At 62.8% G+C, this 57,671-nt stretch carries 49 protein-coding genes and 1 pseudogene (1 of these 50 running past the window's edge); 27 read left to right on the forward strand and 23 right to left on the reverse strand.

The features are described from left to right. Positions 1-79: 79 nt before the first annotated feature. Positions 80-316: pseudogene (locus JKL46_RS16285) on the forward strand (CRISPR-associated protein Cas2); the annotation flags it as partial. A 94-nt stretch (positions 317-410) separates the two neighbouring features. Here JKL46_RS16285 and JKL46_RS16290 read toward each other — a convergent pair. Then, entirely contained in the window at positions 411-1,271 is an 861-nt protein-coding gene (locus tag JKL46_RS16290) for a protein-tyrosine phosphatase family protein (protein ID WP_201834695.1), read from the reverse strand. A 208-nt stretch (positions 1,272-1,479) separates the two neighbouring features. On the opposite strand from JKL46_RS16290, the gene JKL46_RS16295 reads away from it, so the two are divergent. The 3 genes from JKL46_RS16295 to JKL46_RS16305 all read left to right on the forward strand — a co-directional run bounded on the left by JKL46_RS16295 (position 1,480) and on the right by JKL46_RS16305 (position 3,543). Beyond that, complete coding sequence (locus JKL46_RS16295; protein ID WP_201834697.1) at positions 1,480-2,010, forward strand: hypothetical protein; 531 nt, start codon at positions 1,480-1,482, stop codon at positions 2,008-2,010. A 26-nt stretch (positions 2,011-2,036) separates the two neighbouring features. Beyond that, complete coding sequence (locus JKL46_RS16300; RefSeq protein ID WP_201834699.1) at positions 2,037-2,807, forward strand: M10 family metallopeptidase C-terminal domain-containing protein; 771 nt, start codon at positions 2,037-2,039, stop codon at positions 2,805-2,807. A 214-nt stretch (positions 2,808-3,021) separates the two neighbouring features. Next, complete coding sequence (locus JKL46_RS16305) at positions 3,022-3,543, forward strand: two pore domain potassium channel family protein (RefSeq protein ID WP_201834701.1); 522 nt, start codon at positions 3,022-3,024, stop codon at positions 3,541-3,543. On the opposite strand, the gene JKL46_RS16310 is transcribed toward JKL46_RS16305, so the two are convergent. Then, complete coding sequence (locus JKL46_RS16310; RefSeq protein WP_201834703.1) at positions 3,477-3,968, reverse strand: translation initiation factor 2; 492 nt, start codon at positions 3,966-3,968, stop codon at positions 3,477-3,479. The two genes, JKL46_RS16305 and JKL46_RS16310, sit on opposite strands and share 67 nt — an antisense overlap. 369 nt (positions 3,969-4,337) lie before the next feature. Between JKL46_RS16310 and JKL46_RS16315 the strand changes: the two genes are divergently transcribed. The 7 genes from JKL46_RS16315 (at position 4,338) to JKL46_RS16345 (ending at position 15,831) form a co-directional block, all read left to right on the forward strand. Continuing rightward, entirely contained in the window at positions 4,338-5,711 is a 1,374-nt protein-coding gene (locus tag JKL46_RS16315) for an MBOAT family O-acyltransferase (protein WP_201834705.1), read from the forward strand. Beyond that, positions 5,686-6,732: a hypothetical protein gene (locus JKL46_RS16320; RefSeq protein WP_201834707.1), complete on the forward strand. Its 1,047-nt coding sequence runs from the start codon at positions 5,686-5,688 to the stop codon at positions 6,730-6,732. Before JKL46_RS16315 ends, JKL46_RS16320 begins: the two co-directional genes overlap by 26 nt. 1,430 nt (positions 6,733-8,162) lie before the next feature. Beyond that, positions 8,163-9,368: an HlyD family secretion protein gene (locus tag JKL46_RS16325; protein ID WP_201834709.1), complete on the forward strand. Its 1,206-nt coding sequence runs from the start codon at positions 8,163-8,165 to the stop codon at positions 9,366-9,368. Beyond that, positions 9,369-11,345, forward strand: coding sequence for a glycosyltransferase family 2 protein (locus JKL46_RS16330; protein WP_201834711.1), 1,977 nt, complete (start codon positions 9,369-9,371; stop codon positions 11,343-11,345). Between the two features lie 23 nt (positions 11,346-11,368). Next, complete coding sequence (locus JKL46_RS16335; RefSeq protein WP_201834713.1) at positions 11,369-12,487, forward strand: cache domain-containing protein; 1,119 nt, start codon at positions 11,369-11,371, stop codon at positions 12,485-12,487. Between the two features lie 539 nt (positions 12,488-13,026). After that, a complete protein-coding gene (locus tag JKL46_RS16340; protein ID WP_201834716.1) occupies positions 13,027-14,778 on the forward strand; it encodes an adenylate/guanylate cyclase domain-containing protein in 1,752 nt (583 codons plus the stop codon). A gap of 276 nt (positions 14,779-15,054) precedes the next feature. Continuing rightward, entirely contained in the window at positions 15,055-15,831 is a 777-nt protein-coding gene (locus JKL46_RS16345; protein ID WP_201834718.1) for a class I SAM-dependent methyltransferase, read from the forward strand. A gap of 173 nt (positions 15,832-16,004) precedes the next feature. Here JKL46_RS16345 and JKL46_RS16350 read toward each other — a convergent pair whose 3' ends face one another. Next, positions 16,005-17,879, reverse strand: coding sequence for a TPR end-of-group domain-containing protein (locus JKL46_RS16350; protein WP_201834720.1), 1,875 nt, complete (start codon positions 17,877-17,879; stop codon positions 16,005-16,007). Between the two features lie 602 nt (positions 17,880-18,481). Between JKL46_RS16350 and JKL46_RS16355 the strand changes: the two genes are divergently transcribed. Together JKL46_RS16355 and JKL46_RS16360 are read left to right on the forward strand one after the other, a co-directional pair. After that, a complete protein-coding gene (locus JKL46_RS16355) occupies positions 18,482-18,814 on the forward strand; it encodes a GYD domain-containing protein (protein WP_201834722.1) in 333 nt (110 codons plus the stop codon). 357 nt (positions 18,815-19,171) lie between these two features. Continuing rightward, positions 19,172-20,026: a universal stress protein gene (locus JKL46_RS16360; RefSeq protein ID WP_201834724.1), complete on the forward strand. Its 855-nt coding sequence runs from the start codon at positions 19,172-19,174 to the stop codon at positions 20,024-20,026. 199 nt (positions 20,027-20,225) lie between these two features. Here JKL46_RS16360 and JKL46_RS16365 read toward each other — a convergent pair whose 3' ends face one another. Then, the gene (locus JKL46_RS16365; RefSeq protein ID WP_201834726.1) at positions 20,226-21,359 is read right to left on the reverse strand and encodes an NADH:flavin oxidoreductase/NADH oxidase; all 1,134 of its coding nucleotides are present in this window, start codon (positions 21,357-21,359) and stop codon (positions 20,226-20,228) included. A 717-nt stretch (positions 21,360-22,076) separates the two neighbouring features. Here JKL46_RS16365 and JKL46_RS16370 point away from each other — a divergent pair. Further along, complete coding sequence (locus JKL46_RS16370) at positions 22,077-23,189, forward strand: TIGR03118 family protein (RefSeq protein WP_201834727.1); 1,113 nt, start codon at positions 22,077-22,079, stop codon at positions 23,187-23,189. Between the two features lie 55 nt (positions 23,190-23,244). Here JKL46_RS16370 and JKL46_RS16375 read toward each other — a convergent pair whose 3' ends face one another. The 4 genes from JKL46_RS16375 to JKL46_RS16390 all read right to left on the reverse strand — a co-directional run bounded on the left by JKL46_RS16375 (position 23,245) and on the right by JKL46_RS16390 (position 29,394). Then, positions 23,245-23,640, reverse strand: a complete 396-nt coding sequence (locus JKL46_RS16375; protein WP_201834729.1) for a hypothetical protein — start codon at positions 23,638-23,640, stop codon at positions 23,245-23,247. A gap of 656 nt (positions 23,641-24,296) precedes the next feature. Then, entirely contained in the window at positions 24,297-24,785 is a 489-nt protein-coding gene (locus JKL46_RS16380; RefSeq protein ID WP_201834731.1) for a GNAT family N-acetyltransferase, read from the reverse strand. 180 nt (positions 24,786-24,965) lie between these two features. Beyond that, complete coding sequence (locus tag JKL46_RS16385; protein ID WP_246529350.1) at positions 24,966-26,759, reverse strand: adenylate/guanylate cyclase domain-containing protein; 1,794 nt, start codon at positions 26,757-26,759, stop codon at positions 24,966-24,968. A gap of 214 nt (positions 26,760-26,973) precedes the next feature. Next, the gene (locus tag JKL46_RS16390; RefSeq protein ID WP_246529351.1) at positions 26,974-29,394 is read right to left on the reverse strand and encodes a PAS domain S-box protein; all 2,421 of its coding nucleotides are present in this window, start codon (positions 29,392-29,394) and stop codon (positions 26,974-26,976) included. A gap of 320 nt (positions 29,395-29,714) precedes the next feature. On the opposite strand from JKL46_RS16390, the gene JKL46_RS16395 reads away from it, so the two are divergent. After that, complete coding sequence (locus JKL46_RS16395) at positions 29,715-30,791, forward strand: calcium:cation antiporter (RefSeq protein ID WP_201834733.1); 1,077 nt, start codon at positions 29,715-29,717, stop codon at positions 30,789-30,791. Positions 30,792-30,811: 20 nt separating this feature from the next. On the opposite strand, the gene JKL46_RS16400 is transcribed toward JKL46_RS16395, so the two are convergent. After that, on the reverse strand, positions 30,812-31,561 hold the full coding sequence (locus JKL46_RS16400) for a DUF1194 domain-containing protein (RefSeq protein ID WP_201834735.1): 750 nt from the start codon (positions 31,559-31,561) through the stop codon (positions 30,812-30,814). Between the two features lie 398 nt (positions 31,562-31,959). On the opposite strand from JKL46_RS16400, the gene JKL46_RS16405 reads away from it, so the two are divergent. Continuing rightward, complete coding sequence (locus JKL46_RS16405; protein ID WP_201834737.1) at positions 31,960-32,979, forward strand: patatin-like phospholipase family protein; 1,020 nt, start codon at positions 31,960-31,962, stop codon at positions 32,977-32,979. A gap of 195 nt (positions 32,980-33,174) precedes the next feature. On the opposite strand, the gene JKL46_RS16410 is transcribed toward JKL46_RS16405, so the two are convergent. Beyond that, positions 33,175-33,831, reverse strand: coding sequence for a TetR/AcrR family transcriptional regulator (locus JKL46_RS16410; protein WP_201834739.1), 657 nt, complete (start codon positions 33,829-33,831; stop codon positions 33,175-33,177). Positions 33,832-33,998: 167 nt separating this feature from the next. On the opposite strand from JKL46_RS16410, the gene dctP reads away from it, so the two are divergent. Further along, complete coding sequence (gene dctP / locus JKL46_RS16415; RefSeq protein ID WP_201834741.1) at positions 33,999-35,057, forward strand: TRAP transporter substrate-binding protein DctP; 1,059 nt, start codon at positions 33,999-34,001, stop codon at positions 35,055-35,057. A gap of 228 nt (positions 35,058-35,285) precedes the next feature. After that, entirely contained in the window at positions 35,286-37,325 is a 2,040-nt protein-coding gene (locus JKL46_RS16420; RefSeq protein WP_201834743.1) for a tetratricopeptide repeat protein, read from the forward strand. 114 nt (positions 37,326-37,439) lie between these two features. On the opposite strand, the gene JKL46_RS16425 is transcribed toward JKL46_RS16420, so the two are convergent. From JKL46_RS16425 to JKL46_RS16435, 3 genes are all read right to left on the reverse strand, one after another. After that, positions 37,440-38,078 (reverse strand): hypothetical protein, encoded by a 639-nt coding sequence (locus JKL46_RS16425; protein WP_201834745.1) that lies wholly within the window; start codon positions 38,076-38,078, stop codon positions 37,440-37,442. A gap of 43 nt (positions 38,079-38,121) precedes the next feature. Continuing rightward, a complete protein-coding gene (locus JKL46_RS16430; RefSeq protein ID WP_201834747.1) occupies positions 38,122-39,513 on the reverse strand; it encodes a selenium-binding family protein in 1,392 nt (463 codons plus the stop codon). A gap of 434 nt (positions 39,514-39,947) precedes the next feature. Further along, positions 39,948-40,238: a hypothetical protein gene (locus tag JKL46_RS16435; protein WP_201834749.1), complete on the reverse strand. Its 291-nt coding sequence runs from the start codon at positions 40,236-40,238 to the stop codon at positions 39,948-39,950. 337 nt (positions 40,239-40,575) lie between these two features. Between JKL46_RS16435 and JKL46_RS16440 the strand changes: the two genes are divergently transcribed. Further along, positions 40,576-41,049, forward strand: coding sequence for a VOC family protein (locus tag JKL46_RS16440; RefSeq protein ID WP_201834751.1), 474 nt, complete (start codon positions 40,576-40,578; stop codon positions 41,047-41,049). 235 nt (positions 41,050-41,284) lie between these two features. Beyond that, the gene (locus tag JKL46_RS16445; RefSeq protein ID WP_201834753.1) at positions 41,285-41,608 is read left to right on the forward strand and encodes a hypothetical protein; all 324 of its coding nucleotides are present in this window, start codon (positions 41,285-41,287) and stop codon (positions 41,606-41,608) included. A gap of 83 nt (positions 41,609-41,691) precedes the next feature. Here JKL46_RS16445 and JKL46_RS16450 read toward each other — a convergent pair whose 3' ends face one another. From JKL46_RS16450 to JKL46_RS16460, 3 genes are read right to left on the reverse strand one after another with little or no spacing between them, the layout of a single operon-like run. Beyond that, complete coding sequence (locus JKL46_RS16450; protein ID WP_201834755.1) at positions 41,692-42,852, reverse strand: M20 aminoacylase family protein; 1,161 nt, start codon at positions 42,850-42,852, stop codon at positions 41,692-41,694. A gap of 10 nt (positions 42,853-42,862) precedes the next feature. Then, positions 42,863-44,098 carry a Zn-dependent hydrolase gene (locus JKL46_RS16455; RefSeq protein WP_201834757.1) on the reverse strand — a complete coding sequence of 412 codons (1,236 nt, stop codon included), beginning with the start codon at positions 44,096-44,098 and terminating at the stop codon, positions 42,863-42,865. Next, complete coding sequence (locus JKL46_RS16460) at positions 44,095-45,303, reverse strand: diaminopropionate ammonia-lyase (RefSeq protein ID WP_201834759.1); 1,209 nt, start codon at positions 45,301-45,303, stop codon at positions 44,095-44,097. The genes JKL46_RS16455 and JKL46_RS16460 overlap by 4 nt, the downstream gene beginning before the upstream one ends. A 108-nt stretch (positions 45,304-45,411) precedes the next feature. Here JKL46_RS16460 and JKL46_RS16465 point away from each other — a divergent pair, with 108 nt between their 5' ends. The 4 genes from JKL46_RS16465 to JKL46_RS16480 all read left to right on the forward strand — a co-directional run bounded on the left by JKL46_RS16465 (position 45,412) and on the right by JKL46_RS16480 (position 48,250). Further along, positions 45,412-45,897: an Lrp/AsnC ligand binding domain-containing protein gene (locus JKL46_RS16465; protein WP_201834761.1), complete on the forward strand. Its 486-nt coding sequence runs from the start codon at positions 45,412-45,414 to the stop codon at positions 45,895-45,897. A gap of 178 nt (positions 45,898-46,075) precedes the next feature. Beyond that, a complete protein-coding gene (locus tag JKL46_RS16470) occupies positions 46,076-46,333 on the forward strand; it encodes a hypothetical protein (RefSeq protein WP_201834763.1) in 258 nt (85 codons plus the stop codon). Between the two features lie 60 nt (positions 46,334-46,393). Next, positions 46,394-47,500, forward strand: a complete 1,107-nt coding sequence (locus JKL46_RS16475; protein WP_201834765.1) for an AI-2E family transporter — start codon at positions 46,394-46,396, stop codon at positions 47,498-47,500. A gap of 42 nt (positions 47,501-47,542) precedes the next feature. Further along, entirely contained in the window at positions 47,543-48,250 is a 708-nt protein-coding gene (locus JKL46_RS16480; RefSeq protein ID WP_201834767.1) for a class I SAM-dependent methyltransferase, read from the forward strand. A gap of 68 nt (positions 48,251-48,318) precedes the next feature. On the opposite strand, the gene JKL46_RS16485 is transcribed toward JKL46_RS16480, so the two are convergent. The 5 genes from JKL46_RS16485 to JKL46_RS16505 all read right to left on the reverse strand — a co-directional run bounded on the left by JKL46_RS16485 (position 48,319) and on the right by JKL46_RS16505 (position 53,776). Further along, on the reverse strand, positions 48,319-48,708 hold the full coding sequence (locus tag JKL46_RS16485; protein ID WP_201834769.1) for a cupin domain-containing protein: 390 nt from the start codon (positions 48,706-48,708) through the stop codon (positions 48,319-48,321). Positions 48,709-48,813: 105 nt separating this feature from the next. Further along, on the reverse strand, positions 48,814-49,587 hold the full coding sequence (locus JKL46_RS16490) for a phosphatase PAP2 family protein (RefSeq protein WP_201834771.1): 774 nt from the start codon (positions 49,585-49,587) through the stop codon (positions 48,814-48,816). A gap of 70 nt (positions 49,588-49,657) precedes the next feature. Then, positions 49,658-51,409, reverse strand: coding sequence for an adenylate/guanylate cyclase domain-containing protein (locus JKL46_RS16495; protein ID WP_201834773.1), 1,752 nt, complete (start codon positions 51,407-51,409; stop codon positions 49,658-49,660). 222 nt (positions 51,410-51,631) lie between these two features. Further along, positions 51,632-52,912 carry an epoxide hydrolase family protein gene (locus tag JKL46_RS16500; RefSeq protein ID WP_201834775.1) on the reverse strand — a complete coding sequence of 427 codons (1,281 nt, stop codon included), beginning with the start codon at positions 52,910-52,912 and terminating at the stop codon, positions 51,632-51,634. A gap of 339 nt (positions 52,913-53,251) precedes the next feature. Then, a complete protein-coding gene (locus JKL46_RS16505) occupies positions 53,252-53,776 on the reverse strand; it encodes a MarR family winged helix-turn-helix transcriptional regulator (RefSeq protein WP_201834777.1) in 525 nt (174 codons plus the stop codon). Positions 53,777-53,917: 141 nt separating this feature from the next. On the opposite strand from JKL46_RS16505, the gene JKL46_RS16510 reads away from it, so the two are divergent. From JKL46_RS16510 to JKL46_RS16520, 3 genes are all read left to right on the forward strand, one after another. After that, positions 53,918-54,313: an Ohr family peroxiredoxin gene (locus JKL46_RS16510; RefSeq protein WP_201834779.1), complete on the forward strand. Its 396-nt coding sequence runs from the start codon at positions 53,918-53,920 to the stop codon at positions 54,311-54,313. Between the two features lie 152 nt (positions 54,314-54,465). Further along, positions 54,466-54,756, forward strand: coding sequence for a hypothetical protein (locus tag JKL46_RS16515; protein WP_201834781.1), 291 nt, complete (start codon positions 54,466-54,468; stop codon positions 54,754-54,756). 178 nt (positions 54,757-54,934) lie between these two features. Next, entirely contained in the window at positions 54,935-56,374 is a 1,440-nt protein-coding gene (locus JKL46_RS16520; protein ID WP_201834783.1) for an arylsulfatase, read from the forward strand. Positions 56,375-56,380: 6 nt separating this feature from the next. Here the strand turns inward: JKL46_RS16520 and JKL46_RS16525 are convergent, their stop codons facing one another. Both JKL46_RS16525 and JKL46_RS16530 read right to left on the reverse strand, forming a co-directional pair. Then, positions 56,381-57,361 (reverse strand): ABC transporter substrate-binding protein, encoded by a 981-nt coding sequence (locus JKL46_RS16525; protein WP_201834785.1) that lies wholly within the window; start codon positions 57,359-57,361, stop codon positions 56,381-56,383. A gap of 150 nt (positions 57,362-57,511) precedes the next feature. After that, a protein-coding gene (locus tag JKL46_RS16530; RefSeq protein ID WP_201834787.1) for a cache domain-containing protein crosses the window boundary here: on the reverse strand, positions 57,512-57,671 show its end. It continues 1,586 nt past the right edge of the window; 160 of the gene's 1,746 nt are visible here — the last part of the coding sequence; its start codon lies off the right edge, out of view; its stop codon occupies positions 57,512-57,514.

A 57,671-nucleotide genomic window follows, 5' to 3' on the forward strand; every position in this document is an offset into this window, starting at 1 on the left:
CGACCCATGCGTGCCATGAGTAGTTCTCCCGAAGCGCAACGAAATCAATCATGGTGCACTGACCGGTTGAACCCACCCTCACAATTATGAACCACTATGGGATGAACTGAAACGCGTTGGCGCACATAAAACTCAATACTCTCTCTGGCTTTTAAATGCCGCGAACTCTGCTTCTGAGATTAGAAAACACCTCCAGAAGTTTGTAGATAAAGACGATCGCATATGGGTGACAAGACTTCGACGCAGCCAATATGATTACTGCAACGCAATTAGCGGAACAAACGCTTGGTTAGAAAGCAATCCCCCTGAAGCATGATTAGAGTTCCACGGTCGATTCGACGATAAATGTTTGCAAAATAGGAGCTTAGGATAACTCGGGAAATTTCTCGGATTATCCTCAAGCCGATCCATTATCCGAAGACACTGGTGTCATCACGGTCCGTCTCATCTTCAGAGTCTGCTAGGATCTCTTTATCAAGTTCAAGCTTCCTAATCAGACGTTCGATCTCTTTGACGCCGATTTTGCCACTCACCAAAAGTCGGAAAGTCGCTTCCTTCGAAAGAAGGCCAGTTGTTAGAACCCGCTCCCCATCCGTTGAGGTTGGCGCAACGTCAACTACAGCCTTCGGAGCAACAGGGGTTACAACTAGGCGAGGCTCTACCTCGTCGCGCTTAAATTCTGAAATTGCACCCGGCTGAGCAACTTCAGAAGCATGGGCACCAATCTGCTCCAGATAGTTACATGTCTCGGTGTATGATTTCACTACCGTGTCCACAGCTCGCTCAACAAATCCGATTCGAACTAGGTAAGAGCGGAGCGCGCTATCAGAGAAGCGGCTTTCAGGGAATCGCTCCTTCAATCCCTTAAACAACTCTGGAGAATAGGCTGCACGAAGTACAGCGGCCTTTCGTTGGGTTTCGCTCTCTGGATGAAGTATATCTATAGCAGTTTGAGAGACCTTGAGCTCTCCTTTGGCAACTTTCTCAACTAAATCATATTGCACGAGAGCAGATATAGCCTGATCAGAAGCCCCACTTATCCCACTATAGCCCATATGAGAAGCAACAACTATTCGTTCAACCGGATTTCGACGATCTGCGTCATGAATTTTACGCACTCGCGCTATCGCTTCGGGAAGTGAGAAAACCGGATAACTAGGGCTTCGCGAACGGCTCACTGCTAACTCCTCTTTTATTTCTTTGGTCTTAATCCAAGTTAAAATTACCTTATTCAGAGGAAAAAGCAACATACGTGGAGAATAGAAGAGCATAAGGGGGTTGACGACGTTGCGGGTTTTGACCCCTAATGGGGGCCGATCACATTAGCGAGTCGTGGTCAGAAAGGTTGGATATGAAAAGAAGAGTCGCTCTAGCCGATGTAATGCCCACAGACACGGCACGGGCTAAATAAAAAGCCGCCTAACCCCTGCCAGGGTTGGCGGCTCTAATGTGGGTCAGGAAAATCAAGGACCGACGGCGGTGTTCATAGCACCGCCGTTACATTTTGTGAATCATCAATTTGTTACGCTTTTGATGGTTCACATGGGCTCCCAATTGGGCACGACCCATACAACTTCAGCACGAGTAGAGCCGGCGCTGGTCCATTGCTCTACTTCTATTTCGCTACATCTCTGGACGATAGTCGAGCCGCCGCAACTCCTGCCGTCAATCCACGGCTTCAACAAAGTCGCGGCCACCGGCGATGGTTTCGTCGACGTGTGGTTCGGCTCGTCGAAGTCCGCCGAAGCATCAGCCTCGAACTTCATCCAGACCGTCAGCGGATGGAATTTCCTCGCCGCACCACGCCTGCGCGGAGACCGGACGCATGGCGACACGCGCCCGATGCCGCGCGAGGCTCGTTCCATCGCACCGGGGGAAGCAATTCGCACTGACATTCATCGTGGGCTCAGAGGATTTTGCAACGAAACACCCGGGAGGATGCAGGCTCCGTCGTCACATTCCCTCACATCATCTATGAAGGTCCTTTGCTTCCCTAACGGCACAATGTAAGCGTAGCGCTGGCTATGGGGGCTTGAATGGCAAAACTGACTTGGGACGCAACGCGCGGCTTCGACTATCGGGACATCGACTTCAGCCTGCTTTTTGAGGGCGTCAACACCGTCGCGACTTCATCACGGTACATCCTCGATTATGGCTCAGGGAACCGCGATGAGTTCCGGGGCCATGGCTTCACCTATGACTTCGAGGGCCTCCCTGTCGGCGGGACCATCACGAGCTACAGCGGGATGGAAGGTTGGGTTCGGACCGTGAGGCTCGATGGCGTGAAGATTTCCGTCTCGTCGTTGGTCAAAGCGGCCTCCACCTTTTCGACGAGCGACGACCGCGCACTCATCAAGACAGCGCTGTCGGGGAACGACGTCATCACGGGGGATTTCTGGGACGACCGGCTCGATGGTTTCGCCGGGAAGGACAAGATCACAGGGCTCCTCGGGGCGGACAAGCTCTACGGAGGTTCCGGGGCGGACACGTTCATTTATACGCGAACCCTCGACAGCTTCGGTGACGTCGAGGACAGAAGCTCCATGGACACGATCTTCGACTTCTCCTCTCGCCAGAAGGACAAGATCGACCTTCGCAAGATCGACGCGAACGAGACCCTAGGCGGGAACCAGGGCTTCCATTGGATTGGAGCGGCAGACTTCCGCGAGCAGGCAGGGGAACTGCGCTTCGAGAAGGTCGCGGGCGGTGTCCACGTTGAAACGGACGCCGATGGAGACGGTATCGCGGACCTCACGATTTTCCTGAAGGGGGTCTCGGCTTTGTCCAAGGGCGACTTCTATCTCTGACCCTGTCCACCCCGCGCTCCGGCCTTTCTGCTAGCGCATCGTGCGGACCCGGAGGGCCACGTCAGTGAAAAGCGGATCCGGTTATCCGCTTTTCTGCACGATGCGCTAGCGCGGCGCGCTTGGCGAGGCCCATCAACGAAAACTTCACGAATAAGACGGACACTCACCCGACCTCGCATCACGCGACCGGCGCTCGATCCGAGACCAGGACGGCATGATCCCACAAGACCCGTTGGCCCAATTGCCCGTCGAAGTGGTGTCCACGTCCTTCGACCTCCTGCAGATCGCACTAGGCATCGCGATCCTGATCGTCGTGGTCTTCATCCACGGCGCCGGCATTCGGCGGATTTCGCGCTACTTCGCCGGACGATGGGTGCATGTGACGACGGACACGCCCCATTGGCGGGTCAACTTCCTGTTCGGCAGCGTGATCGCGCAGCTCGTCATCGTTCACCTGATCGAGGTGATGGTCTGGGCGCTGCCGATCTACTGGCTCAATCTCATTCCGGGGCTCTCGGCCGCGGCCTTTTTCGCAGCCGAGACCTATACGACTCTCGGCGAGGGGACCATCCGGCTGCCGCTGAGCTGGCGGCAATTGGGGCCCATCATCGCCGTCTCGGGGCTCTTCACCTTCGGCTGGACGTCGAGCGTGCTCGTCTACATCATGACTCAGTTCGGAACGCTCGACACCCACCACGCCGAGCGCAGGAAAGCCGCCGAGGCCGACGGAGCCTGACGCTTCCCTCCGACGCGGGGCCGGCCTCTGCTCCGGCCGGCCGGCACGAGCTCGATATGGGCCGGGTTCGGCCTGTGATCCAGCATGGACCCGCTCGCGGCATCCACGACGAGGCCCACGGATCCGCCGGGGAGGATCGCGTTTCCGAGGATTCCCGGCGCAGCCTGCTCGGTGAGCACCGCTTTCACGTCCACGGATCCCGGTCGATATCCCCTGGCTTCGGCGTAGGCCGTGAACTCCGTCTTGCGACTGATCTTCACCTCGCAGGGCGAACGGGGACACTTGTGCCCCAGCGATGTCCAGATCCGGGCCGAGGCCGGGCTGGCGGTGATGGTCACCGTCTCCTCGACCCCGCGCGTCACGGTGTTGCAGGCCGTCAGCGAGAGAGCCGCACCGACCGTCCATCCCAGAACCCGCTTTTGCATGAATTGCCCCTCCCGCCCGCGGCGAGCCCTGATGATCCCGCCGTCATCAGCAGTTAATGCTCAAGGTCGGCTTGGCCAGAGCATCGGACCCAAAAGTGGACCCGCTTTTGGGATCAATCCGATGCTCCTTTTTGGGCCGGCGCATCGTTGAGTGCGATGCGCTGGTCCCATTGCCACGCAAGACGGTCATCAAGGAACGAGACGGAGGGATCGCCCCTGCCTCGCTGCGGCAGTGTGACCCGCATCCTGGGCAACCTGCCTTGACTCCCGCCGTCGAGCGTTGACGCCGGTCCCGCATTCCCGCACAACAACGCGATCCGACGCTGCGGGAGGAGCATTTCCGCAGCGTCCAACGAAGACTTTGCGGGAATGCTCTTCAATTCGTTCATCTTCCTGTTCGCCTTCCTGCCGGCCGCGTTGCTGGCCCATTGGGCCGTGGAGCGGTTCAGGCCCGAATGGCGGCTGTCCGTGCTTCTGGGGCTGTCGCTCTTCTTCTACGGCTACTGGGACTGGCGGTTCGTGCCGCTGCTCGTCTGCTCCATCGTCCTGAACTGGCTCGTCGCGAAAGCCGTCACGCGGTCGAGGCTCTCGGTTCTGGTTCCGCTGGCGATCGCCGCCAATCTGCTCGTCCTGGCGGTCTTCAAGTACTTCAACTTCTTCATCGATCTCGCCGCCCTCGTGCCGGGGCTGCCGACGCGCCATTTCGAGATCGCGCTGCCGCTCGGCATCTCGTTCTTCACGTTCCATCATATCATGTACCTGACGGACCTGAAGAAGGGCAAAGCGCCCCTGTACGATCCCGTGCGCTACGGCCTCTACATCGCCTTCTTCCCGCAGGTTCTCGCAGGGCCCCTCGTGCGCTGGAGCGAGATCATGCACCAGTTCGAGGAGCGGCCCTACAAGAGGCCCGACGCCGCCGAGCGCTTCGCGCGCGGGCTGATGCTCCTGGTCTGCGGCCTGGCGAAGAAGACCCTGCTCGGCGACCCGCTCTCGGAATACGTCAACCCGATCTTCCAGGCCGCCGCCGCGGGCAAGACCATTGCCCTGGGCGAGGCCTGGCAGGCGATGCTCGGCTTCACGTTCCAGATCTATTTCGACTTCTCGGGCTATACCGACATGGCGCTCGGCCTCGCGCTGCTGTTCGGCATCGTCCTGCCGCAGAACTTCGACGCGCCCTACCGTTCGGTGTCGCTGCAGGATTTCTGGCGGCGCTGGCACATGACCCTGTCGCGCTTCCTGCGCGACTATCTCTACATCGCCATGGGCGGCAACCGGAAGGGCCTGGCGATCCAGCTCGGGGCCCTGTTCGCCACCATGACCCTGGGCGGCCTCTGGCATGGCGCGGGACTGACCTTCGTCGCCTGGGGCGCCGCCCACGGTCTCGTGCTCGGAGCCGGCGTCCTCTGGCGGCGGGCGGGGCTTCCCATGCCGCGCCTGGCGGGCTGGACCCTGACGATGCTGTTCGTGATGCTCACCTGGGTGCTCTTCCGCGCCACGAGCTTCGAGGCGGCGCTGCGGATCTACGAGGGCCTGATCGGCCTCGGCGGCGCGGATCCGTCGATCAAGTGGCGAACGATCCTGGTCGCGGCGCTGGTCGCCGTGCTCGGCCCCACGGCCTGGGCTTTCGTGCACCGGCTTCCGCCCCGCCGCTGGATCGCCCTCGCCTTCGCGATCCTCTTCGTGGTTGTGCTGTTCAAGATCGGCGACGATGCGAATTATGAATTCATCTATTTCCAGTTCTGACCCCGCCCGGCACGACGGCTCGCTCTGGAAGCGCTTCGCGATCACGCTCGTGGCGGCCGCGGCCATCGTCCTGACCCTTGTTCTGACGATCATCTATCTGATCGAACCCTATGACACCGGCCGTTCGCCCTTCTTCTCCCAGGCAGGCGTGCGCGCCCTCGCCCCTGCGATGGCCAATGCCAGCCGCGGCCGGAATCCAGCCTTCGACGCCGCGATCGTGGGCAATTCCCGGATCCAGCTCATCTCGCCGGAGCGGCTGAAGCAGGCGACCGGCTTGGATTTCGTCCAGATGTCGGTTCCCGGCTCGGGGCCGAAGGAGCAGCTTGCTCTGATCGACTGGTACCTGAGCCATCGGAGGGAGCCGGCGAAGGTGCTGCTGGTGAGCATCGACGAGACGTGGTGCACGTCCGATCCCGCTCTCGCGAGCGAGGGGCCCTTTCCCTTCTGGCTCTATGCGGAAAGCCCGCTCGACTATGCCCGCGGGCTCTTACGCTGGGAGGCTCTGGAGGAGGTACCGCCGCGCCTGTCCCATCTGCTGGGGACGAGCGCCGAGCGCGCCCGGCCGGACGGCTACTGGGATTACGATGCCGAATACACCCGGCGGGGCGACAAGATGGCCGCAGCTCACCGCCGGGAGCTCGAGGCCAAGCCCTATGCGAACGCCCGGCGCTACGACCGGGATCCTGTCGCGGAAACGAGGCCCTTCCCCGCCGCCGATCGGCTCGGGCTTGTCGCCGCCTCGCTCCCGCAGGATGCGGCTCTCATTCTGGTCGTGCCGCCGCTGTACAAGAATGCGCTGCCGCCGGAGGGAACGGAGCAGGCTTTCCGCCTGCAGGCCTGCAAGGCGGCCATCGCGTTCGCTGCGCAGAAGGCCCATGCCCGCACGGCGCTGGTCGACTGGCGGACCGACCGCCCCGAGACCAGGAACGCCGCATGGTTTTTCGACAGGGTCCACTACCGGCAACCCATCGCAAAAGCGATGGAGGCGGATATCGCCGAAACAATTGCGCGGCTTCACTAGAGCAATTTTCGGCGACGTGGATCCGGTTCGCCGAAAAAGATGCGGCAAAGCTAAGAGGAGAGCTGATTCCACGTAAGTGGAAACAGCTCCAGCGCCCGGGCCCGTCGTCAAAAAATGGCAAGCCTTTGGCCTAAACGATCAAGCCTGCTCTGGAAATGGCCTTACGATCGATCCGCTTGTGACCGCCTGCTCCGTGCTGTGCATCTGTTGGCAAATGCTGCGAAATTACCGTTGGAGGCGCTCGTTCTGTTGTGCTTTCACTTTTTCCAAAAGGTCTCGCGAAATGCCAGACCAAGAGTGTATTTTGCGGGATGGTCTATCGTTGCCTGGACACCAAAGTTAGCCGACGTTCTCGACTTGGAATGAAGCTTTCGAAAGGGAGGCGTCCAATGATCAGAGTGATCGCTGTTTTGGGTTTTGCCTTAGCCATCGCTTCACCGACGCAGGCAATGCCCCTTTCGCCAATTCAATCGGAGAGTATGGTCACGCCAGTCGTTGCCGGTTGCGGGCCGGGTAGGACAAGGGTCAACGGCGTCTGCGAGTCCAGAATCGAAAAACGTCACAACCGCCGAGAAGAACGCAGGTGCCTGCGATGGAATGGAAGCGTTTGCGCACAATACGAGTGAGACGTTTCGAACTTGTCTGAAACCTACGGTTAATGGTTCAACATTCATCTCCGCCTAAGCAGCGCGCGGTTCGACGCCGTGCGCTGTATTTTTTGAATCTGGTTGTCCCGAGACCAAACAATTCGTCGTGTTGCAGCTCTAAAGCATCGGACCCAAAAGTGGACTTGCACTTTTGGGATCAATCCGATGCTGTCTCCTTGAATGAGAGCATCGGTCGAGGTTCGATTACCGAGACCGAGTTTTAACCCGTCGGCCAAACGGATGGGAGAGCGTCCGCCGCCGCCCTGAGGTCGGCCCTCGCTCTCCTCACCCGGACGCTGGGCGAGACCACGACATCGACGCCCCCAAGCCCCGCCGCACCATCCACGAACTGCGCGACGAACTCGCCGCGCATCGAGCACGAGGAGCGGGACTTTGAGGAGCGGTGGGAGATTTGAGGCTGTGCATCAGGTCTGAAATGAGAGAGGAGGTGGACCTTCATGCCGTGCTTCCGACTCCCGCCTTTGACCCCAAGCCGACTTTTAGAGTAGCGCCACACATGCTCACCTCAGTCTCTGCGCTGGAGCGTTCGATTTACGAAATACGCGCCTATCCTCGCTCGGGTGACGGGATAGCCTATCAGGCTGTCACAAATTCGTTGCTCAAAATACGTCTTTCGGGTTACCCCAGCGGAAACTAACGGCCAGGTTAAGACTTATGTCTTCGACCTCTCTTGTAGCCTGATAGCGGGTGCGTCTTCATCAGGGGCAGGGGCAAAGGTCGTTGTAACCGACTCTGTCCCACGCCCTGATCGAGCTCTGACCCATGAAATTCGTTCGAATCCTCTTGGGAGTCATTCTGCTCCTAGGAGGCCTCTATGTCGTTGTCGGCGAATACCTCTCGGGAACCAGCGCCGACGCCACGATCAATGCCCGGACCACCGTGCTCAGAGCACCGATCCAGGGACTGGCCGAGTTCTCCGTGCGTACGATAGGAGCCCGGATCTCCCCTGAAGAGGCCGTGGTGCGCATCACCGACAATCAGTTCGACAATGCCCGCCTGATCGATCTTGAGCGGACCCGCTCTACCCTCGAGGCGGATCTCGCTCGGCTCCGGGCCCAGACCGCGGCGGTGGATGAGGCCCGCAAGGTCTTGGACACCCAGGCCAAGAGCTATCAGGAAGGGCGCGTGCGCCAGATCCGATCCCGCATCGCCGAGGCGCAGACCGCCGTGAACTCCGCGGAGGCGCGGTTCCGCGAGGCGGACAGCGCCCTCGACCGAACCCGCGAGCTGAATTCCCGCGGCGTCCAGACTGCGATCACCCTTGACCGCGCCAAGGCCCAGTATGACGTCGCGCAGCAGGACATCGCCAGCTCTCGCGAGCGCATCACCTATCTCACTGCGGAACTCTCGTCGGCTCAGAATGGCGTCTTCATCGGCGATTCGTACAATGACGCGCCGTTTTCGATCCAACGGATCCGGGAGTTCGACCTCAGGCTGGACGAGCTCAAGGCGGAGGCCGACAATGTCAGCCGCCGCCTGAACCTGGCCGCCGAGCAGATCGCGGCTGAGCGGGTCCGGGTCAACCGCCTGACTGCGGCGGAACTCTCGGTACAGAACCCCGCCATTGTTTGGAACTTCCTCGCCAGCAGCGGCGAGCATGTCAACCAGGGGCAGGATCTCGTCCGGTTCGTGGATTGCTCCGCCGTTATGGTCACGGCCAGCGTGAGCGAACGGGTCTATTCCAGCCTCCGGGTTGGGATGCCAGCCCAGTTCCGGCTGATCGGCGACGACCGGGTCATGCAGGGAACCATCACACGCCTCGGCGGATCGGGAGCAGCCGGCCTCTACAGCACCCTCGCCATTGGCCCGAGCCCCGAGCACCTGACCCGCTTCGACGTCGCCTTGAGCATTCCGGAACTTGCGGGCGATCCGGATCTCTCCTGCGCCGTCGGGCGCACGGGCCGCGTGGTCTTCACGGGCGGACCGCTCGCGGGCATCCGGCAGAGGCTCGCGGATCTCGGCCTGTAGATGCTCATCCTCGACCAATCTCTGTCGAGCCTCGCCGGTCTGGCCATCGTCGTCGGCCTTGCTCTGCTGCTGCTGCCGCTCGCCACGCCGAAGAACACCTGGATGCGCGTCCTGTTGCTCGGCCTGACGACCTTGCTGGGCTGGCGCTACATGATCTGGCGGATCACAGAGACGGTCCCGCCGGCGGTCGATGGGATCACCTTCGATGTCATCGCCGGATGGACTTTCGTGGCGATCGAGGCTCTGGCTCTCGTATCCTCGACATCGGCCTATCTGTTCCTCACCCGCCGGAAGGACCGGCATGGGGAAGCGGACCGGAACATCGCCTGGTGGGGCAGCAACCCGCCGCGCGTCGACCTCTACATCGCCACCTACAACGAAGAGCTGGAGGTTCTCGAGCGCACCCTCGCCGGCGCGCAGGCGAGCGATTATCCGAACCTGCGCGTCTTCGTTCTCGACGACGGGCGGCGGGAGTGGCTGAGCGAGGTCTGCCGCCGCTACGGCGCCGAGCACAGGACGCGGCCCACCAACGAGCACGCGAAGGCCGGCAACATCAACTACACGCTGAAGCAGCGCCTGACCGAAGAGGATGCCCCCGACTTCGTCGCCGTCCTCGACGCGGATTTCGTGCCGCACCGCAATTTCGTGCGCCGGGCCGTCGCCCTGTTCCACGATACGAAGACCGGCCTGGTCCAGACTCCACAGCACTTCTTCAATCCTGATCCGATCCAGCACAATCTCTACATCGCCTCCGCCTATCCCGACGAGCAGCGCTTCTTCTTCGAGCATCTGGAACCCGCGCGCGACGCATGGGGCATCGCCGTGTGCTGCGGAACCTCCTCGATGGTGCGCGTCTCGGCGTTGCGCGAGATCGGCGGCCTGCCGACGCAGAGCGTGACGGAAGACTTCCTCCTGACCATTCGCCTGGACAGCCACGGCTATCGCACGGTCTATCTCAATGAAGCGCTCACGGAGGGACTCGCCCCGGAAGGACTGCATGAATATGTCGTGCAGCGCGGGCGGTGGTGTCTGGGCATGATGGAGATCGTGCGCAACGTCTACAATCCCTTCGGTGCAAATGGCTTGCGCTTCATGCAGCGCCTGAGCCTCGTTGACTCGCTGCTGTTCTGGACGACCACCTTCCCGTTCCGCTTGATCGCGCTCATCGGCCCGCTGCTCTACTGGTACTTCGGTATCATCGTCGTGAATGCGTCGCTGACGGATGTCGTCTCGTACTATCTCCCCTACTACGCAGCCGTGCTGATCACGCTGAACTGGATCTCCAACGGCATGATCTGGCCCGTGCTCAACGACGTGTCCCAGCTCATCGCCGCATGGCCGATCACGCGCGCGGCTGCGATGGGATTGCTGACCAAAGGACCGCACAAGTTCCGCGTCACGGCGAAGGGCGGCGACCGGACGAAGACGATTGTGCAATGGCCGATGATGAAGCCCTTTGCGCTGCTCTTCGGACTCACCTTGGTAGGAATCCTCCTGCCCCTGATCTTTCCTGATCATTTCAGCCACGTGGCCAAGGCCGGAGACGGGATCAGGATCATCCTGTTCTGGACGATCTACAATCTGATGGTGCTCGCCATCACTATGCTGGTCTGCGTCGAGCGTCCTCGCGTCAACCGGCCCCAGCGCGAGAACGTCGAGCTGGCCACGATCACGGTCGGCTCGCAAAGGCTGCCGTCGTGGGTGCTCGAACTCGGCATCGACCATGCCCGCGTCCGCGGATTGACCGGGCTGACGGTCGGCGCCCTTGGAACGCTTGCTCTTGCGGATGTTGGCGATGTCGCTGTCCGCATCTTGAACGAAACGAACGACGGCTACCGCCTGTCACTGCGTCCGTCTCCGGAACAGCGCGATGGAATCCTGCGCAAGCTCCACACGGCAGATGCCAGGCCGGGAACCGGGCGCGGCGATCTTCCGGAGATGATCAGAGGTTGGATGCGCGGGCTGGCGTCACGGTAGACGCAGGATAGGGAAGCACGGGAATGCGCATTGGGATCAAGACACTTGTATTCGTCATCGGCGCGTTGCTGATGCTCATCCCTGCCATCGTGGCCGGTACTATGTTCACGAATGCCATGCAGCGCCGCGCAGAGGTGGCCAACAGCGCACGCTTGCGGCTTCTCGGCGAGATCGTCGCCGACCAGCTCGGTCGGCGCATGCAGGAGCTCTGGCAGACCGTCGAGGGGATGGCGCGCGTCGTTCGCCTGGACGACCCTGACGAAATCCGCCGTCAACTGACCCTGCTGAGCAAGGTGGATCGGCGTTATACCTGGATCGGCGTGGCCGATGTACAGGGGAAGGTGATTGCCGCGTCGCAGGGCATGCTCGAGGGTGCAAGCGTTGCCGAGAGGCCGTGGTTCCGCCGCGGCCTGAACGGCCCGACGGCCGTCGATGTGCATGAGGCGGTTCTTCTGGCGAAGCTCCTCCCTGCCACGCAGGAGCCGCGTCGTTTCGTCGATTTCTCCGCTCCGATCAGGAACGACCAGGGCGCCGTGATCGGCGCCATCGGGGCCCATTTCGACTGGAACATGGTCAGGGACATCATTCAGGCCGTGAGGGGACAAGGGGTCGACGCGATTCTCGTCTCCCGCGACCGTGTGGTCCTCTCAGGCCCGCCGGAGCTTCAGGAAACCAAATTGTCCGAAGGGTCGGCCATCGCCGCCAGCCAGGGGACATCCATCGCTCTTCGCGAGAGATGGCAGGATTCGAAGGAGTACATGGCGGCAGTCGTTCCTTCGATCAAGTTCAATGACATGCCCAGCTTCGGTTGGAGCCTCATCGTGCGTGCGGATCTGAACACGGTGCTCGACCCCACGCGAGCCATCGCGCAGGCGTTCTGGATGCTCCTTGGCGCCGGTGCGCTGGTCGGTCTCGTCCTGCTCTACCTGTTTTCGGCATGGCTCGCCAAGCCACTCGGCCGACTGGTTACGTCTGCCGAGGCGCTCGCCAGCGGTCGCACAGATCGGCCGCCGCACGACGAGACCCGCTACGAGGAGGCTGCCCGCCTGAGCGCCGCGCTCGTGCGTCTTCAGACGTTCTCGGTCCGGCCGTACCAGCCGTCCCGTGCGGAAAAGGGGAGAACGACGACGCCCGCGTCCTGAGCGGCGCCGAATGGCGGGCAGGCCTTGAAAGCCCCTCGCCGAGACTTGGGGCTGGCATTCCAGATTGATGCTTCCCGAAGGTTGATAGTGGGAATGCCCGCTTATGGCACTCCAGCGACGTAAGCGCTTGGTCCGCTTCGCGGTCAGGAGCCGAAGTTCGTTGAGCAGCCGGAATGTGAAAGGATGACCCATTCCGGACCATCCTGAGGTTGGGACACGCGGCTGACGGAGCGATCGTTCCCACTGCCGACGACGGAAGAAACCGCTTCGGCAGGTTCAGCGCGCCGGTGGGTTCGAAGTCCCGAAAACGGACCTTCCTTCGAAGGACGCCATCCTTCCATCGGACCGCAACAGACCTTTGCAGCGACCGCTTCGCGAATCCTGTTCCCGTCGAAGGCGGCACTCTCGTGAAGCGTCGCCTCATGACCGTCTCAGTGGTATCATGAACCGGCACGGTCGCGGTGTCGGGCAGCCGGATGGTGCATGTCGCGTCAATCGCCTGGGCTTCATCCGGCGGATCTCCTGAGGGAGAGACAGCCATGGCAAGAGCGGAGCGGCGGCTGGCCGCGATCCTGGCCGCTGACGTCGTCGGCTATTCCCGCCTCGTCGAACATGACGAGGCCGGGACGCTGTCGGCCCTGAAGGTTCTGCGCCGGGAGGTGATCGATCCGCTGCTGGCCGAGCATCAGGGCCGTATCGTCAAGCTGATGGGCGACGGTGCGCTCGTGGAGTTCGGCTCGGTCGTCGATGCCGTCGCGTGCGCGGTCGCCATCCAGAAGGGCGTTGCCGGGAACCAGGCCGATATCCCAATGGCGCGACGCATCATCTTCCGGATCGGCGTCAATCTCGGCGATGTGATCCACGAGGTCGACGGGGATCTCTACGGCGATGGCGTCAACATCGCGGCCCGCCTCGAGGCCTTGGCGGATCCAGGCGGCATTTGCCTTTCCGGCACGGCGTACGATCACCTTCAGGGCAAGCTTGACTGCGACTACGAGTACCTCGGCGAACGCGCGCTCAAGAACATGGAGCGGCCGGTGCGACTGTACCGCGCCCTTCTGGAAGGGACGACCTCACGAACGGCGTCGCCCAGGCCCGCACTTCCGGACCGACCGTCCATTGCCGTGCTGCCGTTCAACGCCATGAGCGCCGACCCGGAGCAGGACTTCTTCAGCGATGGGCTCACCGAGGACATCACCACCGCGCTCTCCAAGCTCAAGGGCTTCTTCGTGATCGCCCGCAACACGATGTTCACCTACAAGGGAAAGCCCGTGGATGTGCGCGCCATCGGGCGCGAACTCGGGATCCGCTATGTTCTCGAGGGGAGCGTCCGCAAGTCGGGCAACCGCGTGAGGGTGACCGCGCAGCTCGTCGACGCGGCCTCCGAGGCCCATCTCTGGGCCGAGAGGTACGACGGCGACCTCGGCGACATCTTCGTCATTCAGGACGAAATCACCGCAAGCGTCGTCGGCCGCATCGGGCCGGAACTCCTGGCGGCGGAGCATGCCCGCGAAAGCCCGAAGCCGCATCATGGCCTCGATGCCTGGGAATGTGTCGTGCGCGCGGTGTTCCTGTGTTCCCAGCTGTCCGAGGAGAGCAGCGGTAAGATGCTCCCCCTGCTCGATCGGGCCATCGGACTGGCTCCCGATTATGCCCAGGCGCTCGCCATGAAAGGTTGGATTACCATATGGCGCGCGTTCCAGGGATGGGAGGACATGGGACACGCCCTCGCCCTTGCCAGGGATATCGTCCAGAAAGCCGTTGCCGCGGACGACAAGGAACCGTGGGCTTACCTTGCGCAGGCGATGATAGCCTTTGCGATGCGTGACAATGTCCTGGCGACGGCAGCGATCAGCCAGGCTGTCGCGCTCAACCCCAACTCCGCGTTCGCACACGGCCAGTTGGGACTTGCGCATGCCAACGGGGGCCGCGCGGCGGACGCCATTCCCTGCATCGACTACGCCCTCAGACTGAGCCCGCGCGAGGCTTTTCTCGGCGACTTCCAGTTCTACTACTGTATGGCTTACTTCCAGGGCGCGAATTACGAGCTTGGATTGCGTTATGCACGGGAGGCGCATCGCATGCGGTCCGGCCACGCGGTTCCGCTCATCATCGGCACGGCCTGCGCCGGACTTCTGGACGACCGGGAGGCCGCCACGGACTTGCTCGGACGGCTCAAGTCGCTGGTCCCCGACATCTCACGGGACGCGATCGCAGCAACATCATCTTTCGTCCGCGCCGAGGATCGGGCGCGCCTGATCGAGGGACTTGCCCGCGCCGGCCTGAATTGACGGGTTGGCGTTACCTCGAGAACCGATCGCTTGCCGGTGAGGAGCGTTCCCGGCAGCAATCCTCATCGAACCGAACGTTCCGAAGGCGCAAGGAAGCTCGGTCCCGAACCCACCGCGGACCATCCCTTGGTTGGGACGCATACCCGACTGTGCGTTTGATCCCATTGGCACGAAGATTCATACTGAGCGCCTCGGGCGATCCGGCATCTGGCCTGGCCCAATCTCGTCATGTAAAGTACGCGACAGTGCCTTCAGGTCGATCTTCGGAGGGGCGAAATGGCTGGCTACGCGCTGGATAACTCCTGGGAACGCGCCAGGCGGCGACTGTCCCTCCTCGAACAGCACCTCGATCCCATGACGAAGCGACGTGCGATCGCTCTCGGTCTTGGCGAAGGCTGGAACTGCCTGGAAGTCGGCGCGGGCGGCGGCTCGATCGCCACATGGCTCAGCGATCAGGTCGGGCCAACCGGCAAAGTGGTCGCGACCGACATCAACACCGCGCTCCTTCAGGACTTGCAGCGCCCCAATCTCGAACCACGTCGACACGACATCGTCAGCGATGACTTGCCGGAAGGCGCATTCGACTTCGTCCATACCCGTTGGCTTCTGCATCATCTACCCCAACCCGACGTCGCGATCGCGCGGATGGTGGCGGCCGTTCGGCCCGGGGGATGGCTGCTCCTCGAAGAAGTGGATTTCTTCCCCGTCCACACATCGGAGTCCGCTGAATATCGGGACTTCATGGTGGCACTGACCGATACCGTCGTCAAAGCGTCTGGGCGGGATTGCTTCTGGGCCCGTGCATTGCCGCAGCTCGTCGCGCGCGCGGGCCTCTCGAAGATCGGTGGCGAAGGCGACTTCCCCTTGCTCCAGGGAGGCTCACCAAGCGCGGAGTTCTTCGCGCTCACGGCCGAGCAGATGCACGACCGGATGATCGCTTCGGGGGCGATCAGCGTCGAACGGATGGATCACGCGCTGCGCCTGCTGGCCTCGCCCGATTTCTGGGCTTTCGGTGGGGGCGGAGTGGCGGTGTGGGGGCAACGCCCAGGCTGACCCGTCCGGTCGCGGCTATCCTGCGCGTAGGCGCGATAGTCCGCTGATCCGTCTGATCGATGCGACTCCGTGGTCGGGCCTGATCATCACCGGGATTGCGGAGGGATGGCTTTTAGATTGGCGTCAAGCGGCCCTCCAGCCCGCCCGAAATCCTAGCCTAGCCGAAAAATGCTCTAGATGCTGGGCTCTCGCGGCTTGTCCTGCGTCTCAAACAGCTTCTGATAGCGTGGATGGGCGCGGATCGGGTCCAGGTCCGAATCGTTCTTGAACCACAACACCAGCTCGGAGGAGATGTGCGGAATGACTTTCTCCAGATGGTCCATCGCTTGATCAAGCTCCCCCAGGAGCGAGTACACACAAGCAATGTTGTAGTGAGCCAAGCTCTCGTCCGGGTCAATCGCGATGGCGCGCGCCGCCCAGTCCATCGCCCGGTCGTGTTCGCCCATGTGAGCCAGCGCGAGGGCACCTCGGTGGGCAGGACCCGAGTTCTCCGGATGCAGATCGAGCGCCCGCTCAGCCCGCTCGACTCCGAGCTGTGCCCATCTCCTTCGATCTGCCGGCCGGCCCAGCGCATGATAGAGAGTCATGAGATGGACTGGCGACACGTAGTCGTCGGGCCGGAGCTCGGCGGCGCGCTCAAACAGCTTGGCGGCCGCTGCAAAATCGCCCTGCGTATAGAGAAGCCTGGCATAGTAGAAGTTGGCCTCGTACAGGTTGTTGTCGAGTGCAAGGGCGCACTCGAACTCGGTCGTGGCTTCCGCGTGGCTCCCGTTTTGATGCAGGGCCAGTCCTTGCGCAGCGTGGGCCTCGCCCAGGTCGGGGTCGAGTGCTAAGGCCTTGGCACTCATCTCGAGAATGCCATCAAGGGAGACCTCGGCAGCATGCCACGCGTGTAGAGCCGAGTCGCAGTTTGCGATGCCAGCGTAGGCACGGGCATAGTGGGGATCGAGTTCTACCGCCTTGGAAAACATCCGCCGCGCCAGGAGCAGGTATGATTTCGACCATTCGTGGGAGAATTGCCGGCCCCTGAGATAGTAGGTGTAGGCCTCGATATTCTCCGTTGGGGCTTGAGCGATCGCTGCCTTCTCTTTGGGAAGGAGCTTCACCTTGAGCTGCTGGACGATTGCGTCTGTGATCTCATCCTGGATCGCGAAAATGTCGGTCAGGTCGCGGTCGTAACGCTCGGCCCAAAGATGGTCACCGGTGTGGCCTTCTACGAGCTGAGCAGCAATGCGAACCCGCGATCCAGCCTTGCGGACACTCCCTTCCAGGACGAACTGGACGCCAAGTTCCCGTGCCGCGTGCTGCACCGTGAGCGACTTGCCCTTGCAGGTGAACACGGTGTTGCGGTCGACGACATGCAAACCAGAGATCTTGGACAGGTCTGTAATGATATCTTCGGTCATGCCGTCCGAAAAATACTCCTGCTCCGGATCCCCGCTCATGTTCGTGAACGGAAGCACCGCGATCGACCGCCTCTGTCTCTCCTGTGTCGGCATAGGGGTTGCGGCATGTTCCGGGTGGGCAGAAGAGGGGTCCAGCAGGATGTTGTAGACTCGAACGGCTTTCTCGATGTTCTTGAGGGTTTGCTCTCCCATATCCTCGAAGGAGAGGTTGAGCCGGGCGCCGACGTGATCGCGAACCGAGCCGGACACCGCAATACCGCCAGGCTTGGCGATCCCTTCGAGCCGCGCCGCCACGTTCACGCCATCGCCGAAGAGATCGCCGCCCTCGACGATAACATCTCCCAGATGGACGCCGATCCGGAATTCAAGCCAGCGATCCTGGGGCACACTGTCATTTCTTTGGCGCATGCCGCGCTGGATTTCGGCGGCGCAGGCGACGGCGTTCACCACGCTCGGAAACTCGGCCAACAGGCCATCACCTGTGAGTTTGACAATACGGCCGCGATGCTCGGTGATCCTGGGCTCAATCAACTCGGTGTGATGGCTCTTGAGCGCGGCGAGCGTGCCGGTCTCGTCCGCCCCCATAAGGCGGCTATAGCCCACGACGTCTGCGGCAACAATGGCGGTCAGGCGACGTTCCACGCGACCCCCCGGTCGATCAGCTTGCGGGTCGATAAATCAACATAGCCCTTTCGTGTCCGCTCGTCGCCTGGGTAGACCTGCCATGGTGGCCTGGGGCGAACGTGCCGGAACAACGATCGTATTCGCTCGATGGTTGGCTGCTGCTATCGATCGTCCTATCGACAGTCTCTTTTGGGACAGTTCGGATTGGCTGCTCATAGCGCACCTGAAACGTTAGCCCGAAGGCAGCAATCCTTAGATTACCGGACGCTCCGAAGAACCCAGGAATTTCATTGCGTGGCCCATTCCGGACCATTCGGTGGATAGGCATTTGCTGGAATAGTGTGGAATGCTAGCGGCACCGCACTCCGCAACGCCCCGTTCAGCGAAATTCGAATGACAATTGTCCGGGCGGGCAGCAATTATTCTGCCGGTGCGTCGTAAGCATGATGATATCTCAGTCAGTGAGACGCCTCTTATTCGCATGCCATCCAACCGAATTCACAAGCATATTCGCTTGACGATTACTGTTTGCGGGCGTGTGATCAGCGGGTTGCTCAAGGGCTGCCGTCCAGCCCGTTATTGGCGTTTGAGAACTCCGGTCAAACTCAGGAGGAAGTCGGATGCCCATCTTCATCACACGTGGCCGCTATTCGGCAGAGGCCGTCAGGAACCTCGTTGCCAACCCAGAGGATCGCCTGCCTGCCGTCCGTAATCTGGTCGAGGCCGCCGGCGGGAAGCTATTGAGCTTCTATGTCACCCTCGGCCAGTATGATTTTCTGATCATCACGGAAGCGCCCAGCGCCAAAGAGGCGTCGGCGGCCATTCTGGCGGCGGCCGCATCCGGCAGCGTCACCGACAACGAGACGACGGAAGCGTTCACAACGGCGGAGGCCAAGCAGGTTTTTGCCGGCGCCGGCAAGGTCGCGGAGACCTACAAACGCCCAGGCAAGTAGCGCTCTTGTCTGCCCGCGCAGATCACACATCGTATCGAGAACGCGAGTGCCCGTCCCATTCGAGCACTCGGTTTGAAAGGACAAGACTGGGGGTGCCTTGCAACGCCCAGCCTTCGACCCGTGGGACACTTCAGGCCATCATCGCTTCGGTGCGCAGTCATGTCGAGCACGAGATCCCGAGGCTTCGAGAGGCGACCGAGGTCTCGTAAACGGCCGTTCGCGAAAAGCCCATGGCCTCCTCAGCGGTTGAGCACCCGTGCCCCGTGATGAAGCAAGCATCGGGACACCGCGCTTGGAGTCCCTGTCCTGGATATGAACGAAGCGTCCGGGTCATCCAAACCCACGGGAGATGAATCCATGCATATACTCGCGGCAACGGACTTCTCGACCCGGTCACAAGCGGCTTTGCGGCGGGCTGGCCTGCTGGCCAGGGGCAATGGCGCCGAGCTCACCATCGTGCACGTCGTGGACGATGATCGGCCGCCGGATCTCGTCGCACTCGTAAGGCGCGAGGCGGAGCGTGTTCTCGGCGGGCAGATCGCCGCGATCGCGGAGCTGCGCGGCCTCCCGGCGCGCGCGCTCGTCGTGGAAGGAGACCCTTTCGACGGCATCCTGCGCGCCGCCGCATCGACGCGGACGGACCTCATCGTCATGGGAGCCCCTCGCAAGCAGCTCCTGAGCCATATCCTTGTCGGAACAACCATCGAGCGCGTGATCCGCACGGGTCCATTCCCGGTCCTGATGGTGAACGGAGAGGTGGATCAGCCCTACCGGACAGCCTTGGCCGCCGTCGACATGTCCGACCCGTCAGCGAACGCCGTCAGGGTTGGTATGGCTCTGGGGTTGCCGGCCGGCACCGAGCTCACGCTGGTCCATGCCTTCGAGCCGCTGGCGAAAGGGAAGTTGATCTATGCCGGGCTCAGTCAAGACACCGTTGACGGGTACGTGGCCGAGGAGCGTGAACGGGCCACCAAAGACCTGATCGCGTTCCTCGACGCGAGCGGTCTCGACGATCGCAGGCGGCCGATGCGCATCGAAGAGGGCGCCCCCTTCGCAGTCATCTCCACGATCGTGGAGCAACTGACGCCCGATGTCCTGATCATGGGAACGCACGGCCGCACGGGCATCGCCAAGGCGCTCCTGGGAAGCGTCGCCGAGGAGGTCCTATGGTCTCTCACCATCGATATCCTCGCGGTCCCGCCCCTCCGATAACGTCGAAAGTCATTGGTACGGAAGCCCCGAAGCGACTTGCTGCCCTTATTGATTCAATGACCGGTTTTGGCACGCGTGCGACCTTAGCCGTACTTCCGCACCACTGGGATGAGCCGACCTTCGCACCGACATCCGCTAATACTCAGTTTGCCCCTGACCGGACATCTGGCCCCCCCGAGGTCTGGCCGGCGAGTATGTCTCACGTCAAGGGCGTGGTCTCACTCGTGAGGCTATTCAGACGATCTCGGAGAGCCCAACCGGCCTGCTTGGGCCATGCGGCAACTGCGAAGGCTGGCCCCTCCAGGTCCAAACCTGCACGGAGCGGCCAGTTCGGATCGAGCAGGGCTGCGCGAGCGAGCCCTACCAGATCCACCTGTCGCTCGCTGACGACCTTCTCCGCTTGCTCCGAACTGACAATGAGACCGGCCGCCATGGTGCGGGTGCCCGTCTCGCGCGCAAGCCGCTCGGCATAGGGCACGTGATAATCTGAGAAAGCATTGAAGGCCGCCCCGTCGAAGCCACCTGATGAGCAGTCGACGACATCAACTCCAAGCATATTCAACTCCTTCGCAAAGACGATCGTATCATCCATGGTCCAGCCTCCTTGGATGTGATCGCTTGCCGAGACACGGACGAAGACGGATTGGTTGTCCGGCCAGATCCGGCGCAGGTCCTCGGCGATCAGGAGCGGCAGGCGCATCCGGTGCTCGATGCTGCCGCCAAAGGCATCAGTTCTCCTGTTCGCGATCGGCGAGAGGAACTGGTGGAGCAGATACCCGTGCGCGCAATGCAACTCGACGATCTCGAACCCGGCCGAGAGCGCCCGACATGCGGCATCCGCAAAAGCCGTCCGGATATGCCCGATCCCGGAGTCATTGAGCGCTGATGGTTGGGCATAGCCATCCGCGTGGGCAAGGACGCTTGGAGCAACCGTGGGCCACGGTGCATCGCCGAGCTCGTCCCGGTCCGCTGCGATCACGGTTCCCTCGCCTCGCCAGGGTCGCCGTGTCGATGCCTTCCGGCCCGCGTGTGACAGTTGAATGGCCGGGACGGCGCCATGCTGCCTCAAGAAGCGTGCAATGCGGGCAAGCGGCTCGATCTGCCGATCTGCCCAAAGCCCGAGATCTCCATGAGAGATGCGGCCTTCGGGCGTCACGGCAGTCGCTTCGACCATGACTATCCCGAAGCCGCCCAGGGCGAAGCGGCCGAAGTGCACCAAGTGATGGTCGCTGGCAATGCCATCCACGGCCGAGTATTGACACAAGGGAGCGAGGACGAGGCGGTTCTTGACGGTCACGCCACGAAGCTGGAGGGGTGAGAAGAGTTCGCTCATGAGGACCACTTCTTCAGCCAGACTTCGCTCCCTGCGAAGCGAGATATGCCTACAATGCAGCCGAGGCCCCGCGACGGCAATGGCAGATCCATTCCCTCTATCGTGCCCGAGTACAACGGACGCCTGTCGCGAGAATTAGCCGAAGTTCGTTGAGCAGCCGGAATGTGAAAGGATGACCCTGACCGGACATCTTGCCGCGCTAGAGCATCGGACCCACTTTTGGGTCCGATGCTCCACTTTTAGAAGAGCGCATCGTTGAACGCGAAAAACGGGATCCACGTTGTGCTAACATAGATCGTCGATCCCGCACGATGCGCCAAGGCTGGCGCGATCTATCCTCTCGGTGTGCGGAGTGCAGGACGACGACAAGCCTCCAAATCGCTTCGGCGCCACTCGTCAGCGAATCTAATTCTGCTTTAAGTCCCGGGATCTACAATGACAGCCGCGATAGGCGTCACGCCGACCTGGGGAGATCGAGGATGAGATGCATGAAGCCTGCTACAATCCCCGTCGTTCTCCCGGCAGGAGTGCTTCGGTCGCTTTTGCGACACCGAGCTCACCGGCGGGTCGCTTATAGACCTCGGAATACGAACGCTCGGCCTTAGCAAATTCGACGCGCTCGATTCAACCGGCTCGCCTCTTGGGAAGGCGGGTTTCATCGACCCCTGACCTGAGCGTCGGGGAAGTGGGGGCTTCTCTCGGGCCATGGAGGCATCGATGAGCACCTATTCCTACGACCCGCATGGACTTGGCTCCCAAGCCGCACAACATCCTGGGCAGCAGGAGAATTCCTATGTTCAGACGAATCTTGTCTCCGACGGATTCTTGCCTGCGGCGCACACCGACCCGAACTTGATCAATCCATGGGGTGTCGCCAACAGCCGGACCAGTCCGTTCTGGGTTTCGGACAACGGAACCGGTGTAGCCACAATCTACGACGGCCATGGAACCTTGCTTCCGATCGGCGGGCATTCGTCGATCACGATCGCAGCACCTCTCGGACAGACGGACCCATCTGCCCCGACCGGCCAGGTCTTCAACTACACGCACAAGGGATTCCACATCTCCAGCAACGGGCATACCGCGTCAGCCAGATTCCTCTTCGCGACGGAAGACGGAACCATCTCTGGCTGGAATCCGAACGTGAATAGCGGCAGTTCCGTGATCGCTCTCGACAAGTCCCCGTCCGACGCGGTGTTCAAGGGTCTGGCCATCGGGAAAGCGCATGGCCACACCTATCTGTATGCGGCGGATTTCCATAACGGGGTCGTCGACGTCTTCAACAACCATTTTCACCAGGTAAAGCACTTCACCGACCCGAACCTGCCGGACGGCTATGCACCGTTCAATGTGCAGGCGCTCAACGGTCATCTGTTCGTGACCTTCGCCCTCCAGGACGCGGACAAGGAGGACGACGTCGCCGGCGCAGGCCATGGCTATGTCGACGAGTTTGATTTCTCAGGGCACCTTCTTCACAGGGTCGCCTCGCAGGGACCGCTCGACTCGCCCTGGGGCTTGGCCATCGCACCTTCCGGCTTCGGAGAGTTCTCCCGCGATCTTCTGGTCGGCAACTTCGGGGACGGGAGGATCAATGCCTACGATCCTCACAATTTCCATTTCCTCGGCACCGTGGATGATCCCAGCGGCAACCAGGTTGTCATCGGCGATCTCTGGGCCCTTGTGCCCGGCAATCATGGTCCGAACAGCGATCCGCACAGCATTTACTTCACCGCCGGGGTGGAGGACGAAGCGCATGGCCTGTTCGGAAGGCTCACGGCTTCTCCAGCTCACGCGCATCAGCATGCCGCAGCAATGGATTGGCTCATTTAATCCGTACGAGAGGATCCTTGGCGCGGGTTGCAGACGGATGAGCCCAGAGCGTCCGTCAACGCTTACGTAGTTCCTTACCCTCGGCTGGGCGCTTCACGCTTCCGGTCGTGGCGATGTCCTTCGTGAGGTCTGCCAGCTTGCCGCGCGACCCGACGGCATCTGCGCTCCATGCCACGTTCTCTCCGGGACGGAGTCCGGACACGAGCTTTCGGGTTTCGCGCGACACCGCCTTCCCAGCTTGGGCAAGAGGCGTGAAGTCCGAAACCTTGTGCCGGGATCCGACCCGGCCGGTGAACACCCGCAGGCCATCGGGGAACATGACCATGTCGCCCGGCCGCAGGGTGCTGTCCGCGAGAAGGGTGGGAAATGGGTTGTCCATCTCGCCGGGATGCCGCGCTTCGACCGGCGTCTTGACCTGCAGGACCTCGACCGCGGCTGGCTTCGGTTGCACAGGGCCTCTTCGCCGGGGCTGATCGTCAAAGGAGTTCGACTGAGCGTCCACGGGCTGCGGCACTGGAGCCGCCGGCACAGGCTGGGAAAAACCTCGCAGGAAATCAAACAAGCCTTGTGCCCGCGCAGGGACGGCGCCGATTGCAAGAGGCAAGACTATGGACACCGTCAGGAAGCCCGCGAGGGCTTTGACTCTGACACGCCTTGTTCCGATCCCAACCATTGTGCATCTCCTGCCGGCGAGGAGAGCAACGTGGCCAAGCTTTTCCTGTTCCTGGTCTTGTGATGTTTACGAAAAATAAACTTGATTTTGCGGTGCCTGCCCGATCGCAGGGAACGCAGGCGGGCCGCCGCGGTTGATTTGCCACCTCCTGCGAGGAGATTGGAGAGCGATCACCGATGGGTCACGACGCTGACGATTGGCCGGAAGGTTCCCTGATCACCATTCCTCACGCCTGGCGCGATGACGGACTCTGGCGCGACATCCAGATGGAAGCACGGAAGCGGATCGGTCGCGGGCTGCGCGAATTGTATCTTGACCCGCTCCGGCGGCCTCCGCCGCCCGTCCTGAGCAAACTTGTTCAGGAGCTTTCGAGACGCCGGGATGCTTCCGCTGTTCAAAGCGCTGATTGAGAGGTCACCCTCACGCGAGAGTCTTCATCCGAGCCTGAACTCGATCCGGTTGGGCCGCGGACCTGGGCGCCCTGTGGCGTGGAAGCCGGTCCTGGTCAGCAGCCGGATGGAGGCGGCATTGTCGGGTCGGCATTCGGCAAAGATTGGACGAGGCGCCAGCGTAGGATCAGCGCCAATCTGCGCCAGCGTCCCCAGAAGTGCTTCGGACGCATAGCCCTTGCCTTGGTAATCGACTCCGAGCCAGTAGCCGACCTCGATGCTCCCGTCCGCGTGATCGATCACCCCCATGGCCCCGATCAGCGTTTCATCGGGCAGCCGCACCGCGAAGAAGTATTCCTTTGTGTCGTTCTGGCTGCCGATAAGAGCCTCCGCCTTCTCGAGCGGGAAACCACCCTCCATGAAGGCCATCCATTGGCTGACAGTCGGGACATCGCTGATCCCGGCCAGCTCGGGAGCGTCCTGGATCTGCAACTGACGGATTGCCAGGCGTTCCGTCGTGAACGGCTTCAACATGCGTCCACCTCCGACCAATCCACTTTCTATCGTCCAATCTGGACGCGGTGAGGGCTTCGAAAGCATTTCGTTTCGGAGTTGCCGCGGAATGTGAGCGACAAACCGAAACGTCTCGTTCTGCACTCCTGCGACGTAAGCGTTTGGTCCGCTTCGGCACTCAAATCCCCCGCATCATAAACGTCATTGCTCAGGGAGGCCCGCTTCCCGTAATCCGTGAGCAAGCCGAGACAGAAACATCGGGTTACCTGGGGCTGCATCGACAGCCCGTGAAACGGTCATGCCTGGAAAAGCCTCGAGAAGTCTGGCCGCAGCCTGTCTGGCTTCCTCCAGGCGCCCGGCATTGGCGTATGCGCTCGTGAGAAGCCTATAGACCCATGTGGCACTCGGCTTCTCGCATAGAGCTTGCTCGATCCAATGTGCTGCCTCATCGTACTGACCTCTGGCAAAATGCGCATCTCCGATTCCGAACAGGGCATTGAAGTGCATCGGATCGAGCGGACTGAGGCGCATGGATCGCTGGAAATGCTCAATGGCTCTGTCGGGATTACCGGCATATTGGTTCGCCCAACCACTGCGAAGCCAAGCCCAGGCCGAGTTCGGGTCCAGAGCGAGAGCTTTTTCGATGGCCACAAGTCCGAGATCGAACTTCCTTACCAGGGCGAATGCGGCGCTCAGCACGGTCAAAACCAAAGGATCATTGCTGTCGAGAGAAGCCGCCTCCTGCGCAAGCTCGATTGCTTTGATCCGGTCCTTGGCTGGGCAGAGGGACCGCATGTAGCTCACGCGCTGCGCATGGCACCATGCGGCAAGCGCCTTCGGAAGAGCATAGGTCGGGTCAAGTGCGATTGCCTGCTCCGTCAGTCGAAGTCCCTCTGTCGTGGTTTCCGCATCCTGCGACCAGACGGCGGGCAGCGCGCGCATCACACAATCATAGGCATCAAGGCTGTCGGGCCGCTTCCGCTTGGCCCGCTCGATCTCGCTCAAGGTTATAGTTGGCTCGAGCGTTCCGATAATCGCTTCCGTGACACGGTCCTGAAAATCAAAGATGTCGGCAAGCTCACCGTCGTACCGATCGGACCAGATGTGGCTGGCATTCGTGGCATCGATCAGCTGGGCGATGATGCGCAGGCGATCGCCTCCTTTCCGGACACTGCCCTCCAGGACATAGCGCACCCCAAGCTCGCGGCTGACTTGGCGCACATCAACCGCACTGCCCTTGTAGGCGAAGGTCGAGTTGCGTGCGATGACGAATAGCGAACGAAAGCGCGAGAGTGCTGCAATGACCTCCTCGGCCATGCTGTCAGCAAGATAGTCCTGCTCGGGATCACCGCTCATGCTGATGAACGGCAGAACGGCGATGGAGGGCTTGTCGGGAAGGAGAAGTTGCTTTGCCTGATTCTTTCCAACGCGAGCGGGGGAAGCTGTCTTCAATGCGTAAGCTCGTATCGTCTCTTCAATGTTCTTCACCTTCTGTGGCCCAAGATCGGCAAAGGCAAGAGGCATCACCCTTCGCACATATCCATAGGCAATTTCCGAGAGGCAGACGCCACCTGGATCAGCGATGCTTTCCAGTCGGGCGGCGATGTTGACGCCGTCGCCCAACAGGTCGCCGTCCCGGACCATCACGTCGCCAATATGCACGCCGATCCGGAACCGGACGCGGCGCTCCTCGGGAGTATTCTGGCTCGCCAGTGCCAGGGCTCTCTGGATATCGATGGCACACTGAACCGCCTCCACCGCACTCGGGAACTCGGCCAAAACACTGTCGCCTGCCGTATTGGCAATTCTTCCGCCATGTTCAGCAATCCGTCGATCCATGATCTCGCGATGGGAAGTCAGCGTATGGAGCGTCCTGACCTCGTCCTGCTCCATGAGGCGCGAGTATCCTGCCACGTCAGCCGCGAAGATGGCTGCCAGCCGCCGCTCGACCTTGTGCTCCTGTCGGCCCATGGGAGCCTCGGTGCCGTTCCGCAAGGAATTCTGCTGCCGGCCGGGTCAGGTGTCCAGTCATTACCGACGGCGTCGGCAGCGCTGACTTCAAGCACTGACGGTGGCACCCGGTGTGAGCGGAACAGTATCGACCATGGTGCGCGCGGCCGCCCACCCCCACCTGGGGCGATAGCCCGAGGGCACCCTGCCCTGCGAGCGCGTACCAGCCTCAATCCTGCCGAGAACCCTGGACGAAATTCTACCGTGCCGCCAACATCTCCCGAATGCGAGCCCCCAAGGCCTCGACAGCGAACGGCTTTGTCATCACCGCCATGCCCGGCATGAGATGACCCTGGTTCAGGATGGCGTTCTCTGCGTAACCGGTGATGAACAGAACCTTGAGGTTCGGCCGCTTCACCAGTCCGGCTTCCGCCATCTGGCGCCCGTTCATCCCGCCCGGCAATCCCACGTCGGTGACGAGAAGGTCGATGCGGACATCAGACTGCAGGACCTTCAGGCCGGCGACGCTGTCGGCGGCCTCGATCGCGGTATAACCCAGATCCTCGAGCACTTCCGTTACCAGCATTCGGATCGTCGGCTCGTCATCCACCACCAGGACCGTCTCGCCATGCTGGGCCCGTGGAGCGGCGCTCAGCGCGGCCAGCGGATCGCTCACGTCGGCATCGCCGACGAAACGCGGCAGGTAGATGCAAACCGTGGTTCCCTGTCCGACCTCGGAATAGATGCGAACCTGCCCCCCTGATTGCCGCGCAAAGCCGTAGATCATCGACAGGCCGAGACCCGTTCCTTCGCCGATGGGCTTGGTGGTGTAGAAGGGCTCGAAAGCCTTGGCCTTCACGTCGGGCGTCATGCCAGTCCCGGTATCTGTCACGCACAAGGACAGATACTGCCCTGGAGGCATGTCATGGGCTTGGGCCGACCGGTCGTCCATCCACCTGTTGGCGGTTTCGATCGTGATCCGGCCGCCATCGGGCATGGCATCCCGCGCATTGATGCAGAGGTTCAGCAGGGCATTCTCAAGTTGCGGCGGATCGACGAGAGCGGGCCAGGCTCCGGCTGCCCCGACGATCTCGATGGGAATGGACGGCCCTACCGTGCGCTGAATCAGCTCCGCCATCCCGCCGACGAGCTGGTTCACGTCGGTGACCCTCGGGTCAAGGGTCTGACGGCGCGAGAAGGCCAGGAGACGATGGGTCAGGGCCGCGGCACGTCGCACGGCTCCCTGGGCCGCCGTCATGTAGCGTTCCACATCCTTGATCCGGCCCTGCGTCAGGCGGGAGTCCATCAGCTCGAGCGAGCCGGAGATCCCGGCCAGAAGATTGTTGAAGTCATGGGCCAGCCCGCCGGTGAGCTGGCCAACGGCCTCCATCTTCTGGGATTGGCGCAATTGCTCTTCAAGCTGGGCCTGGTCGGTAAGGTCGCGGCCGACGATGTGGAACAGGTCCGTGCCGGGATCGGGCACGGCCGTCCACATGATGGTCCTCTGGCCGCCGTCCCTCGTCAGGACGTGGTCGACGAAGCCCGTGACCGTCTCCCGCGCCCTCAGGCGCCGGACGACGTCGGCCGTCTCGGCATGGTCCGCCGGGTCGACGAACTCTGCGAAAGGCCGGCTCAAGATTTCCTCGTCGCTCCAGCCGAGCATGCGCGTCCAGGCCGGATTGATCGCCTTCATGAAGCCGTCGAAACCGGCGGTTCCCATGAGGTCGTTGGTCGTCTCCCAAAGGCGGTTGCGTTCCGCCGTGCGCCGCACCACCTCGCTCTCGAGCGATTGCTTCTGCGAGAGAAGGTCCTGCTGCGCCTGCTTCTGGTCCGTGATGTCGGTGACGGATCCGACATAGCCCAGGAACGCCCCATCCGCGCCGAACCGGGGACTGGCCGCGTCGATGGCCCAGCGATAGGTGCCATCCGCCCGTCGGATCCTGTATTCGAGCCGGAACGCCTCCTTCCGAGCATTCGCCTTAAGGAAGGTGTCCTCGGACCTGACCTGATCGTCCGGATGGATCGCTTGCAGCCATCCGAGCCCCAAGGCCTCGGCCTCAACCTGTCCCGTGAACTCGTACCAGGAGCGATTGAGATAGGTGCACCGCCCCTCGGCATTCGTGATCCACATCATGACGGGCGCATGGTCGGCCATGTTGCGGAAGCGATCCTCGCTCTCGCGCAGGGCGCGCTCGGTCCGAACGTGCCGGGTCGTCTCCGTGACGGTATCGAGCAGGCCGGCCACGCGCCCGCTCTCGTCCCGGACAGGGCTGTAGCAGAAGGTGAAGTAGGCCTCCTCGGGCTCTCCGTACCGGTTGACCGGCAGAAGCAGGTTCTCAAAGTAGCTTGCCTCGCCGGCGAGCGCCTTCTCGACGATCGGGGTGATGTCCTCCCAGACCTCGGACCAGGCCTCGCGAAAGGGCACGCCGAGAAGCTCAGGCTTGCCTCCGGCCAGGGGGCGATAGGCGTCGTTATAGATGCCGATCAGATCAGGCCCCCAGAGGAGATAGGAGGGGAACTTCGAGTTGATCACCATGCCGACCATGGTCCGCAGGCTCTGCGGCCAGGTCTGGATGGGACCGAGGGAGGTCTTGGACCAGTCGAAAGCGCGGATCCTGGCACCCATCTCCCCTCCACCCACGAGGAAGGTCAGGTCCGATGTAACAGCGTCGTGCGGCATGCGGCGTATCTAGTTTAGGACAGGCCTCCTGGCCAGTCCTCGAGCCCAGGCAAAGAAGCGCAGGTCCGGTCGGGGCACGCGTGCGACCGGAGCGCGAAGGCGGCGATCCGCATCGAACTGGACGTTCCAAAAGGCAGGGCATCTCGGCTCCTGACCCGAAAGAAAGGTTCGGAGCAGGCGGCAGGTCCATCATTGGCGGCGGAATGATGGGGGTACTGAGGGCATCGGGATCCTTGCCTCACTTCCGACAGCCGCTACCGTTATAAACTTATCCTGCATAAACTTGTCCCAACGGCAGGAAAGGCGGCACTGGTTTCGTCATGGCTGTGGAACGAATGCCTTGGTGGGCGTGGACATGGCCCGTGGTGGCCTGGGGTCTCCTCCTGGCGCTGCTCTTCGTGGGTCTGGGTGGCCCGATCGCTGCGGTGGCAGGAATCGTCCTCATCGCCACCGTGTTTGCGGCGGTGTACCACGCCGAGGTCGTCGCCCACCGCACGGGCGAGCCGTTCGGCACGCTGGTCCTGGCGATTGCCGTGACCGTGATCGAGGTGGCCCTCATCGTCTCCGTCATGATCGCGGCGCCCGGGGAGAAGGCCGGGCTGGCCCGGGACACGGTCTTTGCCGGCGTCATGATTGTGATGAACGGCATCGTCGGCCTCTGCCTGCTCTGGGGCGGCGCGCGCCATCACGAGCAGGGATTCCAGATCCACGGGGCCAGCGCCGCGCTGGCGGTTCTGGCGGCGCTCACCACCCTCACGCTGGTCGTCCCGAACGTCGCGTCGAGCGCACCCGGTCCGTATTTCAGCACGTCTCAGCTCGTCTTCGCCGGGATCGTCTCGCTGGTCCTCTACGGCGCGTTCGTGTTCATCCAGACCGTGCGGCACCGCGACTACTTCCTCCCGGACGTGGGCGGCGAGGACGTGCACGCGCCGCCGCCCTCCGACAGGACGGCCATGGCCAGCGCCGCGCTGCTGCTCGTTTCCCTCGTCGCCGTCGTGGCGCTCGCCAAAGCCCTGACGCCTACATTGGAGGTGGGGCTGGTTTGGCTCGGCCTGCCCAAGGCCGTGATCGGGATCATCATCGCGGCCGTGGTGCTGCTGCCCGAATGCCTGGCGGCGCTCAAGGCGGCTCAGGCCAACCGGTTGCAGACCAGCCTCAACCTGGCGCTCGGATCGGCCCTGGCGGCCATCGGCCTGACGATTCCTGCGGTCGTCGCCGTCTCGATCACCCTCGGCCAACCCCTGGAACTCGGGCTGGACGACAAGGGCCGGCTCCTGCTTGCCCTGACTCTTCTCATCGGCGTGATCACGCTCGGCACCGGCCGGACCACCGTTCTTCAGGGCATCGTCCACCTTGTCATCTTCGCGGCGTTCCTGTTCTTCGCCGTGGTGCCGTAAGGCCTTGCGAGGTGCTGCAATCAGTGGTCGGGCTTCGGTGCGGCGCCATCGGCGAACCCGATGACGATGTCGTTGATGAACTTTCGAGTGAGGACTCTGGCCATCAGCTCGCTCGAGGGTACGTGTTCGACAAAGGAGCCGGGACCGCCTGCGACCTTCTGCTGAAAATACTCGATCACGTCGGGATTCTGCCCCAGCACGACCCCGTTGATCGTGAAGCCGAGAGCGAGCGTCGCATCCCGCACTCCTTGTGCGTCGGCACCCACATTGTCGGGACCATTCCCGACGATGTTGATGACGGAGCGTGTGGACCGGAAGGGCGCAGCCTTGAGCATGTCCGACGCGGACGACAAGGCACGGGAGAGATCGGTGGGCCTGCCGAAGCGCTTCTCCACCCGGCGCAGGGTCGTTTCGGTGGCTATCTGTTCGGAGAATGCTGCCCTGATCCGTTGCACGGCAACCCTGGCATCGTCCGCCGAGCCGATCAGCATCCACGGCAGCATGGGCAGGGTCTTGGTATGCCAGCCGAACAGGGCGAAGCCGATCCGGCCATGCTGGCCATGCTGAATGGCACGGATGACCTCGGGCGAAAGGAGGGCCTCGGCGAGCCCCTCCTGCACGATCAAATGTTCGTCCAGGCCGACGGAATGGGAGAAATCAATTCCCGTCACGACGTTGATGTCGGTCTCGGTCTCGATCGAGGTTGCCGGACCTCCCGCCAGCAGAACGTACGCCAACGCCACGACACCGAGCGTTCCAAGCCTGTTCATAGCCGCCTCCGAGGAGAGAGGTAAGGCGATCCGCCGGCTGAACGGCGATCATACGCCCGGCGGACGCTGCCGCAAAGCTGACCGGCCCGGTACGAGGCGGAAACTGAGTCACTACCGACCGGCCATGCATGAATCCGCGTTGGCGTTGTCGGACGCGACCCCCCCGAACGGCAATCGCGATGATTGATGAAAGTCGGCCGCGGGAGAAATAGCGGCACCTGGATGCCTGCCCAACTTCCGACAGCCGCCGCCCTCATGATGGCGCCCGAGCAGCACAAACGAGGCTGGTTTCGACATGCCGCGGCACAGGTATCCGGGGTGATCCGACCTGTTCCGGCCTGCCGGTTCGACGCGTGAGTGGATGTTCCTCGAATTTTCAGGCTCGGCGGAGGCACACAATGGAACGAAGTCCGGTCCTGATCGATCTGGCCCTCCAGGGCGGGGGATCCCACGGCGCGTTCACGTGGGGAGTTCTGGACCGGCTTCTCGAGGAGCCCTGGCTTCACATCGCCGCCATTTCAGGCACATCGGCTGGCGCGATGAACGCCGCGGTGCTGGCGGATGGCTGGCTCGAGGGCGGCGCCGAAGGAGCCCGCAATGCCCTCGACCGATACTGGCAGCGGGTGTCGCGCGCTGCTGCCTTCAGCCCCTTGCAGCGTTCGCCATTGGACCGGCTCATGGGCCGCTGGACGCTCGACACGTCCCCGGTCTATGTCGCGATGGACCTGGCATCACGGCTTCTCTCCCCTTATGACCTCAATCCGTCGGGCTTCAATCCGCTGCGCCGAATTCTGGCCGAGAGCATCGATTTCGAGCGCCTGAGCCGCTCCCCGATCCGGCTGTTCATCACGGCGACAAGCGTTCGAACCGGGCGCGGACGCATATTCCGGAACGGCGAGATCACGCCCGACGTGCTTCTTGCGTCCGCCTGCCTCCCGACGATGTTCGCCGCCATCGAGATTGACGGCGAGCCATATTGGGACGGCGGCTTTGCGGGCAATCCCACGATTACGCCGCTGGTCCGCGAGAGCGACGCGCACGACACCATCCTCGTGCAGATCAATCCGCCCGAGCGGACGGAGATGCCGCGTACGGCCACCGACATCCTCAACCGCCTCAACGAGATTTCATTCAACTCTCCCTTGATGAAGGAGCTCCGCATGATTGCTCTCCTGCGCCAGGTCGCCGATCCCGGGACAGGAGAGGGAGCTCGCTGGGCCCAGATGCGGACGCACCGGATCCGGAGCGACATGTTGGCTCAATTCGGAGCATCATCGAAGCTCAATGGCGAATGGGACTTCGTGTCGATGCTGCGCACGGAGGGACGCCGGGCGGCAGATGAATTCCTGGACGACTGCGCCGACGACCTCGGCGAGCATTCGACGGCAGATCTGGATGTCCTGCTGGCGGAGTGCTGACCTTCGGCCGATCGGAGATGGCTGTCTGTCGGGTCCGTACGCCCATTGGCGAGAGAATAGAGGCCCGCTCGTGGCACGCCTGAGACGTGAGCGCTTTGTCTACCTTCGCACCAAAGAGCAGACATAGGTCGGGCAATCAGAATGTAAAAGTTTGACCCGGAGCGGCCCCACTCCCCTCGTGACGTCCACCGTCGCTCAAACGGACGGGCGCGCGTCCGCCGCCGCCTTGAGGTAGGCCCTCGACAGGAGGCGAGTCTCGTCCCGCAGCCTGTCCAGGACCTCCGATCCCGAAACGAGCTTCCCAAAAGTTCCGCGCGACACTCCGGCCAATGCGGAAAGAAGCGTGAAAGCGACCCTTTCGACATCGTTGAAGGATGCGTCGGAAGCGTTTGCCAGCGCGCGAACGACAGCGTCTTGCAGCCTTTTGTACACGCCGGTGGACAACCTGAACTGATCGATCGCTCCTGCGACCCGGTAGAGAGCGGTCGTCGCCTCGGGACGCGCGATCTTCACGGCAACATAGGCATCGGCAAGGCTGTCGGCCAGATCGGAGAGCGGCCGCTTGCGGCCGTGGAGGCTGACGCGCTCGAGGGACTCCGCCATCTCCTCGAAATGACGCTGCAGGATCGCGAAAAGCAAAGCTTCCTTGTTCGGAAAGTACTGGTAGAGCGTGCCGACCGAGACACCGGCCCGTTCGGCCACCCGGGTGGTCGTCAGCCGCGCCAGGCCATCGGCGAGCAAAACCTGAATCGCTGCCTCGTGAATGGCCTCGACGGTCACTCCCGACCGCGCCTGGATCGGCGTTTTCCTTGGCTTCAGACGCTGCGGAACCGTCGGATTGGCGTTTTCCAAGATGCGAATACCTAACTGAAGGATTGTTCAGGTATAGGTATGACAAGACGCGCCGGTCAAGCGCGTGTCGACAGCCAGACCATCGCCTTCGGATGTTTCAAAAATGCGAAGGTTGGAAAAAGGATATTCGGATGATCGAAGACAGCACCAGATCAGGTGGACATGGTTTGACCCGCAGACTGTTTCTGGGTTCTACGATCGGCGCTGCCGCGGCCGCGTCGTCCATGTCGCATGCGGTTGCGCAAGCGACGGCGCCGTCTCCGCGCATCCTCAAATTCAGCGACCATGAACCGCTCGGTGGGATGCGGACCCGGTTCCTCAAGGACGTCGTGTTTCCGGCGATCGAGAGGGAATCGAATGGTCGCCTCAAGATCGAGGATCATTGGAACGGAGAAATCGCCGCCGCCTATGACGCCCTGGGCGCCGTCGCCAAGGGCACCACGGACATCGGCACCGTCGTGCCGGAATACACGGCCAAGGAACTGCCGCTGCACCAGATCTTCAAAAGTTTCATCAGGGGCCCGGTCGGCGGCCGGCAGATCGACTTCTTCAACCGCGTCTATGCGGAGGTGCCGGCTTTTCCGGCGGAGTTGGAGAAGAACAACATCGTTCAGATCTTTTTCGGCACCGGGTACCCGGTGGCGTTTTTCCGCAACGCGCCGATGGCGAGCCTCGATGAGTTGAAGGGCGGCAGATGGCGGTCCGCCAGTTTCTGGCACCTTGATTTTCTCAAGAATGCCGGCGCCACTCCCGTGACCATGCATTGGGGGCCGGAAATCCCCGCTGCCTTGAAGGCGAAGACGCTGGACGGCCTGATGGTGAACGTCGACAGCGGATACCTGCTGAAAGTCCACGAGAGCGCCCCTCATGTTCTTGTCTCGAAGGATCTATGGCTGGGCCATGTCTATATCCTGACGATGAACAGGAACGTCTGGAACAGCCTTGCGCAGGAAGACAAGGACGCGATCCGCCGCGCCGCCCAAAAATCCTACGAGACCCTGGGCGCGGTGATGGAAAAAAGCTTCGACACGCAGCTGGAGGATCTGACGAAAGCCGGCGCGAGCGTGCGGGTGCTCCGCACGGAGGAAGTGGCGCAGTTCGAAACCGCCACCAAGTACCGGGAGGTGCAGTCTGCCTGGGCGGACGACCAGAAAAGCAAAGGAGTCGAAGATGCAGGCGCCGCCCTTGCGAAGGTCACATCGATCATGAACGCTGTCATGGGGTGAGCGCGCCTGGGGCGAAATCTGCGATAGTTTATCAATCATCGTCGCTGCGCCGTGCGCGCCAGCTGGGCGGGAGCCTGCTGTTTCTTATAAGGGCTCCACCGGGGCAGACGGGGTCTCGCGGCCGGAATCATAATAGGATCGCAGTCCCGATCTCGGCGAGCTTCTTTCCCCGGCAAGGGCTTGAGAGTAGACTTCGCCTGGCCGGTTGGGCCGGTCAGGGAGCGCTCGATGGAGCGCAAGCTGGTCACCATCGTTTATGCCGACGTGGCAGGGTACTCGCGCCTGATCGGGCTGGACGAGGAAGGAACGATCGCGCGGCTGCGGACGCATCAGAGCGATCTGATTGATCCAAAGATCTCCGAGCGCGCGGGGCGGATCGTCAAGACCATGGGCGACGGGTGGCTGGCTGAGTTCGGCAGCCCCGTCGAGGCCGTGCGGTGCGCTGCCGAGATCCAGGTCGGAATGACTGCACGCGAAGCCCCGATCCCGGAGGATCGACGCATCCGGTTCCGGATTGGCGTCAACCTGGGCGATGTGATCGCCGAGGATGGTGATGTCCTGGGTGACGGCGTCAATATTGCCGCGCGACTGCAAACCCTCGCCGATGTTGGTGGAATCTGCGTGTCGCGCTCCGTGCGCGATCAGGTTCGCGATCGTTTACCGGTGGGGTTCGAGTATCTGGGCGAGCAGAGCGTTCGGAACATCGCCCGCCCCATCCCATGCTACCGAGTCCGCTTCGAAGGTGCCGCGCCCGCTGTGGCCAAGCCCGGAACCCGCAAGGCGAAGCTGGTTGTCGGCTTGGCCACCGCCGGGCTCGCGGTCTTTCTCGGCATCGCCGTCTGGCTCCTGACCGGGAATGATCTGGTTCAACGCGACCGGGATCGGACCGCGGTCGCAGCACCGACGCCACAGGCCGCGAAGGCTGATGGCGAGAAGGAAGCCCCGCGGCTCTCGATCGTTGTCCTGCCCTTCCGCAACCTCAGCAATGACCCCGACCAGGATTACTTTGCTGATGGCCTGACCGACGACATCACGACAGATCTGTCGCGGATTTCGGGAAGCTTCGTCATCTCGCGCAACACGGCCTTCACCTTCAAGGGAACACTAAACGATGAGAAAACCATCGCCCGTATCTTAGGAGTCCGCTACCTCCTCGAAGGCAGTGCCCGACGCACCGGCGATCAGGTTCGCGTCAATGCCCGGCTGATCGACGGCAGCACCGGCGGACAATTGTGGAGCGATCGGTTCGACCACGATGTTCGCGACATCGCAGCCTTTCAGGACGAGGTGACGGGTCGGATCGTCAACTCGCTCAGTCTGCAACTCGTGGCCAGCGAGGCGCATAAGGCGCAGCTTGCTCATCCGAACAATCCCGACACGGTCGATCTGACGATGCGCGGCTGGTGGCTTCTTCGCCAGCCTGCCGATCGCCAGCGGATGCTCGACGCACGGCAGCTGTTCGAGGACGCGCTGGACAAGAACCCGCAATATGGTCCAGGCCTGCTCGGCCTGGCGATGACCTATGCGGATATGGTGTTCCTGACGTGGAGTGACGATCACGACGGGGATCTGGAGCGGGCCGATGCTGCTCTGACCCGAGCTCTCGCGGTCGCGCCGCAGAATGCCATCGCCGCCTACATCAAGGCCCGCGTACTCTTCGGCCGGAGCCAGCTGCAGGATGCAATCGATTCCTGCGAGACGAGCCTGGCGCTCGACCGCAACTACGCGTCGGCTTACGGCTTTCTGGCTGCCATGGTCCGACTGGCCGGTCATCCGGAGCGCAGTCTCAAACTTCTTGAGCAGGCCATGCTGCTCAGTCCGCGCGATCCTGAGATGTGGACGTGGCTGCAATATCTCGGACGCGCCCAGTCGGATCTCGGCCAAGCGGAGGACGCGATTGCGAACTTCAAGCGGGCGATCGCCATTAATCCGGCGGCCCCGGCCTATCAATGGACCCTGCTGTCCACGGCCTATGCGCGAGCCAAACGCCCGGCTGAGGCCCGGGAGGCCATGGATACCTTCCTGCGCCTGTCGCCACACCTGATGGAAGGCAAGTCCGAAGGGGTCGTGAAAGCGATGCAGCTTCAAATCCGGTTGGCGGTGCGCGGATACTACCTTGGCATCATCGATGGAGACATCGGGAAACAGACCCGAAAGGCCTTGGCGTCATTCCAGCGTGATCAAGGGATACCTGTCTCCGAGCAGGCGGATGACGAGACAGTCAGCCGGCTCGGGCTCTCGCAGCCTTCTTCGGGCTCGGTTCACTAGAGCATCGGACGGACCCAGAGGGCCCGTCTTGACCGATGCTCTCATGCAAGAAGAAAGCATCGGACCCAAAAGTGCAAATCCACTTTTGGGTCCGATGCTTTAGCGGCACTCGCCTCACGCCGTCAGGAGGAAGACGCCGCCTCCCGCCAGGGCAAGGCTCCAAAGGACATCCACGTTGATCCAGCCTCGTCTGAGGAACGCGAGTCCCTGGTCGTAGGCGATCAGGCTGACGGCACCGATCACCGCCAGCATTGCCCCCGTGTGAACGGCGAGAGCTGCGAACGAGATCGGAACCGAAGTCGAGGCGGTGAGGTCGCCGTCCATGCCCGACGACACGCACAGCGACAGGAGCGAAGGGATCAGCATGAAGCCGGCCCCGTGAGCACTGGCCATCATGAAGGACCACAGGGCCAGACCGGCCAGGCCGGTTTGCATCCCGATGCGAACCGGGATGCGATGGCCGGCGAGAACATGTGTGACCGCCCAGACGATCAGGAGGATGCCGGCGCCGCGGCTGAGGAATGTCGCATCCACGACCATTCCGAAGAGGAGCACGGCCAGCAGAACAACGCCCACCGCCACGGCATGGCCGACGGCGATGGGTGCAAGAGCCAGGACAACGAGCCCCCGGCTCTGGCGGTGCAGCCCCAGCGCGACGGCGAACAGCCAGCCCATGGCGGGGTTCAGGCCATGAAACGCGCCGAGCCCCGCAAGAGCCATCCAGGGCCAGAGAGTGGATGAGAGCGTGTTCATCTGAAACCACTTGCCAAGATACTTGCCAGCTGCGTGGCGCCTCTCATGGGTAACAATAGGAGTCGGATGAGCAGTCGCCGCCTTCGAGCCGGACCTGATGCGGCCGGTGTCCCTTCGGCCATTCGATGAAGAAGTCCTCATCGAACGAGATGCCGCCCTTCGGGTCCGCGTTCAGCTTCACCATCCAGCCCTCGAAGCCGCGATGGTAGAACTGCTCGTCGATGGGGCCGTAGAGCGAGTTGGTGAAATAGACCCGCCGCCCGTCCCGGCTGATCTCGACCATCTGCGGCCCGCCCGTGAGATGTCCGTTCTTCGCCTTGGGGTGCGAGGCACGGGACACGATCCCGCCGATCCGCACCTTGCCGGTCAGCTTGGGATTCATCGGATCGGAGACGTCGTATTGCTGCAGATCGCCCGTTCCCCAGCACGACACGTAGAGAAACCGGTCGTCCATGGAGAGATCGATGTCGGTCACGAGCGGCGGCACCGCGCTGAACCCTTTCAGCATGTCCGGCAGATCGTCCGGGCTCGCCGGCTCGGCCGGGATGGTGATGACCTTCTTGACGGCCCAACGATCGCCGTCGCGATACCAGGTCCAGATCGAGGAGGAGAGATCCTTCAGGCTGATCACGCAGTTGACGAATCCGTAGGCCTTGGTGGGATCGTGAGCCGGGCGAAGCTCGAACACGAGCTGATGCTCCTCGCCGAAGTCGATCTCCTGCAGGTGCTTGCGCTTCAGCAGATCCCAGAAATGCAGGCGCCGGCCATAGCGCGAGCCGAGCAGGACCTCGGGGACGAGTCCGTTTTCGAAGGTGTCGGGCGTTCCCCATTCGCTGGTCACCAGCGTGTCGTATCCCAGATGCCACCAGCCGTCATAGGCAAGCTGCTGCGGTCCGCGTTCGACCTCCCAGCGCCCGAGCGGCTCGAAGCTCTCGTGGTCCATGACGAAGATGCCGCCCGGAGCCTTGCCTTCCGCATTGCCGAGAGCCGTGACGTAGATGCCGTCCGGCCCGCAATGAATCGTGTGCGGGCGCGTGTAGCCTGTCCGCTCGGCGATCACCTCGGGCTCGATCACCTTCACGATCGTCGGGTTGCGTGGATCGGGCTTGGTGTCGAGGATGTGAATGCGCGACGAGCGCAGCCCGGGAACGACGAGATAGCGCCGTTCGACATGAGGGTGCGGCATGTTGGGGCAGAGGCAGGAGGAGCAGGCGTTCCAGCCGAAATGGTGCAGTTCGTCGCCCAGATTGGGCATGGCGGTCGTGCTGACGATCTGGGCGTAGCTGGGCGAGGCCGGGTCGAGATCGACGACGGCGATGCCGTCGGGCTGTTGCCGGTCCGGATCGAACATGGCCACATAGGCCAGCGTCTCGGGCGGGGCTTTTTCGGCGAGACGCGGGGATGGGTAAAAGCTGGGATCTGGCTGCCAACGCATCGCGACTATCCCTCCTGATCGCCCCCAAGGCCGCCGGCAGGTGTCGTTATCCAAGTGTCGTTATCGTCGTGCAGACCTCGGCATTGTACAGCATCCGCCAGGCCGTGTCGCCTCCGGCCGGGCGGGATTGCGTGTCCGCCTCCAAAGCATCGGACCCGGGACGTACCGGTCGAAGCCCGAATGAACCAAGGTCTTGCCCTTGAGGACGATGCCGCGCGAGGCAGCCGGCCTATCTCGTCCTGAAACTGGAAATGGTGCCAGGGGAGAGGTCGCGTCCCATCGGGCGCGACCTCCTTGCATCTTGCTCGGCACGAGAAAGATGCATTGGACAAAACCGTAAGGCGGATCCTGGGTCTCCCCGATCCGGATTGTGAAAGTTCCTGGTGTGGCGCGGGTGCGCGGCGCGACGCGTGATGATCGCGCCGCCGCTTTACCTATTTCAGGTGGAGAATGACCGGACCATCCGACACTTTGGGCGGGCTCGCAGCGATGTCCGATGCATTCTTGCTGACCCATTCCTTGGCCTTCTGCAAGCTATCGTCGGTGCCCGCCTTGTCTTGACAGATCGTGACGGAGGTGCCGCCCTCGCCCGTGCGGATCAGGGCGTAACCGACAAATCCCTTGACCTGCCGCATTGCGCTTTCGACATCGGCCTTACGCTTCTCCAGCAGTTCGAAGAGCTGCTTGGCACCTTCACCCGAATAGGTTCTGACCACCGCGTGCATGGCTCTGTCCTCCGTTAAGCGTCTCCTGCTGAATGATGCAGACGATTGCCCCCGGATCGCGCCACCGACTTTGCGCCTCCGGACAGTCCGCGTCCACAACAATCGCTCATGAAAAAGGAGGACGATGAGATGTGCCTCGATCCTTTGCAAAAACGTGCCTGCGGGAATACGGCCGCAAGATCACGACGCCGGCCCGAAGTCATCGCTGGATGTTTCTCTCGCAATCCCCATGCGGGACGGAGCTGCCAGGCATCGAGAAATGCGGCCTGCTTCACATTTTGGGAGAGCTGTGGGAAAAAAGGCCGGACCACGGGTCTCAGAGCGAAAGGGATACGCAATGGCGAAGAATACGATCTGCCTCTGGTACGACAAGGAAGCCGAGGCTGCCGCCCGCTTCTATGCCGAAGTCTTTCCCGACAGCAAGGTGAGTGCCGTGCATCGCGCACCCGGCGACTATCCGTCCGGCAAGGAGGGCGACGTGCTCACCGTCGAGTTCACGGTTGCGGGCGTTGCCTGCATCGGCCTCAACGGAGGCCCCGCGTTCAAGCATGACGAAGCCTTCTCGTTCATGATCACCACCGAGAATCAGGAGGAGACGGACCGCTACTGGAACGCCATCGTCGGCAATGGCGGCCAGGAGAGTGCCTGCGGCTGGTGCAAGGACAAGTGGGGCATCTCCTGGCAGATCACGCCGCGCGTGCTGTTGGAGGCGATGGCGGCGGGCGGCGACGAGGCCAAGCGCGCCTTCGATGCCATGATGACCATGAAGAAGATCGACGTCGCCGCCATCGAGGCGGCGCGGCGCGGGTGATGTTTTATCGCGGCTGGCGGCACAATTGCCGCCAGCCATCGTCCGCTTCCGGCATATGCGGACCCTGACGCGACCCGTCGCTGTCCCCTGCGCAGCTCCCGAACTCAAAAAAATTTGCCTGTGTGACGCGCTTCACAGTCCCTGCCTGCGAAGTGATGCAAAGTCCATTCATCGCCGACGGAGATCAAACTCAGGCGGTACTGGAAACACCACTTAACAGAGATAGGATAAGCACATGGACATCAACGTGAATGCCAGCCCGATCACCCAGGTTGCCACCACCACCGCCGTCGGCGGCGTCGGCATCTTCGGCAATGGCGGCGATGCCGTCGCCGCGACGAACCAGGAAGCCCATAGCACGAACATCCAGATGGGCGATCACGATTACTTCCCGTGGGGCGGCGGACCCGACTTCGGCCCCGACCTCAACGTGAATGCGAGCCCGATCACGCAGGTCGCCGACACCACCGCAGTCGGCGGGCTCGGCCTCTTCGGTGACGGCGGCGACGCTCTCGCCTTCACGAACCAGCACGCCGACATCTTCAACGTCCAGGGCTAACCCTCATCTCTCCCGGAGCGTCATCGGCCAACCGCCGATGGCGCTCTTTCTCCTTTTGTCTCCCCTTTTCGCGCGGCGTTCGATCAGGCCGCAGGCAGCCGCTGCCGGATGATGGCGGCGTGGAAGCGCGCGCCGTAGAGCAGACCGTCATCGTTGAAGTCGTAGGCCGGATTGTGCAGGGGCGCGGAATCCCTGCCGTTGCCGACGAACACGAAGCAGCCGGGAACATGCTCGAGGAATTGGGCGAAGTCTTCCGAACCCGTCATGGGCTCTTGCGCGATCGAGACGTGCTCATGTTCGAACACGGTCCGCGCGGCGGCGAAAGCCTCGTCCACCAAGGCCGCATCATTCAGGAGCGGCACGAATTCGCGCGTATACGTCACGTCTGCCGCGACATTGTAGGTCGCCGCCGTGCCTTCCGCGACGATGCGCATCTGCTTCTCGATCTCGGCGCTGATCTCCGGCCGGAAGCTGCGCGCATCGCCGAGGATGCGGGCGAGACCGGGCAAGGCGTTGCGTGTGCCGTCGGTGATCAGCTCGGTCACCGAGACGACGCCGATATCCGTCGGGCTCAGTCGGCGCGACACGATGGTCTGGAGGTTCATCACCGTCGCACAGGCAGCGACCAGAACCTCGTTGCCCCAATGCGGACGGGCCGCATGTCCGCCGACGCCCTTCAGCACGATCTCGAAATTGTCCTCCGCCGACATGATCGACCCGACGCGGGTCTGGAAATGCCCGACGCCTAAGCCCGGCATGTTGTGCAGGCCGTAGATCTCCTCGAACGGGAAGCGCTCCATCAGCCCGTCCGCCAGCATGGCGAGCGCCCCCCTGCCCCATTCCTCGGCAGGCTGGAAGACGAAGCGCACGGTGCCGTCGAAGCCGCCCTCTTCGGCGAGGAGCTTTGCGGCTCCGAGCAGCATGGCCGTGTGGCCGTCATGGCCGCAGGCATGCATCGTGCCGGAGTTCCGCGAGCGATAATCCTGTGTGCCCTGCTCGGTGATGCGCAGCGCATCCATGTCGGCGCGCAGCGCAATCGCCCGGTTGCCGCTGCCGCGTTTGAGCGTGCCGACCACGCCCGTGCCGCCGATGCCTTCGACGACTTCGTCGAGCCCGAACTCCCGCAGCTTCGCGGCGACGAAGGCACCCGTGCGCTTTTCCTCGAAGCCGAATTCCGGATGGGCGTGCAGGTCGCGCCGCCACGCGGTCATCTCCCGTTCGAGCGCGTTCAGATCGGTTGCCATGAAGGTCTCCTTATCGTGCAGTGAGGCGGGCAACGACATCGAGCAGGATATTGGCTCCCGCGACGAGATCGTGCTCCGGCGTGTACTCGCGCGGATTGTGGCTGATGCCGCCGATGCTCGGCACGAAGATCATCGCCGAGGGCGCGATCCGCGCGATCATCTGCGCGTCGTGACCGGCGCCCGAGGTCATGCGCTTCGAGGTCAGCCCGCGTTTTTGGGCGGCATCCTCCACCATCGCCACGATGCTTGCGTCGAAGATCACCGGCTCGAATCGCGCCAGCCGCTCGACCGAGATCGCGACCTGCTCCGCGGCGGCCAGTTGCTCCAGACAGGCGGCAAGCGCCGCTTCCTCCTCGCGCAGACGCTGCTCGTCGGGGTCGCGCAGATCGACCGTGAAAACCGCGCGGGAAGGAATGACGTTGATCGCATTCGGCTCGAAGCTCATGGCGCCAACCGTCGCGACGGTGGGCGTGTTCGAGGCCCGCGCGCGGCCGCGCAGGAAGGTGACGACACAGGCGGCGGCGTGGCCCGCATCCCGCCGCATCGACATCGGCGTCGTGCCGGCATGGTTCGCCTCGCCATCGATGGTGATGCGCTGCCAGGAAATGCCCTGCAGATTCTCGACCGCGCCGACAGGCACGCCCTCGCGCTCCAGCACCGGACCCTGCTCGACATGCAGCTCAATATAGGCGTGCGGCTTCAGGAAGCCCGATTCCTGGGGGCCGGCATAGCCGATCCGCTCCAGCTCCGCGCCGAGCACCGTGCCGTCGGTGCCGATCGTCGCAAGCGCCTCGTCGACCGAGAGGCCGCCGGCATGAACGAGTGAGCCCATCATGTCGGGAGCGTAGCGCACGCCCTCCTCATTGGTGAAGGCCGCGACCGCGATGGGCCGCGCGGGATCATAGCCCGCCTCCTTCAGGGTCTCGATCACTTCCAGGCCCGAGAGCACACCATAGCAGCCGTCATAGATGCCCGCATCGATCACCGTGTCGATGTGCGAGCCGAGCAGAACGGGGGCAGCATCCGCATTCGCGCCATTCTTCCAGATCCCGAAGATGTTGCCGATCCGGTCGATCGCGACCTCCAGTCCAGCAGTGCGGAGCCACGCGACGAATGCGTCGCGTCCGGCTTTATCGGCATCGGAGCCGGCGAGCCGGACCAACCTGCCATCTGCATCGCGTCCAATCTGCCCCAGCTCCCGGAGACGGCCGAGCAGGCGCTCCGCGTCGATCGACAATCGGGTCATGCTCTTGCCCCTTCGGCGCGGATTGCAACACGATCGGGCTGCATCCCGACCAGGGCGGCAAATCGCTGCGGATCGGTGGCGCCTTCGGTGTTGATGACGAAGACGCGGGAGGTCTCGTCGAGGCCGAGTGCGGTTCGCATCTCCGCGTCAGTAGCCGCGCGCATGAGCCCGGCAAGACCCACGCCGCCGCTCTCGCCGGCGACGATGGCCGGATCTTTGCCGACGGGATGGGCGAGCCGCTTCATCACGGCGACCGCATCCTCCTCGTCGATCGTCATGAATGCGTCGGCCGCGCGCGACAGCACGCGCCAGGCGACGAGCGACGGCTCGTAGCATTCGAGCATGGCCATGACGGTCGGCTCGCCATGCGCGATCTTGACCGGATGGCCGGCCCTTGCGCTCTCGAAGAGGCAGGCGGCCCGCGCCGGATCGACCACGACGAAGACCGGCCGGCGGTCGCCGAGCACGAGGGAGAGGTGCCCCGCAACGGCAGCCGCGACGCCGCCGACGCCGGCCTGCACGAACACATGGGTCGGCGGCTCAGGCAACTGGCGCAGGGCCTCGCGCACCATCGCGGTGTAGCCCTGCATGACCAGCCCGGGGATGCGCTCGTAACCCGGCCAGGACGTATCGGAGACGACGATCCAGTTCTTCTCGGCGGCGACCCTTTCCGCCTCGGCGACGGAATCGTCGTAGGTGCCCTCGACGCGGACCATCTGCGCACCGAACCGGGCGATGGCCGCCACCCGCTCCGCGCTGACGCCGGAATGAACGAAGATGACGGCCCTCGCGCCGACGAGCTGCGCTCCCTGGGCGACCGAGCGCCCGTGATTGCCGTCGGTGGCGCAGGCGAAGGTCATTCCGGCGGCGACGGCGCGAATCTCGGGCGCGTGTAGTTCGGCGACATCGACAGGCCGTCCGAGCCGGCGGCCGGCCTCCTCCAGCACGAGCCGGATGACGGCATAGGAGCCGCCCAGAGCCTTGAAGCTGCCGAGGCCCAGCCGAAAGCCCTCGTCCTTGACATGAATCGTGCCCAGGCCGAGCTCGGAGGCCAGGACCGGCAGGGCATGCAACGGGGTCGGGGCGTGATTGTCGCGAAAGGAAAGATACCGCCCGGCCTCGCCGGCGGCCCTTTCACCCAGCGCCTCGGCGTCGAGCGGATCGAGCGGTTTGCGGTAGTCGGAGTGCCGGTTGGGAAGGAACATCGCCGTTCTCCTTGAGTGGGATGGCGAGAAGATATTGCATAGAAGAAGAGAAAAGCGCTCTATTTGAGCTGTCTGAATGCAAGATTTTTTCGTGCGAACGGGTCACTCGTGTCCAAATCGTCGTCTTCGATCACCCTCGACCGCTTCGATCTCGCGATCCTCCACATCCTCCAGCAGGACAACGCGACCCCGCAGCGGGTGATCGGCGAGGCGGTCAACCTGTCGGCGCCGGCCGTGCAACGCCGCATCCGGCGGATGGAGGAAGCCGGAATCATCCAGGCCAATGTCGCCATCATCGATCCGGCCCGGGTCGGGCAGTTGATCACGATCGTCGTCGAAGTCGAGCTGATCAGCGAGACGGCGGAGCTGATCGACGCGGCAAAGCGCGAGTTCGCTGCGGTTCCCGAGGTGCAGCAGTGCTACTACGTCACCGGCGAGGCGGATTTCGTGCTCGTGGTCGTGGTGCCGACGATGACCGCCTACGAGGCGCTCACGCGGCGCCTGTTCTTCGGCAACAGCAACGTCAAGCGGTTCCGCACCTCCGTCGCCATGGACCGGGTCAAGGCAGGATTGGCGGTTCCGCTGCCTGCATAAGAAATGGCGCGCAGCGGTGACGAACCGGAACGCGGACAGCGCGGGCATTCACATAGGTTTTCACCTGGGGTGAGCTCCCATTGACCCAAACTGTCAACCTCCTGTCCTGATCGATCAAGCATGGCGTCGCGGGATGGATAGAGCTTTGGAGAGCGCATGCGGGTGAAGGGAGGCAGACATGAAGCTTCTTCCGATCGCATTATCGGCACTCATCGCCGGGTTTGTGGCCGCAAGCACCGAAGAGGCCCAGGCCGTGATTTACTGCCAGTACGTCAATTATCCGGTCGGCTGCGTCGCAAGACCCGGCGTCGTGTTGCGGCCGCGGCCCGTCGCGCGGGCCGTGGTGACGCCGGGCGTCGGTGCACCGGGCGTCGGCGTCCGGCCTGGAACGCCGATGAACCGCGGCGGTCCCGTCAATCGGGTGGGCCGGCGCTGAATCGCCGTTCCGACGAAAGTGGGTGAGCGGACGTTGGGCATGGTGCAGGGAAACAGGCCGATGGGCCGAAGTGCATCCGATCTCGGCACCGGGCCTGGGTCCTCGCCCATGTTCGATACTACGCTGCGGATCGGGCTGGTGGCTCTGCTGGTCTACGCCTGCGCGCGGATCGTGCTGCCGTTCGCGTCCATTCTGATGTGGTCTGCGATCCTGGCCGTGATGCTGTATCCCCTGCATCTGCGCCTCGCCGCCTATCTCGGAGAGCGCTGGTCGGCGCTGCTGATCGGCGTGATCGGCGTCGCACTGATGCTGGGGCCGATGGTCATCGTGGTGACCTCGCTCGCAACGTCGCTCTATTCGCTGGTCTCGAGCGTGCAGAGCCATGACGTGACGATGCCGTCGCCGCCGCCATGGCTCGATGGCACGCCGTTGGTCGGCAAGAAGCTGACGGAGATCTGGACCCTCGTCGCCACCAACCTGCCCGCGGCCTTGAAGCAATACGGCCATCTGCTGAGCGGCCCCCTGGCGTGGCTGGGCTCTTTCGCCGGCGGTCTGGCCATCGGCGAATTGTCGTTCGTCGTCTCATTCGCGATTGCAGCCGTGCTCATCGCCTTCGGCAAGGGCGGCGCCGAATTCGCGCGACGCCTGCTGGCACGCGTCACCGGCAGCACGGCGCGCGCGGAGCAACTGGTTACATTGACCGCAGCCACGATCCGCGGCGTCGGGCTCGGCGTGGTCGGCGTGGCGCTGATCCAGTCGCTGCTCCTGGGACTCGGCTTCTTCGTCGTCGGGCTTCCTACTGCCGGCCCATTGACGCTCGTCGCGCTCCTGTTGGGAATCATGCAGATTCCCCTGCTCCTGCTGTCGCTCCCCGTCGTCGTCTACGTCTTTGCGACCGAGGCGACGCAGACGGCGGTTTTCTTCCTCGTCTGGAACATCGTCGTCGGCTTGAGCGACAACGTCTTGAGACCGCTGATGCTTGGCCGAGGGCTGGAGGTGCCCATGCCGGTCATTCTCATGGGCGTCATCGGCGGCGTGATCGTCGACGGGCTTCTCGGCTTGTTCATCGGCCCCGTGCTCCTGGCCGTCGGCTATGTCCTTCTGGTGGAATGGCTGCAGCAGCATCGCGCCGGAAGCCGTCAACGCCCCGACGAGCCGGCGCGATAGCGGCTCATGTTTTCCGTTTTCGACTGCAGAGAGGCTTCCCCGATGCCGTCCTCTTTCGTTCCCGACGAAACCACCATCTCTCTGTTTCAGCAGCATTGGCGCGTCTATCGCATCATGGTGGAGGAGAACTTCCTCTGCCACCGGGAGGTCTATGACCGCCTGCACGAGTTTCTCGCGGAGCTCGAAGCTCCTTTCCGATTCCTCGACGTCGGTTGCGGCGACGCCGCCTGCGCGGCCGTGGCGCTCAAGGAGACGCCTATTGCTTCCTATCACGGCATCGACCTGGCGCCTGAGGCACTCGTCAAAGCGCAGATCAATCTGACAGACCTGTCCTGTCCGGTCAGTCTCGAGGTGGGCGATTACGCGCATGCGCTTCACCACCGCACTGCTCCGGCCGACGTGGTGTGGATCGGGCTGTCGCTCCACCACAGTCGCCGCCGCGGCAAGCTAACCGTCATGCGGGACGTTCGACGCATTCTGGCTCCGGGCGGGATCCTGCTGTTCTACGAGAACACGAGACGCGACGGCGAGAGCCGCGACGAATGGCTGGCGCGATGGGATCTTCAGCGCCCCGCCTGGACGGCCTATGACGATGCCGACTGGACCATGATGCGGAATCACGTGCGGGCGGCCGATTATCCCGAAACATGCTCCGACTGGCATCGGATGGCCGAAGCGGCAGGCTTCAGCGAGGTGCGTGAGCTCTTCGTTGCACCCACCGACCTGTTCAGGATGTACGCCATGGCCTGACGAGCACGTCAGGTTGAAGGCTCGATACTCCACTCTTTGGAGAGCGCATCGTTGAACGCAGAGCACCTCTAAACCGTCGGCTCCCAGATTCCATCGACCGCGAAAGCTTCGCCCTCGCCCGGCCAGGGCGGCATGGTCGTCCCGACCGCCGCCAGCGGCTCCTGCGAAAGGGATCGAAACTGGAAATGGGTTCCGACCGGGATCGTGATGGCGGTGCCGGGCTCCACATCGACGATCTCTTCCGTCTCATGCGAGCGACGCCACATCTGCCCGCGTCCGGAAACGAAGTACCAGATCTCCTCGACGGTGCGATGCGCCATGGCCTTTGAAATCGCGTGCGGCGGCAGCGTGAAATGGGCCATGCTGCCCCGGCTCGCACAGCACAGAATCCGCACCTCGGAACCGTCCGGGGCGATCACATCGGGCAGCGCGCCGAGCCGCTTGGTTTCAAAGGACATGAATCATGCTCCTCAGGCTGGAAGAGGAACGTTACTACGCCATGCGAGACCCGCGCCACCACCTGCATCAACGGTCGTGGGGATGCCTTCCCTCGTCGGCCGGCATTATCCGCCGCGACGCCTCGACTGCGCCTCCCATTCCTTCCTCGCTTCCGTCCGCAGCCTCTGGAAACTCCGGCTTCGCAAAAGAACCTTGAAGGCACCCTCGGCAATCTGTGCCCCTGCCTTCGTATCGCTCCGGTAGTGCAAGCCGGCGATCTCCCTGTTGCGTCCGACACGCTCGGCCAATGCGAACAGGGTGTCTGCGGCATCCGGCCTGACCTCGGCTCCCGTATGAGACAGCATATGGGACATCAGCGAATGCCCGCTGGGATAGGACGCATGCCCCGGCACCGCCACCATCGGCATCAGCGCCGGGCACAGCTGATGCGGACGCGGCCGGTTGAATTTCATCTTGTAGAAGAACATGACCATTTCAGCCACGCGCGCGGCAACCTTGATCATCTCATAGGTCGCGGGGTGGGACGATCGGTTCATCATGAGGAGTCCCAGCCAGTAAAGGGGAAAATCCGTATTCTGGGCCATGATTTCCGCACGCGCATGTGCCCGCTCCTTCATCAGCGCCAGCAATTCGGCGATCTCGTCACGGGTCTCGTCGGAATCCGGTGCCGGAGGCGGATCGACCTTGATCTCCTTCTCCCAACGAAGCCCGGCGAACTCGGGAAGGATCGCGAGGCCGACGTAATCGGGATCCCAATATCGCCGCGGAAACGATTGCACATCGGTCAGGATCTTGGCCCGCCCTTCCGTCAGACCCGGCTGCTCCGGATCGAACAGGAATTCCGGAAGAAACGGCATATCGTAAAAGCAGTTGCCCATGCGCTTCCCCTTTTCAGTTCGAGCCGGTTACTCGGGCCACCGAGGCATTGCATCGCTTCAGATGGCACGCTCACTCTGGAAGGCCGGCCTCCACCAGACGTCTCAAAAACGTTTCCCGCGTTTGCGCATTCTGCCAGGGGCATTGCGGCGCATAGACCGACACCCGGAACGACGGCTGTTCTCGGATAAGAGCGCGCGCGATCTCTTGTGCCTCGCTCCGCCGTCCCAGGGCGACGAGGCTTGCCGCCAGAACACGCAAGCCCGCCCTGAAATGCGGGTTCTGTCCCAAGGCCGTGCGATCCCATTCCACGGCCTGCTCATAGGATTCGTCGGCATAATGCGCGAGGCCCAGGAACGACAGGTAGTAGAATGCATGCTGATCCGCCGGCGACAGTGCCAATCCGAACGTCGCACGTTCGATGGCCTCTTTGGCGCGGCCCATATAGGCATAGGTGCCGCTGCTGAGGGTCCAGGCCCAGGCGTGGTTTGGAGAGCAGTTGATCGCACGATCGAAAAAGGACGTCGCAGCCAGGTAGTCGTGGAAGAGATAGGACTTGATATGGCCGCACAAAGCGAGCGCCAGCGAGTTGGAAGGATCGAGAGCCACGCCGGACGAAGCGAGTTGCCAGGCCTGCTGAGCATCCGCCTCGGGATGCTCGGACCAGCCCTGGCCGATATTGAACACATGCCAGAGCGAGGCATAGGCGTGGGCGGCCGGATATCGGGCATCGGCTTCGATGGCACTGGCAAGGAACCTGCGCGCGCGAAGAAACTGATTGAGGTTCATGCTGTAGAGCAGGTCGATTCCCTGGAGAAGCAGATCGTAGGCATCCATGTTCTCGGGACGCTTCCTGACCGCCCGCGCCAGTTCCGCCTCGCGCACATGGGGCGCGATCGTTCCGACGATCTTGGTCGCGACCCGGTCCTGAATATCGAAGATCGACGTCAGTGCTCCATCGACGTGATCGGCCCAGAGAACGGCGCCGTGCCTGACGTCCGTCAATGTGGTCGTGATCCGGACCTGCTCGGCGGCACGCCTGATCGTCCCGGTCAGGACATATCGCACGCCGAGCTTCTTGCCGACGGCGGCAGGCGGCTCGTCTCCCGTATAATCGAGAGTCGAGCCTCGGCTGATGACCATCACGTCGCGAAGACTCGCGAGGGCGCCGATGATGTCTTCGATCATTCCCTGAGCGAAGTAGTCGGTCGCGCCGGCGCTGTTCAAGGTGCGGAAAGGCAGCACGGCGACGGAGGGAAGCCGCGTCCGCTTGTGATAGGGTCTGGCGAAGACGGGCAGATGCTCGAACCCTGACGACCGGATCGCGAAGGCATGGGTCGGACTATGGAGATTTTTCAGCCGCAGATGACCGAGATCATCCGCGACGAGGTCGATCACGCCTTGCACCTGCGACAGGAGCGCCCGGGAGATGACGATGCCGCCCGGAGCGGCAACCTGCTGGAGGCGGGCCGCCGTGTTCACCGCATTGCCGAAGATATCGTGCTCCTCGACGATCACGCTGTCGATGGTCGCACCGATCCGGAACAGGATCCTTGCTTCGGCGGGTTCGGGCGCCTGAGCCTGCGCCAGGGTTTCCTGCAGCGACAGGGCGCATCTGACCGCGTCCTGTCCGCTGTCGAACGATGCCAGAAAGCCGTCCCCCGTGTTCTTGACGATCCTGCCGTTATTGGAGGCGACGAGCGGCTCGATCACCGTCGACCACAATCGCATCAGGTGCCGATGCGTGTCCTCCTCGGCCGTATCCATCATGCGGCTGTAATCGGCGACATCGGCGCAGAGGACAGCAAGGACCCGTCGATCCAACGCTCGGTCATCCTGCGCGGGTGATACCATGATCGGCCGCCTGATGATATGCAGGTGATAATACAGATCCGGGATCAGACTGTCAGTGTACCTCCAATGGACTATGCGGAGCGATGCCCGGCATCAGCGCTCCGCAGAATCTTGTGCGACGGAATAACGGAGCGATCGTCGGATCACGCCGCTTTTCGAGCGGCGACGCGTGTGATCTGCGCGCCGCGCTCGTCACTGCACGGAACGAAGCGACCGGAATCCCGCACGAACCTCCTGCGAGAAGAACTCCGGCTGTTCCCAAGCCGCGAAGTGCCCGCCTTTCGGGAGCCTGTTGTAGTGCACGAGCTTGGGATAGGCCTGCTCCGACCAGCTCTTCGGCGCCTGATAGAGCTCGTCGGGAAATACGCTGACGGCAGTCGGAACGGTGACGCCCTTGACGCTGAAGAACGGCCCCTTGTTCTCCCAATAGAGACGGGCTGCGGAGATGGCCGTGTTGGTCAGCCAGAACAGGGTGATGTTGTCGAGCACGTCGTCCGGCGTCAGCCCTTCCGGTTGTCCGTCGACGGAACGCGCGATCATCTCGTAACTCGCGGGATCGTGATCGATCATGAAGGCCGCGAGGCCGACGGGCGAATCCGCAAAGCCCGTCAGCGTCTGCGGCCGGTCGCCCATCAGGATCGCGTAGCCGATATGCTTGTAGAAGGAGGCGATCTGCTCGCAGGCGCGGGTTTCCTCCTCGCTCATCCCGGCGGGCACGGGCTCGCCGGCCAGAAGCGCCTTGTCAATGGCGGGCGGAACGACGCCGGCCATGTTGGTATGGATGCCGATGAGACCCGAGGGTTTCTTCAACGCGATCTGATCGACGACGATCGCACCCCAGTCGCCGCCCTGCGCACCGTATCGCGTGTATCCCAGGCGCTTCATGAGCTCGATATAGGCGTTTGCGATGCGCGTCGGGTCCCACCCCGTCCCCGTCGGCTTGCCGGAAAAGCCGTAACCGGGCATCGACGGGATCACCAGATGGAACGCATCGGACGCGCTGCCGCCATGCGCCGTGGGATCGGTGAGAGGTCCGACGATCTTCAACTGCTCGACGATCGATCCGGGCCATCCATGTGCCACGAGGAGCGGCAGCGCATTCTCATGTTTGGAGCGGACATGAATGAAATGAATGTCCAATCCGTCGATCTTGGCGATGAAGTTCGGCACCGCGTTGAGCCTGGCCTCGATCTTGCGCCAGTCGTATTTGGTTGCCCAATGTCGCGCGAGCTTCTGGATCGTCGCGAGCTGCACGCCTTGCGTGGAATCCCTGACCGTCTCCCGGTCGGGCCACCGCGTCGCCTCGACGCGCCGGCGCAATTCGACGAGGTCCGCTTCAGGAATGTTGATATGGAACGGGCGGATCGCGTCGCCCTCGGCTGCTTTCGGTTTGCCCCTGCGGAGAACATCGGCTGCAATTGCGCCCGCGGAGGTTGCTGCGGAAGGCTTGTTCGGAAGTGAGGGATTCGGCATCGATCAATCTCCATGCGTTCCGGTCGCCACAGGTGGCGAGAGGCAGGCCTCGGACGATCACGAGACTTCTGGCCTTGTGCACACGTCACCGCGGAGCGGTCGCTTGAGACCCTTCTCACATGTCGATGGAGGCCGAGGCGCCTGCGAACAGGCCCTTCTTCCGCGGGTTACACAACCACTCGGTTCAGGAGCGACGTCGGCAAAGCTGTCGATCAAAAGCGGCCCGTCGGAGCCGAGGTTCAACGCAGAATCTTGATTGGCAGAACCTTGATTGGGCGGGGAGGATACGCCTCGCGCGCCACACCGGCAAGCGAAGCCATGGCGCAACCTGCCGGCGCCTCACTCATTCGCATCCGGCTTCGCCTGCAGGGAGCGCAGGAGATTGTCGCGAATGCCGGCCACGGACTTCTGCACGGTGGAAAAGTCCCCGCCGAGTCCGGTAGCCTCCACCAGCGCGATCGTGGGATCCTCGGCAAGCAGATCGCGACCGGCAGGCGTCAGCGTCACCCGCACCTGCCGCTCGTCGGCAGGATCGCGATGGCGGCGGACATAGCCCGTCGCCTCGAGCTTCTTGAGGATCGGGGTGAGCGTATTGGATTCCAGAAACAGCTTCTCGCCGAGTGCGCTGACGGTCTGGCCATCCTCTTCGGAGAGCGCCACCAGGGCGATGTACTGCGTATAGGTCAGGCCAAGCTTGTCCAGGATTGGCTTGTAGGCCCGGCCGAAGGCTAGGTTCGCCGAGTAGATGGAGAAGCACAGGAAGTTCGAGAGCTTTCTGCCCTCCCCGCTCGCCGGCGGAGAACCGTCCGGGTGCGTGTCCGGTTTCCGGGATTTCGGTGTCTTGGGGTTCAAACTCTCTGACATGGGCCGATCCGTGTTGGGTGCCCTCAATATAAATCGCACGCGATTAAATCGGAAGGGCTTGACATCCCTCCGCGACCTCTCTATTTGCATCGCATCTGAATTAATCGGATACGATTTAAATTGCTCAGAAAGGATATCGCCATGACTGCCAAGGTTCTCTTCACCGGAAAGACCCACACCACCGGCGGCCGCGACGGCGGCACTCGCAGCAGCGACGGCTTCCTCGACCTCAAGCTGGCGCAGCCGCACCCTGCGGCCGAGAACCTGTTCGGCGCTGCCTGGTCGGCCTGCTACATCGGCGCGCTCGAGGTTGCCGCCGGCCAGAAGAAGATCGCCCTTCCCGCGCAGACGGCGGTCGACGCCGAGATCGATCTCGCGGCCGAGGGCGGTGCCTATTTCCTGCGTTCCCGCCTCAATGTCAGCCTGCCGGGTCTCGACCGGGAGGTCGCGCAGGCGCTGATCGAGGCGGCACACGCCATCTGCCCCTATTCCAAGGCGACGCACGGCAACATCGCCGTCGAGACCAACCTCGTCTGAGCAGGATCGGCCGGGCCTGCCCAAAAAGGCGGGCCCGGATTCCGCCGACGAGCCTCAAGCAGATGTGATGGCCGACCGCCATTCCAGAGACCGGCAAGCGGCCTATAATTCAACGCTGACCTGCGCCGAGTGGACGGCACCGGGAGGCCTCAATGAAGACGTGCGTGATAGCCCTATCGCTTTTCATGGTGGCCACAAGTGCGCAGGCTCAATCACGCCCCTCGACGACGAACATGTCGTGCAACGCAAGCCGTCAACTGGTATTTTCGAGAGGTGCCATCGTCCTGGGCACCGGCGGTCAGACCTATGACCGCTTCGTCCGCGACCGCACCTTCTGCCAGATGACGGAATATGCGCAGTCGGCCTTTGTACCGAGCCTCGAAACGCCGACCTGCTTCGTCGGTTACCGCTGCAAAGAAGGCCCGCGCGATTGGTGGGATTGAGGATAGACTCGCACACTCGCGATCTAATCCGGGCGCATGTCCGGGTTTCACCCGATACCAAGCCCCGATTCCCCTTACTAGACTGCGCGCCGCAGCCCACGGACTTGAGCTTCGTCGATGCTTGCCCATTTGGTGAAGCCGGAGCGGGCCAGAGATCGACGCGAGACAGGGGGATGGAATGACCAAGTTCGGGCAGCTCGCATGCGCAATCGCCCTGTCAGGTGCCCTGCTCTCGACGGATTCCGGTTTCGCGCAATCGCCCGCCGCAGGCGCGGCCAAGCCCAACATCGTCTTCATCCTGATGGACAATCTCGGCTACGGCGAGGTGGGCGTCTATGGCGGGGGCGTTACGCGCGGAGCGCCGACGCCCCGCATCGACCACCTGGCATCCGAAGGGACCCGGCTGACCAACTTCAACGTCGAGGCGCAATGCACGCCGAGCCGCTCGGCGATCCTGACCGGTCGTTTCTCGATCCGCTCCGGCACGCACTCCGTGCCCATCGGCGGCGGGCTCGAAGGCCTGACACAATGGGAGCGGACCATCGCCGAATGCCTGTCGGACGGCGGGTATGCCACGGCCGCCTTCGGCAAATGGCATCTCGGCAGCGAGCCGGGCCGGCTGCCCAACGATCAGGGCTTCGACGAATGGTACGGCATTCCCCGCACCACGGACGAGGCGTTCTGGCCGTCCGAGCCGCAGGCAAGGGCGGCGGGTGTAGAGTTCGAGTCCGTGATGGAAGGGCGCAAGGGCGAGACGAGCCGCAAGCTTCAAGTCTACGATCTGGAGCAGCGGCGTCTGATCGATGCCGAGATCGCACGCCGGACGATCGACTTCATGAAACGCAGCCGGGATGCAGGCAAGCCGTTCTATGCCTATGTGCCATTCACGCTCGTGCATTTCCCGACGCTGCCGAACCCGGCCTTCGCGGGCAAGACGGGCTACGGCGATTTTCCCGACGCCCTCGCCGAGATGGATGCGAATGTCGGTCAGATCCTCGACGCCGTCGACGGCTTGGGCCTCCGCGACAACACCATCGTGGTGTTCACCAGCGACAACGGCCCGGAGGCGACCTGGCCGTGGCAAGGCTCGTCCGGTCCGTGGCGCGGCTATTACTTCACGCACATGGAGGGTTCGCTGCGCACGCCGTTCATCATCCGTTGGCCGGATCGGATTCCGGCTGGGCGGGTCAGCAACGAAATCATGCACGAGGTCGACACCTTCACGACATTCGCCGCCATGGCGGGCGCCAAAGTGCCGACGGACCGCGCCATCGACGGTGTCGACCAGAGCGAGTTCCTGCTCGGCAAGTCGGAGACCTCCAAGCGCGAGGGCTTTCCGGTATTCGTGGCCGACCGGCTGGAGGCCGTGAAATGGCGGAACTGGAAGCTGGTGTTCTACGACGAACAGCGGGACTGGTGGACGCCGCCGACGAAGCTCGGGTCGCCGAAGGCCTTCGATCTCATCACCGATCCGAAGGAGGAATATCCGGCAACGGCTCTGCGAAACACATGGAATGCGGGACCGGCCATGAACATCGTCGTGGAGTTCGAGAAAAGCCTGAAGCGATACCCGCCGATCGCGCCGGGCACGCCGGATCCCTATAGCCCGCCGGGTTGAGCCGCCTCATTCGATGACCATGTCGGCGCCGCTGATTAGGGAAGGCGGGATCGTGATGCTGAGGGCCTTTGCAGTCTTCAGATTGACGACCAGCTCGACCTTCGTGACGAGCTGCACGGGAAGGCTGGAAGGCTTTTCCCCGTTCAGGACCCGCCCGGCATAGTTCCCGGCACGCCGATGCGACTGGATGAAGTCGCCGCCATAACTCATCAGGCCGCCCGCTGCGGGAAAATCGCGGGACTGGGTGACCGCGGGCATGGAATAGCGCAGGCACAAATCGGCCAGCTTCGTACTGCGGAAGGCGAAGTAGGGATCCGAGGTGAAGACGAGCCCTCCCGCCTGCGCCTGGGTGGCGGACAGGAACATCGCCTCGAATTCTCCCTCGGTGCTGGCATTCATCACATGGAGCTGCACCCCGAGCGCCTCGGCCGCCATCTGGAGGTTTCTCACCTGCGAGCCGGAGGTCGGGCTGGTCGGGTTGACGGCAACGCCGAAGGACGACGCGGTCGGCCGCAGCTCGTGCATGAATTCCAGCCGCTTGCGCGAGACCTCCACGCTCAAACTCGACACACCCGTGATATTGCCTGCCGGCCGCGACAGGCTGTCGACGACGCCGAGCGCGACCGGATCGCCGCCCATCTCGAACACGATGGTGATCGTCTTCGTCGCCGCTTTCGCAGCGACTGCCGAGGGCGCGCCGCCGGACGCGACAAGCACGGAAACGTTCCGGCCTGCGAGATCCGCCGCAAGCGACGGCAGGCGATCGTACCTGCCATCCGCCCAGCGGTATTCGATCGCCACGTTGCGGCCCTCGACATAGCCGACATCGGCAAGACCTTCCCGGAAGGCCTTGAGGCGGCTTTCGAACGGCACGGGGGATTCCGGGGCGAGATATCCGATGACGGGCATCGCCGGCGATTGCGCACGCGCGGGAAGCGTCGATGCCGCCGCAGCGCCTAGCCAGGCAAGGACATCGCGCCGTCTCATCTGTCCGGCGTCCCTTGAACCGATGATGCGGGATGGGACCATATTCCGAAAGCCATCATCCGGTCACCTCGAAGGTTTCATCGGCAGCAGACGACTTCAGCGATCATAGCGACAATACCCGTGTCACGAAACCGCTTTGAAGGATGCGGCTCAAGCCGCATCGGGCCGCTCGGCGTATGCGACGTGATAGACGAGGAACTCCTCGTCATATCCCTTGAGCCGGCGCATCCCCATCGGATTCAGAACCCGCTGACCTTCGACGGCCTCCGCAACCGTCGCATCCGCGAGTATTTCGCGATCGGCCGCTGAT

This window comes from Microvirga zambiensis WSM3693, assembly GCF_016735695.1.
Classification (GTDB): domain Bacteria; phylum Pseudomonadota; class Alphaproteobacteria; order Rhizobiales; family Beijerinckiaceae; genus Microvirga; species Microvirga zambiensis.

Coding starts and splice junctions, on each gene's coding strand:
- JKL46_RS16450 (WP_201834755.1), bottom strand. CDS start 42,852: ATGGCAACCGATCTGAACGCGCTCGAACGGGAGATGACCGCGTGGCGG.
- JKL46_RS16330 (WP_201834711.1), top strand. CDS start 9,369: ATGCTCATCCTCGACCAATCTCTGTCGAGCCTCGCCGGTCTGGCCATC.
- JKL46_RS16300 (WP_201834699.1), top strand. CDS start 2,037: ATGGCAAAACTGACTTGGGACGCAACGCGCGGCTTCGACTATCGGGAC.
- JKL46_RS16380 (WP_201834731.1), bottom strand. CDS start 24,785: ATGTTGAAGCCGTTCACGACGGAACGCCTGGCAATCCGTCAGTTGCAG.
- JKL46_RS16370 (WP_201834727.1), top strand. CDS start 22,077: ATGAGCACCTATTCCTACGACCCGCATGGACTTGGCTCCCAAGCCGCA.
- JKL46_RS16425 (WP_201834745.1), bottom strand. CDS start 38,078: ATGAACACGCTCTCATCCACTCTCTGGCCCTGGATGGCTCTTGCGGGG.
- JKL46_RS16435 (WP_201834749.1), bottom strand. CDS start 40,238: ATGCACGCGGTGGTCAGAACCTATTCGGGTGAAGGTGCCAAGCAGCTC.
- JKL46_RS16365 (WP_201834726.1), bottom strand. CDS start 21,359: ATGAGCGAACTCTTCTCACCCCTCCAGCTTCGTGGCGTGACCGTCAAG.
- JKL46_RS16355 (WP_201834722.1), top strand. CDS start 18,482: ATGCCCATCTTCATCACACGTGGCCGCTATTCGGCAGAGGCCGTCAGG.
- JKL46_RS16455 (WP_201834757.1), bottom strand. CDS start 44,098: ATGACCCGATTGTCGATCGACGCGGAGCGCCTGCTCGGCCGTCTCCGG.
- JKL46_RS16490 (WP_201834771.1), bottom strand. CDS start 49,587: ATGGGCAACTGCTTTTACGATATGCCGTTTCTTCCGGAATTCCTGTTC.
- JKL46_RS16485 (WP_201834769.1), bottom strand. CDS start 48,708: ATGTCCTTTGAAACCAAGCGGCTCGGCGCGCTGCCCGATGTGATCGCC.
- JKL46_RS16470 (WP_201834763.1), top strand. CDS start 46,076: ATGAAGCTTCTTCCGATCGCATTATCGGCACTCATCGCCGGGTTTGTG.
- JKL46_RS16420 (WP_201834743.1), top strand. CDS start 35,286: ATGGAGCGCAAGCTGGTCACCATCGTTTATGCCGACGTGGCAGGGTAC.
- JKL46_RS16515 (WP_201834781.1), top strand. CDS start 54,466: ATGAAGACGTGCGTGATAGCCCTATCGCTTTTCATGGTGGCCACAAGT.
- JKL46_RS16390 (WP_246529351.1), bottom strand. CDS start 29,394: ATGCCGCACGACGCTGTTACATCGGACCTGACCTTCCTCGTGGGTGGA.
- JKL46_RS16360 (WP_201834724.1), top strand. CDS start 19,172: ATGCATATACTCGCGGCAACGGACTTCTCGACCCGGTCACAAGCGGCT.
- JKL46_RS16320 (WP_201834707.1), top strand. CDS start 5,686: ATGAATTCATCTATTTCCAGTTCTGACCCCGCCCGGCACGACGGCTCG.
- JKL46_RS16345 (WP_201834718.1), top strand. CDS start 15,055: ATGGCTGGCTACGCGCTGGATAACTCCTGGGAACGCGCCAGGCGGCGA.
- JKL46_RS16305 (WP_201834701.1), top strand. CDS start 3,022: ATGATCCCACAAGACCCGTTGGCCCAATTGCCCGTCGAAGTGGTGTCC.
- JKL46_RS16475 (WP_201834765.1), top strand. CDS start 46,394: ATGGGCCGAAGTGCATCCGATCTCGGCACCGGGCCTGGGTCCTCGCCC.
- JKL46_RS16500 (WP_201834775.1), bottom strand. CDS start 52,912: ATGCCGAATCCCTCACTTCCGAACAAGCCTTCCGCAGCAACCTCCGCG.
- JKL46_RS16520 (WP_201834783.1), top strand. CDS start 54,935: ATGACCAAGTTCGGGCAGCTCGCATGCGCAATCGCCCTGTCAGGTGCC.
- JKL46_RS16480 (WP_201834767.1), top strand. CDS start 47,543: ATGCCGTCCTCTTTCGTTCCCGACGAAACCACCATCTCTCTGTTTCAG.
- JKL46_RS16340 (WP_201834716.1), top strand. CDS start 13,027: ATGGCAAGAGCGGAGCGGCGGCTGGCCGCGATCCTGGCCGCTGACGTC.
- JKL46_RS16315 (WP_201834705.1), top strand. CDS start 4,338: ATGCTCTTCAATTCGTTCATCTTCCTGTTCGCCTTCCTGCCGGCCGCG.
- JKL46_RS16290 (WP_201834695.1), bottom strand. CDS start 1,271: ATGCTCTTCTATTCTCCACGTATGTTGCTTTTTCCTCTGAATAAGGTA.
- JKL46_RS16525 (WP_201834785.1), bottom strand. CDS start 57,361: ATGAGACGGCGCGATGTCCTTGCCTGGCTAGGCGCTGCGGCGGCATCG.
- JKL46_RS16440 (WP_201834751.1), top strand. CDS start 40,576: ATGGCGAAGAATACGATCTGCCTCTGGTACGACAAGGAAGCCGAGGCT.
- JKL46_RS16400 (WP_201834735.1), bottom strand. CDS start 31,561: ATGAACAGGCTTGGAACGCTCGGTGTCGTGGCGTTGGCGTACGTTCTG.
- JKL46_RS16325 (WP_201834709.1), top strand. CDS start 8,163: ATGAAATTCGTTCGAATCCTCTTGGGAGTCATTCTGCTCCTAGGAGGC.
- JKL46_RS16460 (WP_201834759.1), bottom strand. CDS start 45,303: ATGTTCCTTCCCAACCGGCACTCCGACTACCGCAAACCGCTCGATCCG.
- JKL46_RS16505 (WP_201834777.1), bottom strand. CDS start 53,776: ATGTCAGAGAGTTTGAACCCCAAGACACCGAAATCCCGGAAACCGGAC.
- JKL46_RS16335 (WP_201834713.1), top strand. CDS start 11,369: ATGCGCATTGGGATCAAGACACTTGTATTCGTCATCGGCGCGTTGCTG.
- JKL46_RS16430 (WP_201834747.1), bottom strand. CDS start 39,513: ATGCGTTGGCAGCCAGATCCCAGCTTTTACCCATCCCCGCGTCTCGCC.
- JKL46_RS16405 (WP_201834737.1), top strand. CDS start 31,960: ATGGAACGAAGTCCGGTCCTGATCGATCTGGCCCTCCAGGGCGGGGGA.
- JKL46_RS16310 (WP_201834703.1), bottom strand. CDS start 3,968: ATGCAAAAGCGGGTTCTGGGATGGACGGTCGGTGCGGCTCTCTCGCTG.
- JKL46_RS16510 (WP_201834779.1), top strand. CDS start 53,918: ATGACTGCCAAGGTTCTCTTCACCGGAAAGACCCACACCACCGGCGGC.
- JKL46_RS16445 (WP_201834753.1), top strand. CDS start 41,285: ATGGACATCAACGTGAATGCCAGCCCGATCACCCAGGTTGCCACCACC.
- JKL46_RS16395 (WP_201834733.1), top strand. CDS start 29,715: ATGGCTGTGGAACGAATGCCTTGGTGGGCGTGGACATGGCCCGTGGTG.